Raw genomic sequence first — 52,971 nt, forward strand, 5'->3', positions numbered from 1 at the left:
CAACTTCAGTTTATATTATCAAACGATAAATAAAACATTAAGTACAATAACCCAATATTTCAAAAAAGATGCACATTTTAATAAAAAACTAAAGCTGTTCAACTGCAATTGTTGCACTTGAAATTTTTTATACTAAAATAAAATACAAATAATTATATTAACAAATATCGATTTTTATAAAAAATAAGTAAAAGTAGTCTAGTTTACCTGAGTATTTAAATACTTTTAATTGAGGATGTTTTATTTTAAAAAGGAGTGTAAAACTATGTCAAAAGCTGTTGACGAAGTATATTGCTATTCTTGTGGCAAGATTTAAAAAAGATGCTGAGATTTGTATTTCTTGCGGAGTCAGAAATAAACAAACCGAAAACTACAATAAACTTATAGTATTTTTACTATGCTTACTTTTTGGTTATTTAGGAGTTCACAGATTTTATGTAGGTAAAATAGGAACTGGTCTATTATACCTATTTACATTTGGATTTTTATATGTTGGAGTTTTAATCGATCTTATTAGAATAACAACAAACAAGTTTAAATGTAATTAAAAGGATTCTTTAGTAAATTTTTTATTAGTCTTGTTAAAATTATTTTTTAATTTTTTAAGCACATTTTGTGTGAACTGCTATTTCTATAATCTTTGATTTAGAAATAGCAGTTCACTAGATAATAATAAAGCTAAAATTAATATTTTAGTATTTAATAATTCTTGAGAAAAGGTAAAATTGGTATATGTTTACTTGTTATAGAAAAATCTATCTTGGTAGGACTTTTAATGTTTAATAAAATAGTGATTAGATAAACTTGTATATTTACAACAGATTATTTTTGTAGTAAGGTGGGTAAGGAGCATATATGAGGATTTTGGTTGGCGTTTTCATAATAGCAGCATTGGCTTTATTGGGTTGTTATTTGCCTGATAATCAGGAACAAGCTGTTCAAACTTTTTTTGAGAATTCGGAAAGTATTGATATGGGTTCCGATGAGATTGTTACTGAAGGCATATTTTCTAGTTTAAAATTATATGCGTCTGAACATCGTTTATTGGTTGAGATAAAAAAGACTTTAATTAGTTTAAAAGATCCTAATTATCGTGATGTACCCCCAGTGCGTGACTATAATGAGGAGTATTTTAATAAATTCTTTTTAGATTTAGGTTCTGAGCAATCTAAAGACTTGATTAAGTTGTTTGGTAGGGTAAAAAATGAGCAGAATAATAAATTTAAAAGTGAAGTTTATTGGCTGTATTCATGTATAAGCGAGTTATATTCTCCAGATATTAAGTATTCTGGCGAAGAGGGGAGCCCTGAGTATGATCGTTTTATGCCTAGACCCACTGCTTATCAACAATATTTAAAAGTGAAGAGAGAAATAGAAAGAAATACAATTAATGGAAAAATTTTATGAAAAAGAACATATGTATTTTGAATATATTTTTATATATACCATTATTTTATTCATGCTTTTTGACTACACCAAAATCTTCAAAAATCAACAGTATCAAAACCGAGGTTTTGGATTTTAAGATAATTGAAGAGGGAAATATTATAAAATATGATAAAAAGCCCATTGAAGAGAGTAATAGCAATATTTGTCTTACCTTTAAGGAACCCGAATTAAACGAAATAAAAGAAGGAGAGGCATTTGAAATACTTGCAAGTGGTTATGTTACATGGGCAAAATCTGGTGATTTAAAAGATATAAAAGATAAAAATAACAATTTAATTGAAAATCTTAGAGAGCTTAAGTATTCTTATATTTTTTCACCCATCCGATTCAAAACTTATTCATTGCTTACCTTTAGCTATACTTAATTATAGCATTAATGACAATAACTATAAAATATTCGGTCAAGAAGTACCTATAGCTAAGATAATAGCATTTGAATCAACTGAAGAGTTTGAAAACAAATATGAAATCAAAAGTTTAAAACTAAATTCTGAAGAGTCGAATATTGATTTTGAACAAAATAGAACTGGTTTTGCCAAAATCAATTTAAAAGAAACTTCAAGGGAACCTCAATACATTTATTCATATAATTTTGGGGTTTTTGACAATTCCTTAGTAGATTATTTTAAGCTCTTTTACAAGAAAAGTAAATGCAACTATATGCCTGCATATCTTACTATAAAAGATAAACAAACAAATAAAGATAAAACCTACGAAATCATATTAAATCTAAAGCTATTTAATAATACTATTAGATTAATATTTAATAAGTATTCAAATTTATCAAAAGAAAAATTAAAACTTTTTACTGATGAATGATAAAAATTGAATAAGAAAAGCAAAGACAAAAATTTATCAATTAATGTAAATAAATACAATTCAAAATTGATAAAGTTGTGTGACATATTCGGCATCTCAACTTGTCGATTTAAAAGTATTGATAATAAAAACCAATTTTAGCCCTTTTTCAAAGATGTTATTTAATTAATCGGTTTTACTTATTAAGGCTAATATTAAATATTTAGAATATTTAAATTTTCAAGACCGCAAGTATCAAATATTTATTTCTCAATGGACCGGATTATATTATTATTAAAATAATTAAACTTGTTAAAAATCAATCAAGGATATATAAAACAGATTTTTTAAAATATTATAAAACTTTTGATAATAAAAGTATCCTTGTATTATATATAATAATATTTTTAATTAAATAGATAAAATATATTATTGATATTGAATTTGATTAAATAATTAAGCATACTAAATACAGAGCCATTCAAGGAGAGTATTTATGAAATACTATATATGTGTGTGTGTTTTTTTGCTTTTGAATGCTTGCAATTCAGATTTTAGCACTAATCAAGAAGATATTAAATATCCATCTGATAAAGAGAAATCAAAATCCAACATGGAAGCAAGCTCTAAAGAAGAAGATCCAAATAAAAAAATAAAAAATACACTGCTTAATGATTTAATAAATTTGATAGAAATAGCTAATGAGCATAAAGAAAAATATGAAAAAAGAATGCAAGAAGAACCTTCAGATCAATACGGAATATTGGCTTTCCAGGAATTAGACTTGTCCGTTGGAAAAATATCTGAAGACACCCCGCAATCTAAAAAATTTAGAAAAAACACCTATTCTCCCTTAAGCGCTATTGATGTCAATAAATTAAAAGATCTTTCAGAGATTATAAGAAATTCGGGCCAAATACAAGGTTTATTTAATATTTTCAACAGATTCGGAGGCATTTTTGACGACTCACTTAATCACGTATATTCTAAAAAAGATATCCTAGGGGGACTAGAAATTTTGGATTTAGATAAACTAAAAAATTCGTTTGAAAAATTACTATCTATAAAAGAAACTTTCTCAAAAATGCTAAATCAACTTTTATTAGATTATAAAAATGATAAAGATCATATACGAACAGAGACAAATAAACTTAAATCTCATACAACTGCACTTTTCGAACAACTTGATAAAAAAGAAGACGAAGCATATGAACCTAAAAATCAGATATTTTCAATAAGTAACCTTTAAAAAAAGATTCAACTCCATATATAAAATTTAAAAATTGTGCTAACATTCATTTATAAAAACTTAATTATTAGGAGGTAATATTAATATGAAAAAATTTTCACATTAATATTAATTTTTAGTTTAACAATGCAAATCTTTGCACAAGAGAAACTTGAAAAAGGTGTTGGAGATATTGCAACCGTAATGAAATATGAAAGTAAAAAAGCAACCATATTAGCACCATTACTTTTGAACATCTTTTTATCTTTAGGAATAGGATCCTTTGTTCAAGGAGATTATATTGGTGGTGGTGCACTACTTGGCTCTCAAGTGCTTGGAGGAATACTTATAATGGCTGGATACATGACCGGGGATATTGGATTCGTTACAGAAAGCACAGCAACAGTAATAACCGGAGGAGTATTATCAGGAATAGGAGGGCTCACAATTGCAGCATCCTACATCACTGGAATTATCATTCCATTTAAATTTGCTAATAGATACAACGCAGACCTTAAAAAAAGACTCGGCATTGCACTTGCGGGGCTTGAACCCAATTTTGACATTGGAATAAACGGGGATTCCAACTATCGTTTAAAAAATCCTATTGAATATCAATTTACCTGGGGTTAAGAGAGATTATTAATGCAAATAATCTCTCTTCAAAGCCTACTAAAAAAATTCATTGATACTATTTCGAAATCAAGAATTACATAAATAACTTTTTGTCTCAATTCACAAAAGTTTTTTAAATTTCACAAGATTTACCTAAACTAAAGTAGTAATAAAAATGAAAAAAGTCCCCCCCAAAAGGGACGCTTTGATTGCGACGATAATTGTGGAAGGACAAACGACATCATCCAGCCTAAAATAACAATAGCACCATATATGATAAAAATCAAGTATTTGTTTTTATTCTTTTTTTTTCTTTTATATTTTTCATATTCATTAATTAGATCTGATAAGACTTCTTTTTTAGTAAAAAAAAGTCTTTCAAGAATATAACACGCTCTTTTAGTATCTTCTTTACAAAACGTATAAAACTCTTTATTCTTCATAAAAAACCTGATAGACATTTTTTTATTATTTACTTCGGACAAATTTTCTTTTTTTACGTTTAATAAATTCTCTTTCAATTGTCTTTGCAAGCCTCTAAATCCTGTTTCTTTAATATTATCTATAGAGATAGCTCCTTCTAAAACCTTTTCATAAACTTTTAAATACAAATACGCTTGTGTTTTTGCAATTACAAAATGTTTTATAAATTGCTCAAAACTAGAAAAATTATCATATTTGTAAAGTTCTTTTTTTTTAATTTCGTATAAAATTTTCATTCTTTCAATTTTATTATCAATATCATCTTTTAAATTATATTTTAATTTCTCCTTTAAATTATTGTAATTAATCAAATCCTTATCTTGCATGTTATCTATATTTGTCAACTCTTTATTCATATGACTGAAAGTCCTACTATTTAAGACTAGCTCTTTTTTGTTGTATTTTTTCCCCATCTTATCATCCTATCTTACTTATAAAAAAGTGCGCCGTGCGGCGCTGAACGACTCAATAGTTACTAATAATCCATTTCTAAACTTAGAAATGCAAATTAATAATATTTTCTAAAGTATTTTTTGTTTCCTCATAATATGTTTCTTTTACAGAAGGTTCTAAAAGTTCATTTATAAGAACTTTTACACTATTGTAGTAATGAATTTTTCCCTTTATGTAAAAAGAATATTCCTTATAAAGCAGTTCTTCTACATCTTTAAATGTATTTCTATTTTTTAGAAACTGATTTTCTATAATCGAAATATTAAAGCTTTTATTTCTAAAATCTTTAATATCATTAATGGTTTGCATTAAAATACTTAAACTTTCTACAGAGAATCTTTCTACTTGAACTGGAATTATTATATAATCTGTAACATTCAAAGAATTTTTTAAAATAAAACCCAAGTTGGGTGGGGTGTCAAGTAAGATATAATCAAAATTATAATTTGTAATATTTCTATTCAAAATATTTTCTAAAAGAAGATCTTTATAATTTAAAATTTCTGAATTAAAATTTTCTAAAATAGGATGAGATGGAATTATAGAAATAAAATCATTAATTTTATTAATACACTGTCCAAAATAAACATCTTTTTTTAATAAGCTGTAAGAATTGCATTTATCAATGTTGAAAATATATTTACTAAAATAAGAACTTAAAGAATTCTGTGGATCTAAGTCAATCAATAGAACTTTTTTGCTTAAATCTTTTAATATATAAGAAAAAAGTATTGTTAATGTGGTTTTACCTACACCTCCTTTAGGGCTTGCAATTGTTATAATGTTTGATTCTTTTCTATCCATTTGTTTATTATTCCTTCCTCTTTTATTTTTTTATTGTAAAATTCGTAAACTGTTTTTTCCATGTTTTTTATATTTTCTAATGTAAATTTATAGTATTTTGTTTGTTTTTTTTCTTTTCTTAGTAATGTCCATAGGGACTGAACGTAACACTTAATAGATCCTTTTTTAAATACATATTCTATGTAATATGCCTTTTTTACTACATATTTTATATTATTATTGCCTATGATAAAAAAAGGTTTCTCGAGATTATCCCAACCGTATTTTATGCCTAAAAATTTTTCATCTTCTTTTATTGGAAATAGATTGAAAAAATTCCATCCTCCAGTATCATTAAATTTTTGGAAGGTTATCCTAAGACCCTTTCTAGTAATTTCAAATTTGATTAAATGCTTAAATATTATTGAATAATATGTTTTTTTATTCTCCTTTTCTTCTATTTTATAAAAGAAGATTCTTTTTTTTGTTTTCTTTTTAAGATTTCTAAATCTTTCTGTAAAGTTGTTCAAATTTTTTTCCTTTTATAATTAGCTAGTAAATCAAATAGAAATGTTTTATTTTGATTTATTTTCCATTTATTGATGTAAGTGTCTTTAAATTCTCCTACAATTTTGAAGAAATCTGTTTCGTAGTGAGCATTTTGTCTCATGAAGTGAATTTTATTTTTATATTTTTTTAGCTTTTTTAAGTAAAACTCTTTTATATCTTTTGTTTGATAGTCGTATTTTAAATGCTTGTTGAAATCTTTGTAATTTATAAATAACAATGGGGTTATTATCAAGGCTGGTGGTGGGCCACCAACCGCAATTAATGCATATGCCCTCTCTGATTCATTTACAATCAATTTTGCACCCGAAGATGAACATCAAGATCAAGCTAAACATCCCAAACAAGAGTATTCTATTAATTTGATAAAAGTTGCAATTTTTGGCAATAGAGGCCTTGAGAAAACAGTAACACCTGAAGCTGGTGGTTAAGCCTTGGGCAATAAAAGGAGTTAAACAAATGGCAGACACAACGCAATTATTAAAAGATTATCAAGATAAACGAAGTAAACTTGAAAAGTTTATGAAAAATCCCCAGTATGACGCTGGTTTGCTTAGCAATTCTGTAGAGTTTAGAGATAAAAACATACAATTTTTTGCCTCTGGAGGCACTAGAACCAGCAAATTTGACAAATTAGAAAATCATCCATTTTCTGGGTATCCATACAAGCGTGGGATAAAAAGAGTTATTCAAGAGGAAAAAGCTGATCAAATTCACTATGAACCCCACGTTGAGGCTGGTGGTGAAGATGATTTATACGGAATATGCATTGATATAGATGAGTTTAGCAAAACAGCCACTATTGTTCCGATTACAAATAATTTTGAGGGTTATTTAGTAGCAAAAGATTCTACGCTTAAAGTAAAAGACAAACTTGTTTTTAATAAAGACGGTGCTCTTGAAAAGGTGACTGGAGCACCACCAAATAAGGCAACTATTAATGCAATAGCGTTGTCTGATGCAAAACAAATTAGTAACGATGTTTATTTAATAAAAGTAGCAGTATTTGGAAATAAAGCTGTAAGTAAAAATTAATGATATTTGGGAGGATTTAATATGGAATTATTTGATGAAAATTATTATGCAAAAGCTGTGGCAAATATTATAGGAGAAGTTAAAGATCCTATAATGTATAAATGGTTTTCGCCTGATCAAATTGAAGATGTTGATCTTCAGATGGGCTACCAAAGAACTGTAAAGTGGGATGCGTTTTTAAATGCTAATCCTACAACGATTGCTAATGAGGTTAATACTATTTCAACTATTGGATTTAGTTCTGAAGTGGTAAGACTTAATTACTTAAAATTACAGTACAAATTTAGGCACTTAAAGCAGGCGTCTGAAAAATTTTACACTTCAGACTCATATCTTGGTGACATTAATAACAATTTACTTCCTTTCTCTCAAGCCTATAAGCTTGCAAGTAGCGAGATTATTAAACTTATTAATCACTTTGTACTAACAGGCACTGTTTCAATTCAAAAAGATGGAAAAAATCAAAAACGTCTACTTCCCAATATGTATGGACTTCTTAATATGCCACATCAAGTAAAAGAAGAAGTTGCTAGTGGTGATAAAGATAAAATGGATAAAATATTTGAAAAAATTGAGGCGGGACTTTCAAAGTTAGAGCTAGGAGACGAATTTTCTACACCTATGATGGTAATAGTTGACCCTACAACTTCGCTCAAACTCGTAAAGCCATACGCAGCAGCACAGGGTGCAGCAAGTAGCTGCGAAAAATGGGAGGATGTTTTGATTCAAACTATCAAGGCTATTAATAATAGAGAAGATGTCTACATTGAAACTTCAAACTTGCTAAAACATCAAATACTTATTTACCCATTAAACCCAGAGCTTATTAAGTTTAAACCTAGCAAGTATATGTTACCTACACCAAATGAACAAGTGGATAAAGATTCAACTGATATTGCTCATTCATACATTGATTTTGTTTTAGGAGGGTTACTTGCTACTAGAAAAACTATTTTGCAAGTACATATCAAACAAAGTTAAAAGTATAAGGTAAGTGAAAATGAGTGAACAAGAAAACTTACAAACACAAGTTGAGGCTGAAGAAGAACTTTTGGTAACAAAACTTTATTCTGAAGTGTTATTGTTACTAGGAATAGACAAACTTGCATTAAGCAGACAAAATTTTCTACTTCATTTATCTTTACTTCAAGCTATTCTAGTAACACGTGGTATTGATGCTAGTTCACTTACATATGAACAAATATTTTTACTTACCTTTTACCATATGGGTTGTCAATTAAGAAAACAGGGAGTTGTTCGAGAATTTGAATTTGATAGGATCAAAAAAGAGAAATTCAATGAACTTGAACTTGATTATTATCCTAGTAGCAGTGGAGGCGAAGAAGGTGGCGAGGGGGGTTGTGGCTCAAACAAGAATTTTTGTTCACAACTTGATGCATTTTTAGAAAAACTAAAAAGAGAAACTTCAACGCCATCTTGTGTGGGGGTTGTCTAATGAATGGTGTTAGAAAAAGACTTTCTGATATGTCATTTCGCATGATCAACGTATTTAAGGATCCTAAACCCTTAAAGTTTTATAAAGGTACTGTTGTAAAGCTTGAAAATGATTCTTCTTATCAGAGAGTATTTGATAAAAATAAGTACACTGAATTCGCAGGAGTTATTATTGACATAAAGCCACAAGAACTTGCAATTCTTTATGATTCTGATATGTCTGATATTCAAGGATATTCCAAACTTTACACATATCAAGACCTTAACTATGAACTAAAAGACCGAATATCAATTGCAGATTTAGTTTACTTTGAAATATTTAGTATTGACTCTTCAATCGGATATTTTACTTTGGTTTTAAAGGAATTTATATGGACAAACTAGAATTTAAAATGGAATTGGAAATTGGGTGGTTTGGTGGTCGTGCAGGTATTGCTAAAATGCATGAAAAAGGGAATAGCAATTTACCAGCAAGAAAACATTTAACCAAAATTGCTAGTAGTTCTGAGTTTAGAGAATATATCAATAATAGCTATATAAATTCTAAGTTTAATCTTGACCCTAAATAGGGAATGGAGGCTATTGGACAAGCTTTTATAAGGTACTATGAAAATTATCTACTATCAGCACAAGTCACTCCAGCCTTAAAGGCTAATACAATCAAAAGTAAGTTTAAAAGGGGTAGTAACACTGCAGCAATTCCACTTGTTGATACAGCCAAAATGTTATCAGAGATTACTTATAAGGTAACACTTGAATGATTTTCACTTTAGATATGGTATTAAATCATTTAACTCAAATATTTAAAGGGTTTAAGGCGTATGCACCTGAAAATAATTTTGAGTGCGACATCATAAATACCTACAATCATCCATATCTTTCAAAAATCACAGCTGCTAGCTCAAATATAATAGCATTGAAATTTGATGGTACAGAAAATCTATTTGATCATAATTCTAGAGCAGGTGTATTTTATGAAAATGCTTTGGAATTTAGTATAAATTTTCAAATATATATTATTGCAATAGTGTTAAACGCCAAAGACTTTGACGCTAATTCACGCATGTTAATGCTTTATAGTATGCTTAGTGACTTTTTGCACAATAAAGCTCATAAGTATAATTTGCCCAGTCTACAACCCGACTATATTAATAAAATTAACTTTTACATTTACCCAACATCTAATATGCAAACAGTTGGACTGATTAATTTAGGCACAAAATATAGCAACCATGCATACAGTGCATCTATAGCATTTAATGCTAGTGTAAAAGCAACCGAAATTTTAAAGGAGGAATACAAAATTGCCGCAAGATACAATTAGTGTAAGTTTGCTTGACTCTAGAATTCAAGCTAGTAGGCCCAATTATTATAATCCACTTTTGGTTTACAAAACAGCCAAAATTAAAGTTAATAAAGATGCTGCCAACTTTATAACATTGAATTTAACCGTTAATAACTATGAAAAACAAATTGAAACTTTAGAAAAAGATAATGGGAATGGACAAGATCAGTTTGGAAAAGAAAAAACACTGCTTAAAACTGCAATGTCAAATTTTTTCAATTCAAGTGAAGAATCATTAAAATCCGCTGTTCTTTTTATTTATAAGGATAAACCCGAAGAGTTAAAAAAATATCTTAAAGTACATAGACACACTTTTGTTGTACTTATTAATACTGAGGGTGATAATTCCGATGATGGACTTAAGATTTATAAAGATGATTATGATAAGTTTAAAACACCTTCAATTTTTTTTGTATTCTCGACTAAAGAACAAGAAATAAAAGAACTATTTAAAGATAAAGGCAATACTGAAAAAGAAAGAAATATTGCTGTTTACAGTAATAATAAAGACAATTTACACCTCAAATTTATAAGTCAATATTTACATCAGGCTAGTATTTTTCATGCTGTAAATCCTTATGGCATGCCGCTGGCTGCTACACCACTTGTTGATGATACTGTAATTGGAAAGTTGCGAACTGCAAAAATCAACTTTTATTCACTTCTTAATGAAACTGGTCTTGATGGTATGCCTGCCTTTAAAGAGAGCGTTGATCTTGCTGGAAGTTCAATAGACGAGCTTTTCACTTATCATTATATAAAAAATGAAGCGATTATTGAGCTTATTAGAATTTGGAACAAAAACAATAGGCAAAATAGCAAATTATCTGCACTACAACTTAGTGGTGCTAGAGACAATGCATATACTTCAGCAATTGAATGTCTTCTTAAAAGGTTTGTCGACAGGGGATTGATTATAGAGTATAAAAACTTAAACCTTACCCTTTCTCCTACACCACAACTTAAATTAGAACTTAGTGTGAATATTACTTATAACTTTAGCATTAATGCTGTTGCTTTAGTAATCACTACTCAAGATATAGTTGATTATCAAAACAGCTTAAGTGCTTAAAAGGGGGGCTAAAATGCAATTTTATGATTTAAGAGAAGTTTATTTTTCAATTGGTGGTACACAGCTACATAGTGGCAAACTAGAGCTTACAAGCGAACCTACAACAAGAGCAGTAATTAGTAGTGAAGATAAAGGTATGCCTGTAATAAGCTTAAGAGATCCCAAAACGATAACTTATGTTTTTAACATTGAAGTGACATTAGGTAGTCATGACTACATTTTGTTAACTGAACTTTCTGATGAACAGTTTTACAACATGGACGTGAGAAAAGAGGATAAAATGCTTGATTTAGCATTCAATGATAGAATTGCTACCAAAATTATTTCTAACTATGCAATTTTTACTGAAGAGCCTTCAAGAAGTTATTCTGCTGAGGCCGAAAAAGTATCTTTTGAAATTAGGGCTATTAATTGCCAAAAAACTAAACCAAACAACACTTAAAAGGAGAGTCTTATTGTGATAATGAGATATAAAATGAAAATTTTAACTAAAAATAAAACTTATGAATATCCGCTGAGAGTACTTCCCGTCTATGAATGGGATAAAGTGCTAGGATTTAATCAAAGTGACGCTGTTTTAAAGCTTAATGAGGTTAAATTCTTAAGAGAAATCACAAGCTTAATGATAAGTCCAAAATTTTTAGACGAATTCTATGTGATTTTGGATCAAAATAGAGAATTTATTTCTTATTATAAGGACTATCTTGTTGCAATAATTTACACTGCACAATTTAATACTTTTCATTTAGACAATAATCTAAAAAAGCCCGCTTTAGTATATTTGAGTGAGTATGAAAATAATGTTGGTGATTTTGTTGCTTTTGACTATATTAATGAAAATTTTGATTATGAAAAAGTAGCCACTTCGCTTTCATCAATTACATCAAATTCCAATGAGCTGGTTGCTAAATGAGCAAAAGAAATAGAGATATTGATAAAGCTATTGCAAGTCTTGATGAGACTAGAAAAAAATATTTTAACTTGCTTGACGAGATTAAGAACGATAAATACTTTTTCCCAGTAATTATGAATATTTGCTCATACTACTCGGTTAAAAAATTGCCTTATGACGAGCTTTTAGAAGTCAATAGACTTGCTGAGATTAAATTAGAAAAAGAATTGTATGAATTAATTTTAAGCAAGTGAGGACTTAGTGAGCGACAAATTCACCATTAAATTTAAAGGTATTCTTGATCATGCTGCAACAAAAAAGGCCATTGAACAAGATATTTCTAAAATGGAAAAATATCTTAAACCTAAAAAATCTAGTTTGGGTAGCACTAAAGATATTGTAAAAAATAATTTGTCGGACAAGAAAAAAGAACTTGGTAGACAATCTAAATTTGAAAGCTTAAGAGAGCGTGTTGAGAAATATAGACTTACACAAACTAAAAAACTTATAAAACAGGGCATGGGGTTTGAGAAAGCTAGAAAAGAGGCTTTCAGAAGATCTTTAATGTCTGATAGAGACAAAAGGCGTCTTGAGTATAAAGAACTTGCAAAAGAATCAAAGGCAAAAAGTAAAATGTTAGCGGCCTCTCAAGGAAAAGGACTTGTTGCCAAAATTGCAATAGGTAGTGCCCTAGGGAATATCATTAGCAACGCTATGAGTAAAGTTGGAGGAGGCCTTTTAGGTTTTGCTAAAAAATCGGTTGAAGAAGACACCAAAACAAAAAGAACAAAACTTCTCAATAGTGCATTTTTTACAGATAACGAACGAAATATGATTATGGGAAATAAAGACAAGAATACTAAGGGAATTCTTGACGGAATGAAAGGTTTTGAGCGAGACTTAGAAAAAGAAGAGTTTCTACATCAAGCAAGTGCCTTTAAGGGTACTCTAAGGGACCTAGATATGTTAAATGAAACTAATTTGAAAAACGCAGTAGAATTTGCAGCTATGCTTAAATCCAGTGGTGCTATGAGCAGCGAAGATGCAGTAAAGGCTGTTAATAGTGTTCTTGGGGGTGATGGAAGTGAGCTTTTTAATCTATTAAAGAAGTCAGGTGTTGGAGACAAATATATAGAAGATGCCAAAAGGGCTTGGCAAGGCGGGGCTGAGGTAGATCTAGATTCCAGAATTACCAAGATGATGGAAATGTTCGAGGATTTTAAATCTTTCGGCCTTACAAAAAAAGTCAATAATGCTGAGAGTATTCAAAGTAATTTGGCCTCAGCTGAGCAAACTCTTTCAAATTTGACCACTACTGTTTTGGACCCATTACTTAATATCATTAACTGGATCACCGCTAAAATTAAAAATTTTGATTTTACCAAAGATATTATCAATCCCATAATTAATGGCATTAAAAGTATTTTTAATCTTAATTATTTCTTTGCCAAATTAAAATCGGTTCTACCTACAATGTTCGGCGGAGATGGCGGCGAAGCTTTAAAAAAACTGCAAGAACAGGCTGAGAATCAAGACAATGCTAACAACACTCCATAATTTTGGTAAAAGGTAATTACTTATGACAAGTAACAAAAAAATTGCTAACAATGCAGCTAACAAAATAGATATTAATAATAAAATTACTAACAATCATGATATTGAAAAGAAAAAAATCAAGGAAAAAATTAATGATATTGAAAAGAAAGAAATCAGGGAAATTACTCGAATAATAAGAGATGTAATAACCCAAATATTTGCTCTTTTTGGAGCAGATAATTTTTTAGTGTTATTTCCTAGAATGGATCTAAAAGGTTTTGGATATATTCCTCAATTGTTTTTTATAAAACCAAAAAATGAACTCATAACACGCACTTATAATACTAGTTGTTCTAAAAGACCAGTTATCAATTATTATGATAGAAAAGCGGAATATGTAAGCTACAATCCGGTAATGACTGGTGAACATATCTCATTAAACGGTGGAATACTAACATCCTTATATAAGGATATGCTTTCTTTACTTAAAATGACTGTTTTTGGCAATACTATGCTACGTTTTGACGCGCATCTTGTAAAAGAACAACTAGCCAATAGAATACAAGCACAAGTCCCTTTTAGTATCTATAGTCCAACTTTTGGACTTAAAGAATTAGCTGTAATTACAAGTCTTTCGTTTAAAGATACTCCTTTCATTGACGAAGTTGAGGTTAGTCTGTCAATAGAAATAGTAAAAACATTCGCATTAGAAAAATATAAAGGATAAAAAATGCTGTTACTACAATATGATTTTAAAATTGAGTTCTACAATGTAGATACATCAAAAAAATCAATTGATAGAATTCCTTTTGCCGAAGAAATTCCTAAAATTATAATCAATACACAAGATGGAATTCATATTGATATTTCAATATCCAACGTGTATTCAAATATTCATACTATAAGTTCCAAACAAGCAAAAGTCGTACTTTGGAATCTTCCCTTAGACTTCACCGACGACATTAAATTTGGAGATATAGTAAAAATATATTATAAGAAATTTGCTCATGAAAAAAATTTTGATTTCATAATGGCAGGAACTTTAGGACCTCCTATGAGCACTGATTATCCGGGTGGGGATTTTAGTGTAGATCTTGATGTTCGTTTATTAACTAAAAGCAACTTCTTCAATCGTAAGTTAGCAGGCAAAGAAGGCAAAAACTTTAAAGGCAAAACGGTGCAGGAGGCAATAGAATCTGTATTTCCCAATCGCAATATCCTTAATATGGATGAAAAAGATTGTCTTAAAATTATTGACAAAGATATTTATGCCACAACACCAAAAGAGTTTATTGACAAAATAAAAGGAACATATGTTCATAACGTAATAGCCGATATTGGTACTGGTTTACGGGGATATGAATGCTATCTGATATTTACTAATTATATAAAAAAGGGGGAAAATGTCCACTACGAGGCATTAGAAGACTATGGGCTTGAATTTATACCACAACAAGAAATTACTTTGGGCACAACACTCAAAAAAAATCTTATATTTTGGAACGCAAAAACATTTTTCACACATAAGTTAAATGTTGGAGATAAAGTCTCATTTATTGATGGACTAGGGAAAATGATAAAAACCACTATAAAAGAAACAAGTGCAAGGCTTAGCAATACAGGAGAGTGTTCATTAATATTAAAGTTAGAAGATGATTCTAATACAAAACGTAAAAAATAAAGGGGACTAGAATTAGAATGAATGAAGACTATGAAATTTACAGAATGAATCAACGCCTTTATGGCCAGGCATTGGCTCAAGAAGACCTTAAAAATTGGATTTATTCAAACATTTTTATAATTAAAATTGGCACTGTAAAGGAGTTTAAACATCAAACTCAAGAAGCTATTGTTACAATACCCGAATTTGAAGATTTAGAAATTCACACAAAAAATATCTCTAATATCAGTTTAGAACTATCAAAAGGTGATTGCGTTTTACTACTTCAATCAAGCATTAATATTTTTGATAAAAATAACGATATTCACTTTGACAAACATCATTTTTATATACTTAGTGCAATTAGCCCAAAGACTTTAAATCTAATCTCTGATACTGTTAAAATTAAAGCAAACAATAACATTGAAATAGCTAACCAAACAACTAGCTTAAAAACAATTCTCAAAAATATTGTAAGTGCTATTGAGGGTATAAAAGTCGTACCCGCACAAGGAGGCCCAGCAATTGAATCAGTCAGTCTAAAAATAGCAACCACTAAAATTAATTCTGATATTAATAGTTTGTTTAAGTAATTTTTGCTAAATATGGTATAATTACTAGTATGGATTTAAGATTAGGCAATAATTTCGAATTGGTATTTAATAACGATTTATCACTTGTTGATGGAATTGATGAACAAAAACAAAGATTTTTGATATTTTTAAACACCTTAAGGGGTAGTTTAAGCTATGCTCCTCATTGGGGACTGGACTATTTCTTGCTTTTAAAACTGTTAAAAATTAACAATCTTCACGCTGTAAAAAATTATTTTCACGAAATATCTAAAGAACTTAACTTAGATTTAATAAATATTTCAACTACTATACAAGACAACAAAGCACACATATCCTTTTTTTTCTCAGGCGATGTTTTGAATATGGAGTTTAATTTATGAGTATAGTTTTTGATTCTGATTTTGGCATTTTAAAACGTACAATTAAGGATATTGTAAGATCGAAAAGAGAATATTTGCGTGTAAATTATGGGATTAATATTGATGATAACCAAAGCTCAATTTATAACATTATTGCGTCTTCTTTAGCATTAATTGAAGAAGAAATAATTAATAAGCTTAATCTCTTTTTTTCTAAAATGAAACCGGGTGGCACTTATTGGGCTGCTATTGAAGAACACATTTCTTCTAAAAGCACAACTTACAGCGCGGTTCGCACTGCTTTACTTAATCTTGATGGGGTTGAGCATACTAATATTAAAAGTGCAGCTGGTAAAGCCAACATATATCTAATTTTAAAGGAAACTTTACTAGACGATAGTAAATCTAATATTAATAGTCCTAAATTTAAAGCAAAACTTTGGGAGACATTATATCTAACAACTCCTAGTGGGACTTTACTTGAGGGAGACATCGAAATTGATGGCCTCAATTCAACTGGACAACGGAAATCCTATAAAATATCGCTAGGGAAAAGAAAATATGTTTATATGAAAGTAAAGTATAAACTTGACCTTAAAAACTACCTCTACTTAAATATTGACTCTCAAATTAGGGATATATATTCTAGGATTATTTCAAATAACTATTCTGATATGGGAATCAGCTTTGAATATCAAGACTTTTTTGCTCCAGTTAATGAAGTTAAAGGAATTAAGTTTATGGAAATAAGTGCTTGTATTAAAGATACAGACACTGAGAGTATTACAAAAATTGGTGATAGCGATTTTAAAAAAAATCAAGATATTGCCATTAATGATGACACAATGCTACTTTTCAATATGACAGATAGATTGCTTATTGATATTGGATAGTTAACAAATATGAAAATACCCAATCTTTTCAAAAACACCGAAATTCATAAATTTATACGTACAGAAACAGAATATGCACAAGCATTGCTTAATGAACTTAAGTCCCTTAATTCCAACTTCATATCCATTAATGTAATAGAAAATATAAAATCAAGATATATTGCAATATGGATATCTCAAGTTTTATCTATCTTTTATGCAAAAACTCAAACTTTACAAAGTATTACAAGCAATATTAATAGTGTTATTTTTGCTTTACGTCATATTGGCACTGACGAGTCATTTAGACTGATTTTCAAGACCTTTTTAAATGTGGACATTGAAGTTACTACTCCTGAAGCTGGGGTTATTGATATCTCTTTAAAAGGGGTAATAAAAACAAACTTTACTACATTTATTTCGCCTAGCACTAAGAAAGGAAAACGACTAAAAAAGATAATTCTTAGAGAAAAGAAGCCGGGATACGCTGCATCTAAAAAAGCTTTGGTATTTAACTCACTTCCTAAAGGCTATGATCATTCAATTTATGCTTTTATAAAGGGAATTATTCCTATTGGTAGAGTTCTCAAAATTAATAATACAGATGGTAACAATATTATAACTTTTAACAACTAAGGAGGTTTTATGGCTGATGATCAAGAAAAATTACTAATTGATGAAGAAGAAACGGTTCAAATAAAAGATTTAAATAAGGTTACGACCGTTAACGATACTGATCTTTTACTGCTTGATAATGGAGCTGCAAGCAGTAATGCTATCACCTTTAAAAACTTTTTAGATGCTTCTAAAGACAAAATATTTAAAGGAGAAGGATTAGACTATTTTAAGCAGATAATTAAGTCTACAATTGCCGAAGAACTTGCAGCTGATAAAGATTTTGTAGAAAAAATTTATGCTAAAATAACGGACAAATTAATTAACAACGATTCTACTAATATTTCTAACCTTTTTAGTAAAATCAAATCGCGCCTTACAGATAGCATATCATCAGCCACTTTATCTAAAAGTGATGATCTTTTGATAATGCCTTCATCAGATACTATTCAAAAAACACCCGTTCCTAAACATATACTTGGAGTACCATCAAATTTTACTTATGGCAGCATAACTAGAAGTACTACACTTTATCCTTCTGACTATGAGAATAAAGCGATATCTATTAATATGGAAGACAATGATGATGTAACTCTTATTTTTTACAAAAATTACGATAATGATCCCATTTATCTTGATATTGAGATTCAAGTAAAAATCAATGATAATAGGATGCAGAAAAAATCATTAAAACTTATGTATTCTGATGAAATTACATACAATTGGGTTTATGAAATTACGGGCCCTCGCGGACTATTCACCAGAACTCCCATTTATAACGGATGGTATATCCAAAAAAGAGCCTACATGTATGGAGATTCAGTCCCAGATCTTTTAAAACTGTAAGCTTTTTTAGCAAAAATTACGATTTTGATATATAATGTATATACAAATAAAAAATTAAAATAAAGGATTAAAAAATGGATACTATTAAATTAACAGAACTTCTTATCAATTTAAACGAAATTAAACTTATAGCCGTAATGATTTTTGTAACAGTGTTGGTTTTAGGAGTATTAATTCTTCTCAAGCCTTTACTAAAAGACATATTGACTATTGTAATAGGCAAGATTTTTAAGAATGGTAATGGTAATGGCAAAAATCACATTAAAAAAAGAGATTAACTTATGAAATTATCCAAAGATAATGTTGAGCTTGGACTTACGTCTTTATCAACCCTTATTGATATATTTTCTAAATTTGAAGATGAATTTGATGAAATTGCACATAAAGGATTCTTTTTGGTTTATGAGCTGTATTCTCATTATAAATTAATCTATACAGCAAATATGGAAAGACTTGAGAGTGCATTAACCCCAGCAATAAATAAAGCACTAGCTCCATTAAATGAAAAAATCAATCAATGCATTGACTTAGTTAATTCTGATGAAAAAAATCTCAAAATATCTAATGATCTGAAATTCAATCAGGAAGGAAAACCTATCTATAAGGAAAGAACAAATAATGCAAAATAACACTATTGGTTTAGGACTTAATTTACTATCCAGCTTAACTAACATAGCTAAAACTGATACAAACATAGATCATAATTACATTAATACTTTTAGTAAAGTAATAGATTTTTTCTACAAAACATATATAAGCACACTAAAATCTATGGAAACAGCTGAGTCAACTAAAATATTTGAAGAAATACAAGACATTTTAAAATACAACATTGAGATAATAGAGGCTATCTCTACTGATAAAAGCAAAAGAATTATCACTTCACTTAAAGCAACACGTAACAAAATCATGAAAGAATATATCAAAATACTTAAAAGAGGTGAAAATGCTTAAAAGATTGCATTGTCTACTAATTGCTTTGCTACTATGTTGCACCACTATTGCCAACCTACCAGAAGAGCCAAAACCGCCAATTATTCCAACACTAAAATCTTTAGCTAAATATGAAACACAACTTTCAGAGTATGTTATGTACCTAGTAACATTTTTAGCTAAAACAAAAGTTAAAGTTAATGATCCAAATTATCCAGAATATCCTTATCCAGACTTATCAACACTAAAAGACGAACACTCCATAACTGCGGTAAGACATAATATTAACATATATTTAGAGTACATTAAAAAAACAAAACCAATAGCGGAAAAAGTCTATAATAAATATTCCCAGTTAAAAATGTAAATTACAAAAAGGTTTTTCTTGCAAGAAATTCTATTTTACATATAAAAATCTCTAAAGCCAATTAATCTAAAATAGTATATAATATGACCATAAGGGAAAATTTTATGGAAACAGTGTCAACAAATATTGCAAGTGTAACTCAAGAACAAATATATAAAGAATTTATTAGACTGGGTATGGAACAACTAATAGCACAAGATTTATCTAAAAGATATTATCACAATGAGCTAACATATAGAGATTTAGAAAATTTAGAAAAACAATTTGATATAAAATTTGATAATCTTATTTTTAAGATTGATAGCGTAGAAAAGAATTTACAAAAAGATATATCCAATTTAGACGTTAAGATTGATACTGTAGAGAAGAATTTAAATGCCAAAATAGATGGTGTAGAGAAGAATTTAAATGCCAAAATAGATGGTGTAGAGAAGAATTTAAATGCCAAAATAGATAGTGTGGAAAAGAATTTAAATCTAAAAATAGATAGTTTAGATACTAAGATAGATACTGTAGAAAAGAATTTACAAAAGGATATATCTAATTTAGATACTAAGATTGATACTGTAGAGAAGAATTTAAATGTTAAGATTGATACTGTTAAAAGCGAACTTAATACTAAAATAGACAATGTAGAAAAGAATTTACAAAAAGACATATCTAATTTAGATGCTAAAATAGATAATGTAGAAAAGAATTTAATGTCTCTTACAGAAATGCTTAAATGGGTATTAGGAATCATGGGAGCAATGTCTATCACAATGATAGCCGGGCTAATATTTGCTTTCATTTCTAAATAGCTACTACCTCACTTAAAACATATCAATTCAAATAATAATTGTTTATCCCATATTTAGTATTAATAATTGATTAAGTGAATATTAATAATAAAAAAAGGAGTAACAATGAAAATCATCAACATATTATTTTGTATATCTTTGCTACTACTAAATAGCTGTAATTCCAATGATAATGACACTTTAAAAAACAATGCCCAACAAACAAAAAGCAGGAAAAAACGTGATTTAAGCCAAGAAGAACTGCCACAACAAGAAAAAATCACTTTAACATCCGACGAAGAAAAAATGTTTACTTCATTAATCAATGTGTTTAAATACACAATTGAAAAATTAAACAATGAAATACAAGGGTGCATGAATGGAAACAAAAGTAAATGTAATGACTTCTTTGATTGGCTTTCTGAAGATATTCAAAAACAAAAAGAATTAGCTGGTGCTTTTACCAAGGTTTACAACTTCTTAAAATCAAAAGCACAAAATGAAACTTTTGATACTTATATTAAAGGAGCTATTGATTGTAAAAAAAACACTCCACAAGATTGTAATAAAAATAATAAATATGGGGATGGTGACAACTTAATAGAGCAATATTTTAGAGGCGTCGCTAATGATATGTCTAATAGAAATTCTAATGAAGAAATTTATCAGTACCTTAAAGATGAACTTTTAAAAGAAGATAATCATTATGCTGGTCTTACAGCTAATTGGCAAAACTAAAAACATTTCTCAATCAAAAATAAAAACCTTAATTATTATACCTATAGCAGCCCCCAAATAGGGGGCTTTAATATTGCTATGCTGCAAATATATAATTAAATTGTCTTTCTTTTTTCAACATACAAAAGAATTTTAATACTTTTGTTTTATAAACATCCCGATTATCAGACATAAATACTTTAAGCTTATTTAGATCATCAAATCTATTAGTTTTATTGAAATATTTTTTTAAAAAATTTACCCAATATTCTATACTCTTAAGCTCAGCATTCTTTTCAAAAAGATCTTCTAAAGCATCATCATTATCAGTACATAATGCCCGAATAAGAGCATTTATATTATTTTTTTCTTCACCTTCATTTACCCAATTTTTTATATTAAACAGTGCGTCTCTAAAAATTTCATAGCAATAAGCCTTGCCAGATTTTAAGTTTTTATTAAAGGTGTTCAGTTGATTTTTTTCTTGATTTATGTCCTTTTTTTGTTCTTGTTTTTGATTAACACTAACTTGCTTGTTAGACATAGAATTTTCGTTTTCGTGATTATTGTAAATAGGTGCTGCATCAGTATCAAATTCACTTTTTATGTCAAGATACGCAACTAAAGCATACCTTTTAAAATAAGTAATAGCTGCACCAACAAGTTGTGGCATTGTATTCAAATTTTTAGACCCATTTTCACCGTTCCATTGTAATTTATCTGTATGAATTAATGTATCAAGCGACTCTTTGTATCCAGTACTTTTACTGTAAAATGTAGTCCTAACAACAGGAACTTCACCATTTTTACCATACACAAAAGTTGGAAATTGCCAAAAACCAAGCTTTAAATTGTGATTTTTTATAACATTTTGAATTACTTCTACTATGACATTGAAATCTTGATACTTATATCCGTATCCTTTAAGACTTTTGTCAATAAGTGGCAAGTTCATTCTTAAAGTATCCATATCATTTAAAAAGTCTATTTCTGCTTGAATATTATTTTGTATTTCTTGATTATTATTGTTTGAAAGATTTTCCATCTTTTTCCTCCTGTTTTTTCAATAAATATAAGTATATAGCAAAAACTATTTTTGCCAACTTTTTTACAAAAATTTTTACAAAAAAATAGGGCTTAGCTAAATTCTCTATTATCTACTAAAGAAATTAGTTAAGCCCGTGCTAAAAATTTTTTTGTAAATTGAAAAAACAGGTAGTTAAAACTGAAAAATGTTCAAATAACTACGCTGTTTGTATTGTAGCCCAATTTAGAATTAAAATCAATTTATATTTTCACTGAATTAAAAATTTCTATATTAATTTAACAAAATTAATAATTAAAATTTAATATTTTTTTAGAAAAGTATTTACTTTTAAATCAAAATTGTGCATCATATTATTAATTATTTATTGAAAAAACAGGAGAGAAAATATGAAAGATTTTCCAAATATCACAAAAATTCCAACTTGTCACAACAAACACCAACACAAATTAATATCTCTTACTTCAACGCTAGATTACCTAAACAAAAAAGATAAGAAATACACGCAACAAAACATACTCTACTGCTTTAACGAAAATCTAAAAAGGAATGGTCTAGCTCCCACTACACTAAGAACAATGCAAAATTATCTTTACAAATTAGAAAAAGTATTAAAAGTTACAACTAATTACTACCAACACATGGGTGTAAATTGTGGAACTGAAATTTACTATAAGCTAAAGTATCCTAAAAAAGAGTGTTACCAGAAAATCAACAAGTACTTTAAAGAGCAAAAAAACTCTAGATTTAAATCTAGAGTTAATAAACATTTTAAAGACAATGTTTCCAAAAATAGTAGTGTAAATTCAGTGGGGTGTTTAAGTAATAAAAATAATATAAAAGAAGAAAGAAAGATTAAAGAAATAGAAAAATATCAACTAAGAAATTATTTCAATAATTGTAACTTTAAAACGGAAGAAGCTCTTTCTATTTTGTATTTAAATATTGATAAAGATACTAAGATTGAGGCAATAAATATCTTAAAACAAAATGAAATTGCCCTAATAAAAAAATTCAATATAAAAAAATCTTGCATGAAAGAAAAACAAAAAAAATTAAAAGAAATTCTATACAACACTAGGAAAAAATTAGAAGAAAACGGGTACAATCCCAAACAATTAGAAATAAATTTACAAAAAGTATACGAAAATTACAAATATAAGCCCCATTTTATTATTGAAAATCATAAATATAGCGATTTAAACAATATAAAGCGTAAATTAGAAAAGTCGATTGAAAGAAAAAAAGAAAATTCTCAACAAAATTATCAAAATTTAAAGGCAAACATTTTCAATATCCTTATTGAACAACTAAAAAAAGAAACAAATATTGAAATTCTAAAGACTATTGTAAAAGAATATTTGAATAACCAAAAGAAAATAGAATACAATAAAGTATTTGGTATATATTATCTTGAATTATTAGAAATAATAAAAAATGAAAAAAATTCTTTAACCACAGAAGAATTTAGCATAAAGGCCGTATAAGGATTTAACATGGAAAATGCACTAGAACCTATTGAAACTGTAGAAAAAGGTAAATGTAAAGTTGAATGCCAAAATAAAGAACGCTTTATTTTAATTGAAAAAGAAAATGGTAAAGCAATGTATCATACAAAAATAATGATGGATATTTATAAATTTGGAGTTTATGAGAAAAAACACGAATTTAGATTATCATTGAGGGCCTTATTTAATGGGGAAAGAATTGTTGAAGAAACTCATTTGTACCCAATTAAAGAAGGAGATAAGTTTATTGGTATTTTTTATGGCTACAGAAAACCAATAAAAAAGCCATTAATAAAGTATCAAATAAACGGGGCTAGAAAAGCATATGCATTAGCAAGGGCATATTATATGGAATTTAGATTTAAAGCCGGAAGTGTTTTTTGCTATTTTAAAGGGCTATATCGATTATTAGATAAAAAAAGAACAAATAATCATTACAACAAAGTTTTATTTAGTATGTTTACGGATTTAGAACAACAAGTATATAAATTTTATGGGAAAAAATACCCGGAACAAGGACCGTTAATAAAATGGATAATAAAAAACCTAAAATAATCACAATAGCGTCAATTAAGGGCGGTGTTGGGAAAAGTACAAGTGCTATTATAATGGCAACATTGCTTGCAAAAGAGCATAAAGTTCTTTTAATTGATATGGATACACAAGCATCCACTACAAGTTATTTTTATAAAGAAATTTTAAATCAAAATATTGATATTGTGAAAATTAATGTATATAGAGTGTTAAAAGAAAAAATAGATATTAATGATTCAATTGTAAAGATTAAAGAAAATTTAGACTTAATCCCCAGTTATTTAACTTTAAATAAATTTTTAAGCGAATCCATACCATTAAAAGAGTTAAGGTTGCAAAATAATTTAGAATTTTTAAAGCGGAGGTATCATTATGTAATAATAGATACTAATCCTAGTTTAGATTACACTCTGTCAAATGCTTTAATGACTAGTAATTGCATAATAGTTCCAATGACTGCGGAAAAATGGGCGGTTGAAAGTTTAGAATTATTGGAATTTCATATGAACAATTTAAAAATAAAAATTCCAATATTTTTGGTTATAACACGATTTAAGAAAAACAATACTCATAAGCAATTGTTACAACACGTTGAATCTAAGACAGGATTTTTGGGATTTATCCATGAACGAGAAGATTTAAATAAAAAAATTGCTAAAAATGAAGAGTTTGATATGACCAAAGATTATATTAATGAATATAAAGGGGTATTATCAAGATTTTTAATTGTATATGATGAATATGTTAAATAAATCCATACGGATCCGTATGGATTTCAAATAAAAGAGGTTTATTATGGAAATAGAATTAAATGAGAGAGTTATATCAAGGGCAACAGATCCTGACGGTGAAAAAAAATTAATTACCAAAGAGGAGATATTTGCTCATTACAATGATTTAAAAAATAGATTAAAGACTAATATAAAAAAGAAAATTTTTTATAAGGTCGAAAGTATTAGAATTTTAAAAGAAATCAAAGATAATGAATACTATAAACTTGATGGTTATAAAAGTTTTGATGCTTTTATAAAAGACTATCAATTGGCAAGAACGCAAGTTTATATATATCTAAAATTAGCAAAAGCATTACAAGCAGGAATTCTTAATGAAGATTATATAATTGAAAATGGTATTTACAATTCTCTTGATAAAATAGAGAGTCAAGAAACCCCAATAGTAAAAAAATCAAAACAAAATCCAATAAAACCCTTAAGATTTCAACTTAAAAAGCAAGAAAGTTATGATTTTTATAAAAGTAATGCTAAATTTACAGGGTTTATGTTAGATAAATTATTTAGTGATGGAAAAGAAATAATTAAAAAACTTATGAAAGAATATAAAGAATTAAAAGGATAATATGGAGATTTTATGAATAGTTTGACTTACAGAACATACAATATAGAAAGTATAAAAAATGAGTTTTTAAAGATAGGATTTAGTGAAGAGGCAATAGATTTTGTTTTTCTGCATAATGATAATTACAACTTTGAATTTTTAAAAGAAAAATTGATTAATGTAGAAAAGAATTTACAAAAGGATATATCTAATTTAGACATTAAGATTGATACTGTAGAAAAGAATTTAAACACTAAAATAGACAATGTAGAAAAGAATTTAAACACTAAAATAGACAATGTAGAAAAGAATTTAAATCTAAAAATAGATAATTTAGACTCTAAAATAGATACTGTAGAAAAGAATTTAAACACTAAAATAGACAATGTTGAAAAGAATTTAAACCTAAAAATGGATGGCTTGAATATCAAAATAGACAATGTAGAAAAGAGTTTAAATCAAAAACTTAGCATGGGTAACAGACTAGTACATTTTATGATAATAACAGCAGCAATTCTAGGGCCAATTTTGAATGCCCTATTTATGAAATATTTACAAGGTGGCAAATAATAATGTATTGTAAAATTTGATTTTTTAAAATGGTACATTATAATATTGATAAAGAGTATTATCAATTAACACTTAATTTTTGCTTTTTCATAAATTAGAACTTATTTGAATTTTTTAACAAGAGAATTTAAATAGGTTCTTTTATTTTAACAAATACAAATTGATTTTAATTCTAAATTAGAATATATTCAATTATTGAAAAGCTTATTTAAATTATTTTAATAAGCAAATTTGATTAAACCCTAACTTTATTAAAATAATTTATGTAAAAAGTTGTCAAAAATAGTTTTTGTTATACATATATATATGTATGTAAATAGCTAAAAAAGTTTATTGCTATCAAAACAATCCAATCAAGTTGGGTTTAGCTAAGTTCTTAGATAAGAGAATTTAAATAAACCCAACTATTTTTTTGTAAAATTTTTTGTAAAAAAGCCTGACAAAAATAGTTTTTGCTATATACTTATATTTTTTACTATAAAAGGAGTAAAAAGATGGAAAATCTTTCAAACAATAATAATCCACAAGAAAATATTCAAGGAGAGCTCAAAATGATAAGTATTAATCAACAAAGTTTTACTGGTTGTGAAATATTTGAGGAAAAATCTTCTCCCATTAAAGAAAAAAGTAAATTAAGTAAGATAGGTAAGAAATTACCAGGAATAAGTAGTCAAGAATGTTTTAGATTTAATCGCAATATTGATTTTAGTGTGCAAAGAAACAAGTTAGATAAATACGGCGCTAGTGAAGTAGGCAATATTCTTGTTGGAGGTGCTGGGCTGAAAGATTTAATGATAAACAGAGTGCTTAAATATTTTAATATGAGTCTACCTTTTGAAGAGAATTTATATATGCTCAAGGGCAAAGAGTTAGAGAATTTAGGATTTAGAGAGTTTGTTAAAGCATACGGTGATAATATTGATATTTTATATAAAAATAAATATGCCAACGGTGTTGATAAGTATAATTATTTCAAAAAAATGGGCAGTTCAGAAACTTTAGTGGGCTCAACAATTGATGGCTGGTTTATCAATAATAATGGCGATTTAGAACTATTAGAGATTAAAAGTAGCGACTCTAATTATATGAGTAGTGCTATTGCTGAGTACAATAAAAATGGCAATTTTTTAAGCAGTAAATATTTTTTCAAATATTATATACAAGCACAAATGCAGCTAGCATGCACTGGGCTTGAGTATTGTAATTTGTTCTTTTTAATAGATGCTGCACCAATTAACTGTAAGATTAAAAGAGATGAGGCCTTAATATCAAAAGTGTTTGAATTTGTTAATAAATGTGAATTAGAAATTATAAATTTGAAAAAAGATATTTATAGTAACTATAGAGAGGAATACTTAATGGCACATAATTTTAACGAGGATACGTTTATAAAACTTGTTGAAGATTTAGTAGAAAGGAGTGATTTTTATAGTTCTGAAGTTGAGTTTGATTGGGTAAGAGAATTTATAGAATATGTTGATTGTGCAGACCTTGAAATTAAGGATAATCAATCTGCTGAAAATCTTGCGTATGATTTAATGGAGATTGATAGTCTACAAAAAGAATTAAATAGAATCCAAAACGAAAATAAAAAAAAAGAAAAGCCCATTAAAGATAGGTTGAAGATGCTAATTTACAATATTACGAATACATATCCACTAATTGAGCAGTTAAATTATAAATTTGGAGAGTTTGTGTTTACTCTTGACCCTAAGAAAAGGGCAATATCAGATAGATTAAAGGGACTACTACCAACAAGTGGTACAGTATTTTTCCCTAGTAATATAGCATTTGCAAATAGTGTTAGTGTCCCCATGTGAATGGGTGCACTAAAAAATTAAAAAAATAAATTTAATATAGGAGGATTAATTAATGCTTATTAATAAAATAAAACAAGACAATAGAACTTTAAGACTGGAGATACAAAAATGGGGTTGTTACTTTTTGTGTCTACATTATTATACAAGTCTATTTAAGAAACGTGAATTTAGTGCGTATGAGATAAATGCAGCGTATTATAGATTTATAGGACTTGGATATATTAAGAGCAATTGTTTTATTATAAATCTATGTATGATACTTAATTATTACGGAATTAGAAGTAGCGTGAGATATGAATCTTTAAATTATTTAGGTGCAGCCAATGAATTTGAAATAAGTGAAGTTAAAATCGATAAGGTTAATGGATATCACTTTATAGCAACAAAAAATAAAGAAATATTATATGATTCACTTGACTTAAAGCCACGTGGAAAAATATTTAAAGTAACTTCAAAGCGTATATTTAAACTGAAATAGTTTTACTAAAGTTTAAGGCACTTTTTAGCACATTCATAAGCTTGAATTTTATTAGCAGAAGATAGGCCGTAGATATTATCAATTTCATTGGTTGAAGAATATTTCATAAGTTCTTTAATTTGAAAAGAATTGTAGCCGTTGGATTTCAAATTTGAAATAAATAAATTTCGACATAGATGGAGAGATTTATTTACACGAAACCCTGACTTTTTGAGAAGATTTTTGAATTTATTAGAAATATGGATAATGCTAATTTGGTTGTCTTTAAACTTATGTTTGGATTTTTGAAAAAAATAAGTACGTCTTGTATCAAGATTTTTCTCATTAAAATGATTTTTGTGTGCTGTTTGGATAGCCTCGAACTCTTCTGAGTTGATAACAATTTCTCTAATACAAGTTACATTTCTTTTTTTTGCCACATTTACTTTTATGTTGTATAAAGTTTTTCCATTTTTGCTTAAAAAAGTTGAAATATCTTGCATTTTTACTTTTTGCAGTTCGGTGCCCCTGCAGCCACTTATTGCGAGTAAATGTAAAAACCAACCAGATATTGGATCAGCTTGTTTAAGAGTTTTGATGCATTTTTCAATTAGTTTGCCAATTTTTGGGGTCAAATAAAATTTAGGAGTTGGCTTTGAAGCTTTTTTAGTAGGCTTAGAAGAAATTTTTAGTGAATTTTTAAGAATTTTGTTTTCATTTATTAGTTTTTGATGATCTTGTAATAATTTAAGCATAAAATCTATGTTGAAATTATTTAAATTAAGATAATTATTCATGTCCATAAAATCCCCTCCTTATAAGTGTTACTTTTAAATTAAGTAAAAGTAATAAAAATTGATTAAAAATGTAATTTATATTTTACCAAAAACAAAAAAATTTAGTCAAATTGTGTGGCTTCTCATTGCATGCAAAATTTGGATTGTAGGATAGCTGTGATAAACAGAAGAGGCAATTTTTAAGGGGTGCACTTAAGAAAGATACTATACTTTAAGTGATATATAGCAAAGACTTTGAAATTTAAGTTGTATGTGTTTTGTAGTCTTTTATAATGAGCAGGCCATTTGCAATGGAGAGATTTTAGGGAGTTGATTAAAATTATATTTGCGTTTTGTTAATATGTAATAGCTGAATGTAACAAAATTATATATTTAAATCTTTGAAAAATTGTAATTGTTTGGGGTTGTGGTAAACTTAAGGCTTATGGAGTGGATTATGAATAAAAAAATGAAAATATTTATTATTTGTGCTGTATTTGTGCTGATAAGTTCTTGCAAGATTGATGCAACTGGTAAAGATGCAACTGGTAAAGATGCAACTGGTAAAGATGCAACTGGTAAAGATGCAACTGGTAAAAATGCAGAACAAAATATAAAAGGGAAAGTTCAAGGATTTTTAGAAAAGATTTTAGATCCAGTAAAGGATAAAATTGCTTCAAATGGTCCAATAGCAGATGAATTGGCAAAAAAATTACAAGAAGAAGAAAAGGTAAATAACGGGGAAGAAGAAAATGATAAAGCTGTCTTTTTAGGAGAAGAATCAAAAGAGGATGAAGAAGAAAATGAGCAAGCTGTTAATTTAGAAGAAAAAAATGCGGAAGAGGATAAGAAAGTTGTTAATTTAGAAGAGAAAGAATTAGAAGTTAAAAAAGAGACTGAAGAAGATGAAGATAAAGAAGAAATAGAGAAACAAAAACAAGAAGTGGAAAAAGCACAAGAAAGAAAACAACGACAAGAAGAAAAGAAACGAAAAAAACAAGAACAGCAAGAAGAAAAGAAACGAAAACGACAAGAACAAAGAAAAGAAAGGAGAGCTAAAAACAAAATTAAAAAACTTGCGGATAAAATAGATGAGATAAGTTGGAATATTGATGGTATAGAAAGTCAAACAAGTGTAAAACCGAAAGCAGTTATAGATAAAATTACGGGGCCTGTATATGATTATTTTACCGATGACAACAAAAAAGCTATATATAAAACATGGGGAGATTTAGAAGATGAAGAAGGCGAAGGATTGGGAAAATTATTGAAAGAATTGAGTGATACTAGAGATGAGTTAAGAACCAAATTAAATAAAGATAATAAAAAATATTATGCCCATGAAAATGAGCCTCCTCTAAAAGAAAATGTAGATGTCAGCGAAATTAAAGAAGATTTAGAAAAAGTAAAATCAGGATTAGAAAAGGTTAAAGAATATCTTAAAGACAATTCTAAATTTGAAGAAATTAAAGGATACATCAGTTACAGTCAGTAATTATATTGGATGCTTTTAGATGTAACTAAATTTTACGTACACAAAATAACAGCTAGTAGAAAAGTTCACTGGCTGTTATTTTTTTGTAGATTTCATTGTTATGAATATAGAAATGTTTTCTATCAAAACTTTCATTTAAAAAGTGCAAAAACTATTGCTAAAAATGTTGTTTATTTATATACTCTCTAGAGCTATGACGTATACAAATGAGATTTCAGATTTTGATGATAATTTATATAAGAAAACAAAAAAAGAAATAGATAAACTTATAAACAAGCTCTATTTAACTAGCCAAATAACTCTAAAGCAAAAAAGACAAATATACAGTGCTGTTGAAAGAATGCAAAAATACGTAATAAAAACCGGAAAAAGTGTTCTTTTAGAATCGGAAAAAGAATTTGTTAAAGACACTTTGAAAAGAAAAAATCTAATAAAAAAATTTAAAAGTTTTAAAGTTGATTTTAGCTACAAGGAAAGAATGCTAGAAAAATGTTTAGAAAGATTAGGAGAAGATAAATCCATCGAATTTTTGATTTTTGTTTATCAAATTCTTAATGGGATAAGAGAAAAAGTATTAGAATTAGACTTTCAAATAGATGCGATTGAAGAATTTAGAGATATTTTATTTTTGAGTATACACTATTATGATAAAAGACTTTTCACAAGTAAAAATCTTATGAATGAAATGAAAGATTTTTCCGAAAAAGTAGAATTATTTTATAGTAATATGCAATAAATTAATGAACTACTATTTCTAAATCAAAAATTATAGAAATAGCAGCGAACTAAATCAATAAAGGCCAACAAATATTCCCCGCTAAATATCAAGAAGTTATCAGTTAATGTTAACAATTAATAAATTGCTTTACTACTTAGAGTAACAATTTGTTAATTTTGTTATTTTAGGAGAAATTGTTTTGAAAAAAGTTAAAAGGCCTTTTGATGATTATGTTGTGTATTTTAGAGAAGGATCGTTAAATGATAGAGAAATAGCGAAAAAATTAGGAGTTTCTAAAGTAAATGTGTGGAGAATGAGACAAAAGTGGGAAAGTGGAGAAAGTATTGTTAACCAGGACGCTAGAGTAACAATTAGTGAAGATACTTTAGAACACCTTTTATCGCAAACCTTTAGATCAGAAGTTAACGCTAGGAAAGTTATAAGTGAATTAGATATAGAGTGTGCTAATTTAAAATTAGGATTTATACGTGCATTTAAGCAATATTCTAGTGTTGAACTTACTGGTATGCGAACTAAAATAGAAAATTTAAGAGCTGAAATTGACGCTTTAAATAAAGCAAGTAGTAAAAAAAACAAGCAATTTGTTAATGGAGAAATTAATTCTTTAAAAAGCGAGCTTGATGAATATATAAAGGAGTGTTCAACAAGAGAAATGGAGCTTTACTATGAATGTATGAAAAAACTTACAACTGCTAATGAGGCTGAAAGCAAAAGCAACTACAAAAATAGCAAAGGGCACAAGTGAACTTATATCAAACAAAACTTTTTACAATACTACAAAAGGAATACAAAAATAAATATGGAGTTGATATATCACAATTTGTAAAGCTAACAAATTCTTCAATTAATTTTGATAAGTTTGAAGAAGAGCAGCTAACTTTAAAACAAAAAAATGTGATAAAAAGCATTAAAAAGAATAATGAAAAAAAGATTATACTCAGCGGCGGCATAGCTAGCGGCAAAACGTATCTTGCATGTTATCTTTTTATAAAAAGTTTAATTGAAAATAAAAAGCTATATTCTAGCGATACGAATAATTTCATTATAGGGAATTCACAACGCTCAGTTGAAGTTAATGTTTTGGGGCAATTTGAAAAGCTATGCAAACTGCTTAAAATTCCTTATATTCCAAGACATACAAATAATTCATATATTCTGATTGATTCACTGCGAATTAATCTACATGGTGGAGATAAGGCAAGTGATTTTGAAAGATTTAGGGGAAGTAATTCAGCACTTATTTTTGTTAATGAGGCTACAACTTTACACAAGCAAACTTTAGAGGAAGTCTTAAAAAGATTAAGATGCGGGCAAGAAACTATTATTTTTGATACTAATCCTGATCATCCAGAACACTATTTTAAAACCGATTATATTGATAATATAGCGACCTTTAAGACATATAATTTTACAACTTATGATAATGTTCTACTTAGTAAAGGATTTATCGAAACACAAGAAAAGCTCTATAAAGATATACCATCATATAAAGCAAGAGTTTTGCTAGGGGAGTGGATAGCAAGCACCGATTCAATTTTTACACAAATAAATATTACTAATGATTATGTATTTACTAGCCCGATAGCATATTTAGACCCAGCATTTAGTGTTGGCGGGGATAACACTGCATTATGTGTTATGGAGCGGGTTGATGATAAGTATTATGCTTTTGTATTTCAAGACCAACGACCAGCCAATGACCCGTATATTATGAATATGGTTAAGACCGTTTTAGAAAATTTTAATGTACATACATTTTATTTAGAAGATAGAGACAATACAAAAGGTGCTGGTGGATTGACCCGCGAATACATCTTGCTAAGAAATAATATGGGTCAATATTTTAGAATTGTTCCAGTTAAGCCAAAGTCTAATAAATTTAGCAGAATAACAGCGTTAATTACGCCGTTTATTTATAAGAAACTGTACATTACGAAGTACAGCAGTTCTTCTGTATTTAATGATATTTATTCGTATAAAGGAGATAACAAAACCCATGATGATGCTCTTGATGCAATATCTGCAGCATATTTGATGTTGTCTTTAGGGTATAGAGAGAGAAGTGTTCACTTTGGCAATCAAAGATTTTTGTAAATTTTATTGACAAAAATAATAGTTTTTGCTATCATACATCTAATTTAATAAAGAGAAGTAAAACGGTGTGTGATTTAAGAAAAACAAAACTAATAGATAAAATAAGTTCACTAGAACTATATAAATACTCAATATTTTTTAGAAATTATATAGAAAATGTAGCAGAAGATTGTCTCAAGAACGGACTTGTTCTTGAGAGTTCTGACCGCAATGTTAGTGAATTTGAACTTGCTAGGTTAAAGGTACAACTTAAAGATGCTCTGCTTAATTGTATTATAAGCTACCGTTTTCATGGGATTGGCTATGTTTTAGTGAAAACCAAAGATACCCTAATAGATCTCGAACAGCCCGTTAATATAGAATTACCTATTGGTTTTGAATACCTTGATTATGAATATGTAAGAGATTTGGGAGTTGATTTTGATCATATAACCTATAAAGTAAAATCCAATAATAAAAACAATTCTTTAGATGCAGTTAAAATACATAAAAGTCGACTTATCATATATGAAAACTTTGATTATATCTTAAAAAGATATGTTCCGTGCTAAACCGAAAGCTTTTTGCTAGATATTTATTTATTTGAAAAGATATACGTAGAAATAGAAAGACGTATTGAAAACCACAATTTTTTGTTTTACAAAGATGAATCTTTAGTACAACTACAAGACGCACTGTCTAGCGCAACAACTTCTTTAAGTGCACTTACTCAGAGCAATAATGATAGGGGAAGTGGCCTTTTATCTTCTTTTTTGAGAAAACAAAATTCAAACAATCATAGTAAAGATATTTCTAATTTAAGAACCCTTAATGACTCATTATCACAGGAGCTTGCTAGGCTAAAAAGCAATCTAAATAATGAGGGAATGTTTTATACGGCCACCCCTAGTGCTAGTTTAGAGGTTATTAAATACGACCTTAGTTACTTAAAAAGGAGGCTTTAGCATTAATTAAGGCAAAAATTGGTGCAGATACTAAAGAACCCTTAACCAGAAGTATTAATGAGCAGGCTAAAGGGCTAGGAAATGATGGTAAAGGGGATAGGAGTAATTATTACGATTTTCTCAAAGGTGTACAAGAACAAGTTGAGAACTCTTGTAATTTAAAACTTACAAAGTATTTTGGGCTTGATATGAAATTTAATTCGCTGATTATGTTAAGTGAAGAACAAAAAGTGGAAAGAGATATAAAGCTAATTGAGCTTTACAGTAAATATAACCAGCTTATACAAAGTAGCTCCTTTGATAATGAGGAGTTAGCGATTTTAAAAGAGAAATTATTCTCATTTTGAGAAAAGGAGTTAAAAGATGCCTGAGAAAGAAGAAAAAGAAGACCTGCAAGCACAAGATAAAGAAGAGCAGCAAAATAAGGCTGATACTAAAGTTATAAGTGCGCAGGAATTTGAAGAGTACATGCGTTTTAAAGAGCAGGCAAATAGTAAATCTAAAGAGACAAGTCGAGATTTAAGTATAAATGAACGAATAACAAAAGAACTTACAGAAGTTGAAGAGCGGGAGCGTATTGAAAAGCAATTGTTACTAGAGGCTGAGCGAATTAATGAAATTGATACACTTGCAAAAACACATCTTAGCAATCATTTTAACAAAGAGGTGCTACTTGCAAAAGGACATACATTAAAAGACATTATGCAAGCACAACGTAGAGAACTTGTACGCAAGTTCGTTCCAATTGAGCAAATTAAAGCTATTGCCAAAGTATCAGACATAAGTCATATCGATGGAGAGATATTAGAGCAACTTGTTTCTTTAGCAAAAGTGAATATTAAATTAAGAAAAAATGCGAGTAGCAATTCTTCTTCTGTTGACTCTATTAAGGGGAATATTGCTATTAAGTCAGAAGAAAGAGCAAGTTTGCTTAATTCTAATTTTGTGCCTATTAATTTCACAGAATTTGTACAAGCGATAAGTAATACTTACAAGCAAAGACGAATTCAATTTTATGAAAATCTAAAAAGACATAAAAGAACAAGTATTGCTTAAAGGAGTTTTTAATGAGCGATGGTATTACAAAAATAAAAGAAGAGTTTGATAAAAAAGTTGCAGAAATTAAAGCATTAATGAAAAATCCTCAGCAAGATGCTGGTTTGCTTAGTAATTCTATAGATTTTAGAGATAAAAATCTAATTTACTCCAATTCGGATGGAGTTTTTACTAGTAGTAAAGACAAAATAGAAAATTATCCTGCTAAAGGGTATCCATACAAGCGTGGCGTCAAGCTTAGTTTTAGTGCAGATGGTACAACAGAACTAGAAGTTGAGGCTGGTGGTGGGGATGACTTGTACGGAATATGCACTGATATAGATGAGTTTACTGGCATGGCAACTGTAGTTCCAATTACAAATAACTTCACAGGGTATTTAACATTTAAGAAAAATGGACAAAATGGTGTGAATCCGGGTGATAAGCTGCATTTTAATGCACAAGGAGAGCTTGAAAAGAATGGGGGAAATGATAAATCTGTTAATGCTATAGCACTTTCAAAAGTACATAAATTAACTGAAGAGTTATCTATAGTGCTTGCTAGTGTTTTTGGGAATAGAGCTTTAAAAGGTAATTAAATTATGGCTTTAAAAGGCAAAGGGCAAGCTAAATCTCCTAATGTTGATGATAATCCACAATTAGGGTTAGAATCAGAAATTCCAGCTGCTCCTAGATCTAAACGTCAAACAAGACAGGCTGAAGAAGTACAAGCAAAAGATCCTTATTTAGATTCAGTTAAAGAACTTGACGATGTTCTTTTAAAATTTAAAAAATATTCAAAATCAATGAGTTCGATTGAAAATAGGGTTTTTAGTAGTTCGGGTGGTTGTTTTAAATTAAAGAATGAGCGAGTTAATGCTTATTCTTTTACATGTTCAAGCTTTGCAGACAAAATAGAAGAATACCTTTATGATCCAGCAAATAGTTTTCCATATAAGCGTGGGGTTAAACTTGTTCCAAAAGAGAACTCTATATATGTTGAAGTTGGTGCTGATACTGATATGTATGGGATATGTGTAGATGTATGTGAGTTTAGTAGTACTGCGTATGTATTACCAATTACGAATAACTTTGAAGGGTATCTTGTTACAAGAAATCCGAGTATAAAAATGGGAGAAATATTGGATAAAAGTGCATTTTTTAGAGTTTTTTCTGGAGATTGTGTACATGCTACGATTTTTTTTATCTTTTCAAAAAGAGAATTTCTTGAATTCTTATTATTATTTTTTATTAATTTTTTATTATATACAGTGACATTTTTAGACTTTAATTTTTCTTTATTTGATTTTATTTTTTTGGATAACTCAAGCTTGATACTAGAAAAATAAGTATCAATTATTGAGTATGAAATTCTAGAAGTTTGGTATATACAAAGCTTGCCTTTAAATTGTCCTATGTTATTTGAAAATGTTAGAATTTTTTTATTAATTGCTTTAATTTTAATTAAAAATCTTAAATCTTCTCGTAATGTACGAATTGTAGTTGGCTTATACCCTTCTTTGATTATAAATGAATTTAGTATATTTAATATGTCTTGTTGGTGGTGTATAAGAATACAAAGTGCAGTATTTGTAATATCTTCTTTATGAAGATTAATATTACAATTTTCTTCGAACTTTTTATTTAGAAAATTTATTATGCTGATTATTTTTTTAAGCCTAAGGTTTTTTGATAATAACCTTTTAGTTTTATAACAATAATTATTGTTATAGAGATATAACTGATATCATATTGAATCTCCAATTTATCGTTTATTCAAACTTTTTTATTAATCCTTATTAATAAAACTATTATAGTTTAAATGGTGCATAATTTTCAACATTTTGGCTCGAAGATTTTTTAAAAAAGTGTTGTGATTTTCCTAGTAGAGTAAAAGACCATTAGCTTTTGCTAATGGTCTTTTACAAGGTATTGATAGTTCATAATTTATTATGTAACTATCAATACAAATGTTATATGCTAAAAAATATAAAATATCAAGAAATATGAAAAAAATTTTCATATTTCTCTATTCTGCCATTCTAAATGTCATTAAATGTTCTTTTGATTTTAGCATTCTAACTAATTTTTCAGCATCAAGCACATCTCCATAAAAGTTGTAGTAAAAATTATTTACAACTGTACTGCTTTGGGTCTTTTGTAATTTAGTAATTTCTTCTGAAATAATTTTAGCTTCAAGTTTGCATAAATTTGCATCTATTGGTGCAGGAGTTATTCTTACCAATTCGGGTTGCCCAAACTCACTAGACATTACACCTAAGTTTGGTATATATGTCGGTTTATTTGAAACAAATCGTTCACAACCATGAGCAAGTGTTATCTCTTCAATAGATCCAGCTGATTTTACTGTTGCAATTCTTTTTAGTATTTCGTCTAAAATTTTTTGCATCTTTCTTAACCTATCGGCCTTGCCCAAATTCCACCAATTTTCATCATTTACCTTATCAACTTCGGCCTGTGCTTTTATTCGTTCGGGCTCTGGTTTAGAAAGTTTGTTTTTGCGTTCTACTTCTAGGTTTTTAGTCTCTTCGGTCTTAGTAAGTTGGGTGGTTTCTATATCTTTTTTTGTTTTATATTGTGTTTGTACATCGTGTAATCTTTTTTGAAATTATTCACCAGATATTTGTCCTTTACTTTGAGCCTGTTTGAGAAATTTTATTTCTTTAGTGTATACATCATCTAATTCGCTCAATTTTTCTTTTTTCATTTTGATTTCTGCATCAAAACGATCTTCAAGCTTTTGAAGTTAAACTTCACTTAGTTTTTTAAGTTCCTCCAAATCTTAGTCCCGTTTTTTTCAACTGCTTTAATTCTCGCTTTTTCATGCCCTTTGAAAATTCCCCAAATAAAATCGGTCAATGCTGTTATAAGTTCTGCAACAGCTTCTCCCCAAGGTCCAAGAATTTTTTCAGCGGCTTTTAACCCACTTTTCCAAGTTTCGTACATTTGTTTTGACATTTTTTCCAAAACTTCACCCCAATGCCCATCATGAATTGCTTCTCCAATACTTTCTCCCATATCCTGATTCAAAAAATTACAGCTGACCGATAGATCTTTCATAAAGGCCTTTAGGCCGTCTAACATGCGGTCATATAAGCTTTTTGACGTATCTTTAGCTTTCTCAGCCATTTGTTTTAGAGAGTTTCTGATGGTTTCATTTAGCTTTTCGAATTGCGATTTGTGCTCATTCACGAATTTTTTGTACATTAATTGAATGTCGGATGCCATCTTTTCTTCAGCACTTGCTCTTTCTTTTGCTGGAAGTAACATTGTTTTCTACTCTAAGTCGGTTATTTCTTTTTTGCAGAGCTTTTTGAGCCTCGACAAAAGATCGATCTAAAGAGGTTTTTTCAAATTCCTTAACCTGATTTTCAAGTGCGATTACAACTTGCCTGTTAGACTCGTTCAGAGTTTCGAAACTTTTTCCATATTTTTCTACGAACGCTTTGTTCTTTTCATTGATTTCATCATTCAGTTTCTGTAAAGCACTTTCTTCATCTATATGGGGTAGGGTTAATCGTATTTTTCTTTCACGACTTTCTTTTTCTTTTAGATAGATACTAGTCTATTTTTATCTAGATTTACCCCCCCAAAAAAAGCAAATTTACTTTTGTATTTTTGTGCTTTTGTATTGTTAATAATTTGACCTGTACATCGATTTCTTTTATTTACCATTTGCTTGTACGCTGTAAGTTCTTGTACTAGAAAACTGATATTGTCTATTTGCGAATCAAGGTCTCCTTCCTAGTCAATTTTGAACTTAATGTTGTACTTTTTTTCATTGCATCCAAAAATGCAAGCTTAGCGTCTTTTACACTCAGAATATTTGCAAAAGGTGGAGCAATTTCATACTGCTCACAAGCTTTCTCAAAATTTGACAAAATTTTGGAATCTTTGAAAGCATTAACCTCGGTTTGCCTTTCGGCTTGTTTTCAAGCTTTCGTAAAGTTACTCTCAGCCTCAGCAAGTCGTTTTTCAAAATCTTCTCGTGATATCATGTCTGGCAATTTTTTTCATCAGCCACTAACCGTTCATATTCTTCTGAAGATATTGTTACAAGTTCTTTGTCATTTTTTGGCAAAGATTCAGGAATTGTAACAGTTTCTTCATTTATTTGTTCTTGCATATTGCCCTCCTTAAAATTAAATTTTCTAAATTTGCAAGTACTGATTCATTTCATCTTGTATTTTTAAATACAAACTATCATTTCCCATTTCTTTTGCTTTACTTAAAAGCTCCACATAAGTTGCTAAGGTTTTTGCATGTTTTTCATCAATTTTGGCTTGTTCTTTTTGACTAATTGGTTTTACTGGTTTGTAACACCAATTAGAGCTCAATCCAAATTTTGAAAGTACCGCATTAATGAATGGCGGTACCATTAGTTTGCATATCTGTTAAATGTTTAGATATGATAAATAAATCAAGTGATAAATATATGTTTTTCTTTGCCAATAAAGTATTAGACGCGCTTAAAATAGAACGAATGAAAGTATCTATAAAGACAATAGAATGTATTTTCTAGAACCTTCACAAAGTATTAATCTTATAGAAAAGAAAGAAAGTACAAAAAAAGAAAATAGAATTATAATATCACTTGGCGTGTAGTGATATTATAATTCTATTTATATTTATTCATTAAATTCTTTAAGATTTTGTATTATTTCGTCAATTTCTTTTTGTACATTAATTGTATAGCTAAGCACTTTTATAACTTTCTCAAGATGTTCAATTTCGTCTTCATTTTCATTAATAATAAGTTCTTTCCCTTTTCTGTACTTTAAGTAACTTTTAAGCACTTGATAACTTCCAATTTTGTATTCATATACTTCTTTAGCTACATTAGTAAAACAACATGTTGAATTATAGTAAAGTTCTTTTGTGTCTTCTTTATAAGTAATTTTCTCTACAATACGATTATAGTCTCCAGTGTGATTACCAATACTATTGTTGAGCTTTAAATTATCTTTTAATAAATGAGAATTAATGAGTTTAGTTCCAAGCTTACTAAGCTCTAAAAATGCATCTACATTATTTACAAAAATAATCTTAGGATAGTCTATTTTTAAAAATTCGTAGAATTTTTCTCTATAAGTATTTGAGTATAGCACTGCATAGATATAACCAAATATTTCTTCTGGAGTAAATATTTTACTGTATTTAGTATTAATAAATTCTCTAAAAATATCTTTATTGTCCTTTTCATCCTTCTTAAAGTTTTCTTTTTTTATATTTTTAAATACACCTTGATTTTCTTTTATATAAAGTGGAAAAAGATAGCATGATTCACTACCTTTATTTGAAACAAAACATTTATCCGAAATTTCAGAAGTAACCAAAGCATGTTTAAAACTATTTGTTGATAAAAGCCTTGTTGTAACAAGTCCTATATTGCCTTCAATTTCTAAAATATGTTTCATTGTTTTATATCTTGGCTCTACTACAACCCCTTTATTTTTAGAATAATAAGTAAATCTATTATCAAATGGTCTATATGATATTTCTTTAACATAACTTTTATTAAAATTGGTATTTTTTAAAAATTTTTGAATTTCTGATAACTTCCAAAACATAGAATCTTTTTCTATATCATATTTGTTCCTTGCATCTTGTTCTGGTAAATATGCAAAATCCCTAAGTTTATCCATAAGGTTATCTTTTGTATAATCAATCGCTATTTTGTCTTTTCTAGTTACTATTCCAACATTAAATTCATTAAAAATATCTATTAAAGATTTTCCTTTATTATAAATATCTTCATTTGATAAATCTTTTTTAAGAAAAAAATAATTAGGCTCTTTATAGTCAAGTTTTTCAAAATTAAGATCATAAATATGATTTTTATTTAAAAAATCATATTTATGATCTCTTTTTCCTTTTATACTGCTGTAGTATACATTAGCCAGTTCATTCTTTTTTTCTTTTTCTTTATATTTAGCAAAAATAGCAATTGCAACCCCAGTTTGAATGTCAAATACATTTTCATCTATACTACCATCGTCAGTTTTTTCTTTTTTACGCGAACTACCATGTAGATTAAGGATGTAGATTTCATCAAAAGTGCTTAGCAAATGATGTCTCATGCCTCTGAATGTGATGTTATCAAGGTATCCATTGTTTGTTATAATTCCAAGAAGTCCTTCTTCACTGCCTTTAATAGTTAACAATCCTTCTTTTTTATTGCTCTCTAATTTATTCTCTGCAAATCTAATAAACTTAACATAATCATCATTAAGTGTTTTAGTATTTCTTTCATTTATAGGACTATTTTTTATTTTTTTATAATCATTAACTAAATTCAATATATATTGATTATTATTTTTTGACTCTGCACTATAAGGAGGATTTCCAAGTATTACTAGTATTGGATTACGTTTAATTTCATTTGCTTCTTTCGTCTCTTTTGCAATATCTTTAAAAAAAGAAAAAGAAAAGAATTTCTGATCTGTAATTTCTTTTAAGTCAAGAGTGTTAGTTAAGTACACTTTGAGCTTTGAATCCTTATTAAAGTCAACTTTGCAAACTTCTTTTAAATACTGACTTAATTTAAGGTGTGTTACAGCATAAGGTGCCATTAAATATTCAAAACCATATAAGTTTTTAAGTATATGTAGATTAATATAGTCTTTTTGTCTACCAGATTCCTCTGGGATTTCCTTTAGTATTATAGTACGAATAACTTCAAGTAAAAATGTACCTGTTCCTGTTGCAAAGTCCAGTACTGTAACTTTTTCTTTATTTGCAAGGCCATGATTTAACTTAAATTCTTTTTTAAGCATTTCATTTAAACTACTAACAATAAAACTAACAATAGGGCTAGGGGTGTAGTAAACTCCTTTTGCCTTCCTTAAGGATACATCGTATTTAGCAAGAAAATCTTCATAAAAATAAAGATAGGGATCCTTTAAATTTAAGCTAGAATTAGTAAATGAAAATTCATTAAAAATAAGTTTTGTATCAATATTATTTACTATGCTTATAATACTTTCTAAAATCCATCTTAAGTAATTAAATTCACTATCTTTATGGATATCTTTAATTAGTTTTATAATGTTTTGTATAAGTGAAAAATTAGTAGGTATAAAGTTTTCAATATTTTTAAAATTAATTTCTATATTTTCTTTACTATTAAGACGAGCAATAAAAAGTCCATATGTAATAGTTTGAGCGATTGAATCTGAAAATTCTGAAATATTAAAATCATCGCTATAAATACTTTTTTTAAGTATTCTACAAGTTGAAACTAAAACATTTAGCTCACCTAGTTCTGATTCATCAATATCTAAATTTAGTTTTTCTTTATTTTCCTTTAAGTTTACTTCAATCTCTTCTTTTAAAGATTTAGTTTTACTTGCAAGTAGGCTAGCTAAAGCTTCAATACTTTTTATTTTTTCAAAATGAGAGTTAAAGAACTCAAATAAAATATTTATAATTTTGGTTAATTTATTTTTATCGAGTTTGGTATCTTCACTATATAGCTCTTCTTTAGTTAGTAAAGACCCTCTTAGTTTAATCTCTTTGTCTTTAATCCATATAAACTCAATATAATTTGTAAGAAGTATACTGCGTGTTATATTTTTGTATTTTTCAATTTGGGAACTTTTTAGTATTTCGTCTAAGTTTTGCTCAACTTTTTTAACTTCAATACACCCTATAGTACCCTGGGTTATATTATGTCTAACAATATAGTCGGGTGATCCAAATCCTTCTTTGCTTCGTCTTGGCTCATGCTGAATAGCAATGCTTGAATTTTGATTAATTTTATTAAAATCATTAAGTAAATTTTCTAAATGAGTTCTGTTAGAATACTCTGTTTTTTCTTCTAATTTTGTACTTTTTAGATTAGCTATATATTCTTTTGCCTTTTTAAATAGAGATTCATTATTATTCATTTTTATAAATATAAAAGATATATAGTTTAATATCAACTAAACTATATATTTGAAAAAACTATTTTTGTTCTTAGCATATAACAAAAATAAAACTTTCTAAGTTTCGATATATTGCTTTCATGTCAGAATTTAATTTTTCAAATGTTTTTAAATTTTCAGTTTTAATATTATTGCTATTGCTACTATTTATAGTAAATTCTTTATTATTTTTTTATTGTCTAATAACACGATTTTTTCATTAAACATACTAAAAGAGTTTTTAATAATATTCTTAAATATTTCATCTGAATTTTTCGTATCAAAGTTAATTTTAGTTTTAAAAAATTTAAGAAACTCATCGCTTGTATTCTTAATCTCTTTTTTAAATAAACTAAAAATTTGTCTGTATATTTTTTCTCTAATGTAAAAGATCTAGCTTCTTCAATATTTAAAGAATTTCTAGAAAATTTTTTAAGATATTCAAAATCTTCAGATGTTAATTTCTCTAAATTAATAATCATAAAAGGCTCATTGTCTAGTGAATTATCTTTATCCAAATGGCATAGAATATAGATTCTATGCCATTTGGTAATATGCCCAATTTAATTGCATATTTAGAAAGAAGATTATAAAAATAATCTGATAATTGACTAAAATGATTTTCAAGATTTTCTTTATGATGCTTAACTTCTAAAAAATAGTAGGATTTTTATCCTTAGAATAAAGAACATAGATCGCTTTTATTTCATTTTTTCTAGTAACAATAATTGAAACTTCAACTTAAACACATGAAGGATTAGTATGACAATAACTCATTGCATCTAAAAATGGGTCAATAAAAAACGGTCTTTTTTTTAGCTTCTATTTTAAGACCATCCTTATGAGTTTGTATTTTTTTACTTACAATACATTGATATAAAAATTTACCTAATTTCATTATTAATATATTTAGTAGCGTTTTTAATTACAATTTTTTATATACCTAATGATAAAAATACAGATCATAATCATAGTAAAGAAGATTTAAGTTTATATATTATGAAGTTTAAAAAAATTGTAACAACATTATTACAATCTAAAGAACTTTTAGAATTATTTATTTTAATTGGCTTTATTCAATTTTTTTATCAACCTTTTTATTTAAATTGGCAAGCAATTTTTATTGACAAAACCATATCTATTAGTATATTTGGAATTATCTATGTGCTATTTAGTTTATCAGATATTGTGGGGGCATGGGTATTTAGAAGAATTAAACATACAAAATATGATATTTATATCATATTAACCATAATATTGTTGTTATAAGCTTTAATAAAAATAGTTTCACATATTTATATATTTATTGCTGTAATCACATTTTTAGTAATTTTAATTGCTATTTATTCTAACAATTTAGAATATTTTTTAAGGAAAAATATAGATTCAAAGGTTTTAGGAACCATAACTTCTATTAATAGTGTAATATCCCGCATATTTTCATTTTTAGCATTGGCTATATGTTTGAATTTAACTAATTTTATAAGCGCTATAAATACATTTGTTTTATTAATACTTATTTTTTGTACATTATCTATTATTGTGGTGATTGCGCAAACTATAATTTAATTTTTAAAAATATTTAACCTATAGCTTAATATGACGTTAGATGGATTTAATTTAATTAAATTCGAGTTAAATGTGCTTTTTATTATCCCCGTGAAAACCCTTTCAGCAGAAATAATACAAGAATTTTTAAGCCAAAAAGAATATTAATACTGATGCTTACTCAAATAGATAAAATATTTTTCTACATAAACTTAAATATCATATTTTTAATTTTTTTAATTAACTTAAAAAGTTAAACCCAAGGGCTATATGTTGACACTATAAATGCAGATTTCTTGCTTCTGCAGATAGTTGTTTAAATCATCGGCAAGTTTACTTACATAGGATTTAAGCTCATTGATATCTGTTTATATAAGATCTTTATTGTTTTCACAATCTAATTGTTTTTTTGTTTTTGTAATTAAAATTCAATATTTTTGATTAAAGGAATGTTAACAGGGGCTAATAAAAAAGTTTATTAGCCCCTTATATCTAAAGGTTTAATTTACTTTAAGCCCCTGCATTAATAAATTTTAATTTATAATGCTGAAACAGTTATTGATAATATAATTTTTTTCAAATTTCCAACCTCTTTAATTTTTTCATTAAACTGATTAAGTATTGTATTAAGATAAGAATCTAATTTAGAATAATCCTTTTTTATAGAACCGGTATTATTTTGATGATCTAATAAAGTTTTTCTTATGCTTATTGAAAAAAATTCCTTATAGAGAGTAATTATTCAAGAGAGTTTTTGATCTTTTCCAAATCTAAGGTGTTTACCTTATCTAAGACATCTTTTTTTGAGTCTAAGTAATTAATTGTCTCTTCCAGATTAAGCTCTAAAATTGCTATGTTATTTAACATCTTGCTTGGTGATTGTTTTGGTTTATTTAATATTGTTGCAAATATATTGAACTCAGCATTTGTTAAAAAACTATTTATAAAGTCATAAGTTTTTTTATTTATATCAAAAACTTCCTCCCAGTTTTTATTATCTACAGGTTCTTGATCTGTTGGCTCAGTTTGTTGCAGTGTTCGTTTCTCGATGATTTCTTTACTTGCTGCTATTAAATTTTTATCTCATTAATATATTAGGTTTTTGTTTTATCAACAATTTTTGTTTCAGTGTCATGGTTGCAGCACAGCAGCTTAAAAGTAAAAAAACACAGATACAGAAAATCATTTTGTTTTTCATAAAAATATTCTCCCCAATTGGTATAATTAATTGTGCTCTTATAATAGAGAATACATAAGCTTGATAGAACAATAAGATGCTTTTATGAGATTAAATAAGCAATTTTTGATAATAAAAGTGCGGTATTATAGGCTTTTTATATTTTATAAATTTTAATATATTTTTTAAAGTTTTAAAAAACTTTATCTAAAAAATAAGATCCTATCTATATTGTTGGGATTAAATTTGTATTATTTTGGGGTTTTATACTAATAAACATTAATAATGGTGCTTGTCTTTTTTTATATATATGATAAACTTTTCAAGAAAATCTTAAAATTTTTTATAATTATCAACTTTATAAAGTTTTTGTTATTTTTTGTATAAAATTCTAGCAGTTCAATTTTATTATTTATGTCACTACAGCAATTTTTTGTAACTAATTTTTACATCTTTAATATTTTATTAGATAATATTCTCAATATTATAAATAAGTTTATTGTTATTTATGATTGAAAATCAAAAAAACATGAAAAACAAAAATGCTTTTAAAAACACAGAGAATTAAATTAGATAAGTGGGGGAAATATATTGAAGGGAAATTTTATTTTTATAATAAAGTAAATGGTATGTACAAATAATTTACAAGAATTTAAACCAATATCAAATAACTTTGTTATCAAGAATGCTTGGGGGAACCTAAAATAATATATTATTAGGTTTTTGATTTTTTGTTTAATATATAATAAAAATACAGTAGTAGAGAAAGTTGCTTATAATAAATATTGCATTTTAGTAGCAGGGCAGCACTTGGACATTGACAATAGAGAGCTTATCAATTAAGGGTATTTAAAAATGAATGTTTGGGGAAAAGTATTAATGATTCGATATGTTGTTAATTTGGAAGGCAATTATCATATAAATCAGGGTGGCACTAATCTTCTTTGCATAAAATAGATAGATTTTTTTCATAAAGTAAACTATATAGCAATTGTAATATTAAAAATATAATTCTAAAATCGATCAATACTATTGTAGATCTATGAGTAATTATAATCGATTTGTATGATAGAAATATAAAATGCAACTCTAAATTCTAAGTTTTCTTCTTATAAAAAAAATAAAAACTAAGGTAAAAATTGTCTGAAGTAAAGCTTTATGGAACTATGTCCACTGTTAGATTGCTGTTTTTATGTTAGAGCTTAAAAAGCTATCATGTGATTGAGGTAATAAGCTATTTCGATAATTATTGATTGTTGAAATAGCAGTTTTTATAACGCTAGGCCTATCTTTTATTAAAGATAGGCCTTTGCATTATGACAATTTCAATATATAGCATATAAATTAAAGGTTTTCTATTGAATATATGTCATTTTTTAGCTTTTCTGATTCTTCGATTTTTTTTGTCAGTTGATTAAAAAGTGTGTTTGCATGAGATTTAAGTGCATTTGCATCTGTTTGTATACTATTTGCATTATTTTTATAGTCTAATAAGAACTTGTATAACATTTCCGAAGTGATTTTTTTTATCTCTAAAAAATTTTCCAAAGAATCTTTAAGCTTTTTTAAGGCCGGGATCTCTAATTTTTCTAGATTATCTTTTTTAGGATACAGAAAATCAACTATATCTTCAAAGGCACCTCCAAGTGAGTCGAGATTGTTAAGTATTCCTTGTGTTTGGCCTGATGCCATTACAATTTCTGAAAAATTCTTTAAGGCATCATTATCGATAGCATTTAAGATACTATAAGTTCGTTTTCTATAGGCTTTAGATCTTTCGGTGTTTGCAGATAACTGTTCAGTTCCGTCTGGCTAGAACAACTCTTTGAAAGCCAGTATTCCATATTGATTTGAAGATTCTTCTTTTAATTTTTGTACATATTTATCATTATCCGATTTAGCTTGTTCTATTAAATTTTTTAAATCATCAAGCAGTGTGTTTTCTGTTTGGTTATTAATGTCTTTTTCTTTTTTGGAGATTGCTTCTTGATTTTAGCTTTCTTTTTGATTTGAGCTTGCTTCTGCTATAGGGGTTAATCCCTTTTTATTGGATTTTAGTCTTTTTTTATTAGATTTTAGTCCTTTTTTACTAGATTGGTACTTCATATCTTTTTGATTAGTGTTAAAATCTGGATTACAAGCTAAAAATAAAAAAACAAATAAGCTTACAATAATGTTATATTTCATAAATATTCTCCTTAATTAAAATCTAAAATTTATAAACCAATATTAAATATAAACCAATATTAAATATAATATATATATTTAATCAAATGTAGAATAGTAAAATATTGGAAGATTTATATCAATATTTTTATTGTGAGAAGGTTTATATTATTTTTATATCTGTTAATAATTTTTTTTATTAAGCGTAATTATTATACTTTTACATAAATATTTAATTTCTATAGAATTAATAGAATGCTTTGATATTTACAAATATTGAGAAAAGATAAAATTGGTGTAAACTTGTACATTATGCTTATTAATTCTAGTGTAATCTATCTTATTAATAGAACTTTTTAAGTTTAGCAAGAATAGTGCTTTGATAAACTTTTATAGTTTATTTTAGCTTTATATTGGCAAAGAGTATATATGAAAACTTTGTAAAGATCCTATTTCCAAAGTTACAATTGCATTCAAAATGAATGGTAGAGAATTACGGTTGCTTTTTAGTTTTCATGTTTCAATGTGTTTGTAATATGTCCGACATCTTTTTCAAGTTTATCTTGTGCAAAGATTTTCATTATTAAACTAAAAATTCATATTAATATGAAAGTTTTTTTTATATTAATATAACCTCCTAATAATTAATTTTTGATAATAAAATATTAGCACAATTTTTAAATTTTATTTTTAGAGTTGAATCTTTTCTTAAGATATTGTATGAATTACTTTGCTGTGCTAAGTAGATTTTAATGTAGAGTTTGTAGAGTTTTCATTAAACTTTAGCCTTAAAACTTTCACCATGTTGAATTCATTTTTAAGTAGGGAAATATTATCTTTTTGAATTTCCAAAAGCTTTTTAGTTTTTTTACCATTTTCATTAATTATCTCATTAATAGTAATTTTTCTATCAACTTGTTTTTCTATTTTCAAGATAATTTGAATATAATATAATTAGGGGAGTTAAAGGGCGGATTAGATGAATTAGCACTAGCAATGGTTCGTGTATCTTTTAATGCTTGAATTTCGCTTGACAATTGAATGTCTTTTTGAGAGCTAAATTTTAGGTATTTTACTATTTTAATAGTTTATTGTTGTTATTTATATTTGTAGTGATGTTAATTTCGAATATTATTAGATTAATATTTAGATTTTTTTGTTTTGATTTATATTGATTTTAACCAATATGTTTATAACAAATTTCTTTTTTAAAAAAATTTTAAATCTTATATATAATATTATTAATTTAATTGTAATAAACACACCAGTGTTTTGTTGATTATTTATTAGGTCTACGATACGCTAGTAGGCCTAAAATTTATATAAATTTTCTTTTGTTTGAGATATATATATTGATTTATATAAATGATTTATTTTAATAATTTATGTTTTATTTTGTTTAGGGCGCTATAGTATTATATGCCATAATACATTTAAAATATATCTGAATTTTTCTTTTAATTTAGTTTATTTAATTTCAATTAAATGATTTTGATATAATATTTTCTAATATTCAATAATTTTTAAAGGCATTTATAGAAATTATTTTAACCAATTGCTTTAAGTGCCCATTATTTTAGTATTGATTTTCATAATATAGCGAGGGTTTAGTTTTGTAATATAGTAAGCTTATTATTATCTTTATTGGGCCTATTATAGGCCATAATACACTAGGATAGATATTGGTTTACTATTTATATAATCGATTTATAGTAAATTTTCTGGATTATATTAGCTTACTAAAGGCCTCTAAAGCTTTCATTTTCTTTATTTGTGGAACATTTGAAGATTACTTTTGGATTTTTTCTAATATTTCAAGATATTCTAACAGGGTTTTAGAATCAACTTCATGTTGATTAGTTTTAGCTAGAGCCTTATTAAACTTGCTTCTTATTAAGGAATAAGCATAATTTTTATTTGCACTATGGAATAATTTTTTATTCATATGATCTAGTGTTTTGACAAGAATGATTAACTTATTCTTAGCAAATTAAATTTGCTTTGTTATTCTTGCCAATGTATTGTTAATTACTCCATCCATAATGAATTAGCCCCCTATTATATTAAATTTATATTATAAATATAGCACAGTATTTTTTTAAATTTTTTTAGCGTAAAACAATATATTTCTAAAGTTTTGCATAAGCTTATTTTATAATGTATTTATAATTAAGTAGTAGTGATTTTTTGTAAAAATTGTTTTAATTCTTCATAGAATAATACGTAGTAGTCTTTTATTTTTAATAAAACTCTTTCTAAGGAGCAATTAACTTTATAATAAATTATAGATTTAGGATTTTTCTTAAAATAAAGTTTGACTATGACGGTTATTTCTTTTTCTAATTTGCGTTTTATTTATATATTTTTTAGTTTTAATTGTTCTTTATTAGGCCTATGAGACACTATAATGCATTTGCAATACCTGATTTTTTATATTAATTTGGGATATATAATTTAAAATATGGTATCACCCCCATTATACACCTTAAAACAACTTTAGATTAAGGGGAGAAACACCTTTAGTAATATACTAAAGATGTTTCTCTTTTTAATATCATTATATAGTCTATTTATAGTAGTTCATAATTTTTGTGTAACATATTTTTAAAGGATAATTGATTATGTAGTAAAGTTTGAATATATTTTTTTCTACTTTATATTTATTAGTTATAATTTTTAGGTTGTTTTCTAAAAAATCGAGATACTTTATTAATAAGTCTATGTCTATTTCAATATCTTTACTAGTATTGCAATATCTATCTATGTTAAAAGTAAACGCACGGCGTATAAAGCCCCTACTATAGTATCCAATATTTTTTGAATTTAGGTCAATGTTGTTTAGTGTGTAAATAAGAATTATTAAGTGTGAAGATAGCCTATTTTTGCTATTCATACTTAATATTTCTTTTAAAAATTTTTCCAAATAGTGCCCCAGTAATTTTTATTATTTATCAAATAAAAATATATGTCTTTACATTTATATTTCTAAATTGCTTAATTTGCAAAGAAATATTTTTTACGATTAAATAGTAGTAGGATAGTTTAGTTCTAACCGTAGTTTTAGTTTATCTGCTATTGTTTGATAGTAGTCTTGTATTGTTGAACGAAACACTTTAAGGGGGATTAATTTTATAATAAATCATATATTTGGACTGGTTTTTAAAAGATAGTTTTACTATGGTTTTTGTTTTTTCTAATATATCAAGATATTTATTCATTGTTGGTAGATCGCAAGAATTTTTATTATCTTTTTTAAGAATTTCGTTGTAAAATTTTAATAGTTTTTTTGAGAATAATTATTCAATTCTAGATTTAATAATGTATTGTCACATAAAGCAGGCATACCCCAGTAAACTCAATTTCTAATTGATGGAGTTGTTTTTCTATTTCTGATTGGTTATTTATTATTTCTAATTGTGTTTTTTCTATTTCTGAGCACTTGTTTTTTTGATTTTTTTTCATAATATTATAGTATATAAAAAAAATAGTATTAAAATTGTCAAGAATATTGGTAATTTATAAAGATTTTTTATAAGTTGCTAATAATTCTTAACAAATTGTCTCCATTTATTATGTAGTTGGTATAGTAATAACTACTACTACTATCAGCATTATTGTTAATGCTAGGCATGATTAAATGTATGTATTCTTTAAAATCGTCGACATGAATATGCGAGTCTTTGTTGTTTTCTTTTTGGGTTTGATTTTCTCTAACATCTTTAGCCCTAAAACTTCCTCCATATTGAATTGCATCTTTAAGTCGAGAAATATTCCCATTTGGAATTTCTAAAAGCTTTTTAGTTTCTGTGCCACTTTCTTTAGTCATCCCATTAATAATAATATTTCCGTCAACTTGTTTTTCTATTTTTAAGATAGTTTGAATATAAGGTGGGTAGTTAATAGTAGAATTAATATTATCATTTTGGTTAGTAATAATGGTTGAACGTGTATCTTTTAACGCTTGAATTTCGTTTGAAAATTGAATATTTGTTTGACGACTCATTTATTTGATATTCGCTTATTTTTTCTTTATTTGACATGTTTAGTGGATTATTTTGATCAGAATTACTTAAATTACATGAAAAGACTAATAAAATAATGAATATCAATAATTTGTTCATGGATATTATAGCTCCTATTAAACTTGCAAAAACCGCTTATAATATTATAGATCAGGTTTATTGATAATCAATAAACCTGATCAACGATTATTCTAATCGTTTTAAAAAAAACAAGAGAATAAAATTGCAAAAATTAAAGTTTTATCATTTTGAAAAATTCTAGTTAAAGTTTTATTATTTCGGGTTAAAGTTTAGTATTTTCAAGTTAAAGTTAGCAATTTAAAGGGTAAAGTTTTGAGTCAAAG

At 27.3% G+C, this 52,971-nt stretch carries 60 protein-coding genes and 8 pseudogenes; 47 read left to right on the forward strand and 21 right to left on the reverse strand.

Going from position 1 to position 52,971, the window contains the following annotated elements; genetic code table 11:
* Positions 1-265: 265 nt before the first annotated feature.
* The 5 genes and pseudogenes from BB_RS07410 (at position 266) to BB_RS07430 (ending at position 4,086) form a co-directional block, all read left to right on the forward strand.
* Positions 266-548, forward strand: a pseudogene (locus BB_RS07410) (TM2 domain-containing protein).
* 307 nt (positions 549-855) lie between these two features.
* Positions 856-1,407 (forward strand): P52 family lipoprotein, encoded by a 552-nt coding sequence (locus BB_RS07415; RefSeq protein ID WP_010883904.1) that lies wholly within the window; start codon positions 856-858, stop codon positions 1,405-1,407.
* A pseudogene (locus tag BB_RS07420) lies at positions 1,404-2,268 on the forward strand (S2/P23 family protein). The gene BB_RS07415 and the pseudogene BB_RS07420 overlap by 4 nt, the downstream one beginning before the upstream one ends.
* A 475-nt stretch (positions 2,269-2,743) precedes the next feature.
* Positions 2,744-3,496 carry a lipoprotein P35 gene (locus BB_RS07425; RefSeq protein WP_010883905.1) on the forward strand — a complete coding sequence of 251 codons (753 nt, stop codon included), beginning with the start codon at positions 2,744-2,746 and terminating at the stop codon, positions 3,494-3,496.
* A gap of 126 nt (positions 3,497-3,622) precedes the next feature.
* Positions 3,623-4,086, forward strand: a pseudogene (locus tag BB_RS07430) (P13 family porin).
* Positions 4,087-4,248: 162 nt separating this feature from the next.
* Here the strand turns inward: BB_RS07430 and BB_RS07435 are convergent.
* The 4 genes from BB_RS07435 to BB_RS07450 form a co-directional block, all read right to left on the reverse strand.
* Positions 4,249-4,929, reverse strand: a complete 681-nt coding sequence (locus tag BB_RS07435) for a chromosome replication/partitioning protein (protein WP_330999579.1) — start codon at positions 4,927-4,929, stop codon at positions 4,249-4,251.
* 139 nt (positions 4,930-5,068) lie between these two features.
* On the reverse strand, positions 5,069-5,830 hold the full coding sequence (locus tag BB_RS07440) for a ParA family protein (RefSeq protein WP_010883908.1): 762 nt from the start codon (positions 5,828-5,830) through the stop codon (positions 5,069-5,071).
* Positions 5,803-6,339 carry a DUF226 domain-containing protein gene (locus BB_RS07445; RefSeq protein WP_010883909.1) on the reverse strand — a complete coding sequence of 179 codons (537 nt, stop codon included), beginning with the start codon at positions 6,337-6,339 and terminating at the stop codon, positions 5,803-5,805. Before BB_RS07445 ends, BB_RS07440 begins: the two co-directional genes overlap by 28 nt.
* Positions 6,336-6,674, reverse strand: a complete 339-nt coding sequence (locus BB_RS07450) for a plasmid maintenance protein (RefSeq protein WP_086440126.1) — start codon at positions 6,672-6,674, stop codon at positions 6,336-6,338. Before BB_RS07450 ends, BB_RS07445 begins: the two co-directional genes overlap by 4 nt.
* On the opposite strand from BB_RS07450, the pseudogene BB_RS07455 reads away from it, so the two are divergent.
* The 25 genes and pseudogenes from BB_RS07455 to BB_RS07575 all read left to right on the forward strand — a co-directional run.
* A pseudogene (locus BB_RS07455) lies at positions 6,586-6,807 on the forward strand (DUF228 domain-containing protein); the annotation flags it as partial. The gene BB_RS07450 and the pseudogene BB_RS07455 sit on opposite strands and share 89 nt — an antisense overlap.
* A gap of 28 nt (positions 6,808-6,835) precedes the next feature.
* Positions 6,836-7,411 carry a DUF228 domain-containing protein gene (locus BB_RS07460; RefSeq protein ID WP_010883929.1) on the forward strand — a complete coding sequence of 192 codons (576 nt, stop codon included), beginning with the start codon at positions 6,836-6,838 and terminating at the stop codon, positions 7,409-7,411.
* 21 nt (positions 7,412-7,432) lie between these two features.
* Positions 7,433-8,392, forward strand: coding sequence for a hypothetical protein (locus BB_RS07465; protein ID WP_010883814.1), 960 nt, complete (start codon positions 7,433-7,435; stop codon positions 8,390-8,392).
* 19 nt (positions 8,393-8,411) lie between these two features.
* Positions 8,412-8,867, forward strand: a complete 456-nt coding sequence (locus BB_RS07470; RefSeq protein ID WP_010883910.1) for a DUF3890 domain-containing protein — start codon at positions 8,412-8,414, stop codon at positions 8,865-8,867.
* The gene (locus tag BB_RS07475; protein ID WP_010256287.1) at positions 8,867-9,250 is read left to right on the forward strand and encodes a DUF1506 family protein; all 384 of its coding nucleotides are present in this window, start codon (positions 8,867-8,869) and stop codon (positions 9,248-9,250) included. The genes BB_RS07470 and BB_RS07475 overlap by 1 nt, the downstream gene beginning before the upstream one ends.
* Positions 9,238-9,627, forward strand: a pseudogene (locus BB_RS07480) (hypothetical protein). Before BB_RS07475 ends, BB_RS07480 begins: the two are co-directional and overlap by 13 nt.
* Complete coding sequence (locus tag BB_RS07485; protein ID WP_010883911.1) at positions 9,624-10,190, forward strand: DUF764 family protein; 567 nt, start codon at positions 9,624-9,626, stop codon at positions 10,188-10,190. Before BB_RS07480 ends, BB_RS07485 begins: the two are co-directional and overlap by 4 nt.
* Positions 10,171-11,283, forward strand: a complete 1,113-nt coding sequence (locus BB_RS07490) for a DUF787 family protein (RefSeq protein ID WP_010883930.1) — start codon at positions 10,171-10,173, stop codon at positions 11,281-11,283. Before BB_RS07485 ends, BB_RS07490 begins: the two co-directional genes overlap by 20 nt.
* Before the next feature lie 13 nt (positions 11,284-11,296).
* The gene (locus BB_RS07495; protein ID WP_010256310.1) at positions 11,297-11,725 is read left to right on the forward strand and encodes a DUF1463 domain-containing protein; all 429 of its coding nucleotides are present in this window, start codon (positions 11,297-11,299) and stop codon (positions 11,723-11,725) included.
* Positions 11,726-11,740: 15 nt separating this feature from the next.
* Positions 11,741-12,196, forward strand: a complete 456-nt coding sequence (locus BB_RS07500; RefSeq protein WP_010883931.1) for a DUF1473 family protein — start codon at positions 11,741-11,743, stop codon at positions 12,194-12,196.
* Entirely contained in the window at positions 12,193-12,429 is a 237-nt protein-coding gene (locus BB_RS07505; RefSeq protein WP_010257901.1) for a DUF1322 family protein, read from the forward strand. Before BB_RS07500 ends, BB_RS07505 begins: the two co-directional genes overlap by 4 nt.
* Before the next feature lie 7 nt (positions 12,430-12,436).
* On the forward strand, positions 12,437-13,732 hold the full coding sequence (locus BB_RS07510) for a DUF759 family protein (protein ID WP_010883932.1): 1,296 nt from the start codon (positions 12,437-12,439) through the stop codon (positions 13,730-13,732).
* A 22-nt stretch (positions 13,733-13,754) separates the two neighbouring features.
* Positions 13,755-14,438, forward strand: a complete 684-nt coding sequence (locus tag BB_RS07515; RefSeq protein WP_010883933.1) for a DUF792 family protein — start codon at positions 13,755-13,757, stop codon at positions 14,436-14,438.
* Between the two features lie 3 nt (positions 14,439-14,441).
* Complete coding sequence (locus BB_RS07520; protein ID WP_010883934.1) at positions 14,442-15,392, forward strand: DUF693 family protein; 951 nt, start codon at positions 14,442-14,444, stop codon at positions 15,390-15,392.
* A gap of 17 nt (positions 15,393-15,409) precedes the next feature.
* A complete protein-coding gene (locus BB_RS07525; RefSeq protein WP_010883935.1) occupies positions 15,410-15,964 on the forward strand; it encodes a DUF777 family protein in 555 nt (184 codons plus the stop codon).
* Between the two features lie 29 nt (positions 15,965-15,993).
* On the forward strand, positions 15,994-16,326 hold the full coding sequence (locus BB_RS07530) for a DUF2634 domain-containing protein (protein WP_010883912.1): 333 nt from the start codon (positions 15,994-15,996) through the stop codon (positions 16,324-16,326).
* A complete protein-coding gene (locus tag BB_RS07535) occupies positions 16,323-17,198 on the forward strand; it encodes a DUF276 domain-containing protein (protein WP_010883913.1) in 876 nt (291 codons plus the stop codon). Before BB_RS07530 ends, BB_RS07535 begins: the two co-directional genes overlap by 4 nt.
* Positions 17,199-17,207: 9 nt before the next feature.
* Positions 17,208-17,813, forward strand: a complete 606-nt coding sequence (locus tag BB_RS07540; RefSeq protein WP_010883914.1) for a DUF735 family protein — start codon at positions 17,208-17,210, stop codon at positions 17,811-17,813.
* A 9-nt stretch (positions 17,814-17,822) separates the two neighbouring features.
* Positions 17,823-18,638: a DUF685 domain-containing protein gene (locus BB_RS07545; protein WP_010883915.1), complete on the forward strand. Its 816-nt coding sequence runs from the start codon at positions 17,823-17,825 to the stop codon at positions 18,636-18,638.
* A 74-nt stretch (positions 18,639-18,712) separates the two neighbouring features.
* On the forward strand, positions 18,713-18,916 hold the full coding sequence (blyA, locus tag BB_RS07550) for a holin BlyA (protein WP_002658481.1): 204 nt from the start codon (positions 18,713-18,715) through the stop codon (positions 18,914-18,916).
* Between the two features lie 3 nt (positions 18,917-18,919).
* Entirely contained in the window at positions 18,920-19,267 is a 348-nt protein-coding gene (locus BB_RS07555) for a BlyB family putative holin accessory protein (RefSeq protein ID WP_010883728.1), read from the forward strand.
* A complete protein-coding gene (locus BB_RS07560) occupies positions 19,257-19,592 on the forward strand; it encodes a BlyB family putative holin accessory protein (RefSeq protein WP_002658486.1) in 336 nt (111 codons plus the stop codon). Before BB_RS07555 ends, BB_RS07560 begins: the two co-directional genes overlap by 11 nt.
* Positions 19,585-19,938, forward strand: a complete 354-nt coding sequence (locus BB_RS07565) for a BBA14 family lipoprotein (RefSeq protein WP_002658490.1) — start codon at positions 19,585-19,587, stop codon at positions 19,936-19,938. Before BB_RS07560 ends, BB_RS07565 begins: the two co-directional genes overlap by 8 nt.
* A 104-nt stretch (positions 19,939-20,042) precedes the next feature.
* On the forward strand, positions 20,043-20,738 hold the full coding sequence (bdr, locus tag BB_RS07570) for a Bdr family repetitive protein (protein ID WP_010883916.1): 696 nt from the start codon (positions 20,043-20,045) through the stop codon (positions 20,736-20,738).
* Positions 20,739-20,843: 105 nt separating this feature from the next.
* Positions 20,844-21,455: an Mlp family lipoprotein gene (locus BB_RS07575; protein WP_010883917.1), complete on the forward strand. Its 612-nt coding sequence runs from the start codon at positions 20,844-20,846 to the stop codon at positions 21,453-21,455.
* A gap of 76 nt (positions 21,456-21,531) precedes the next feature.
* Here the strand turns inward: BB_RS07575 and BB_RS07580 are convergent, their stop codons facing one another.
* Positions 21,532-22,479, reverse strand: coding sequence for an ERF family protein (locus BB_RS07580; protein ID WP_010883918.1), 948 nt, complete (start codon positions 22,477-22,479; stop codon positions 21,532-21,534).
* A gap of 389 nt (positions 22,480-22,868) precedes the next feature.
* Here BB_RS07580 and BB_RS07585 point away from each other — a divergent pair, with 389 nt between their 5' ends.
* The 7 genes from BB_RS07585 to BB_RS07615 all read left to right on the forward strand — a co-directional run bounded on the left by BB_RS07585 (position 22,869) and on the right by BB_RS07615 (position 28,724).
* Positions 22,869-23,966, forward strand: coding sequence for a plasmid maintenance protein (locus BB_RS07585; protein WP_010883919.1), 1,098 nt, complete (start codon positions 22,869-22,871; stop codon positions 23,964-23,966).
* Positions 23,967-23,975: 9 nt separating this feature from the next.
* Positions 23,976-24,542 carry a DUF226 domain-containing protein gene (locus BB_RS07590; RefSeq protein ID WP_010256381.1) on the forward strand — a complete coding sequence of 189 codons (567 nt, stop codon included), beginning with the start codon at positions 23,976-23,978 and terminating at the stop codon, positions 24,540-24,542.
* Positions 24,518-25,273 (forward strand): ParA family protein, encoded by a 756-nt coding sequence (locus BB_RS07595; protein ID WP_010883920.1) that lies wholly within the window; start codon positions 24,518-24,520, stop codon positions 25,271-25,273. Before BB_RS07590 ends, BB_RS07595 begins: the two co-directional genes overlap by 25 nt.
* Positions 25,274-25,316: 43 nt before the next feature.
* Positions 25,317-25,877: a chromosome replication/partitioning protein gene (locus tag BB_RS07600; protein WP_012644094.1), complete on the forward strand. Its 561-nt coding sequence runs from the start codon at positions 25,317-25,319 to the stop codon at positions 25,875-25,877.
* A gap of 12 nt (positions 25,878-25,889) precedes the next feature.
* Positions 25,890-26,426 (forward strand): Bdr family repetitive protein, encoded by a 537-nt coding sequence (gene bdr, locus BB_RS07605; RefSeq protein WP_010883921.1) that lies wholly within the window; start codon positions 25,890-25,892, stop codon positions 26,424-26,426.
* A 494-nt stretch (positions 26,427-26,920) separates the two neighbouring features.
* Entirely contained in the window at positions 26,921-28,246 is a 1,326-nt protein-coding gene (locus BB_RS07610) for a DUF244 domain-containing protein (RefSeq protein WP_010883922.1), read from the forward strand.
* 52 nt (positions 28,247-28,298) lie between these two features.
* The gene (locus BB_RS07615) at positions 28,299-28,724 is read left to right on the forward strand and encodes a DUF261 domain-containing protein (protein WP_010883923.1); all 426 of its coding nucleotides are present in this window, start codon (positions 28,299-28,301) and stop codon (positions 28,722-28,724) included.
* Between the two features lie 5 nt (positions 28,725-28,729).
* On the opposite strand, the gene BB_RS07620 is transcribed toward BB_RS07615, so the two are convergent.
* Positions 28,730-29,506 (reverse strand): tyrosine-type recombinase/integrase, encoded by a 777-nt coding sequence (locus tag BB_RS07620; RefSeq protein ID WP_010883924.1) that lies wholly within the window; start codon positions 29,504-29,506, stop codon positions 28,730-28,732.
* Between the two features lie 430 nt (positions 29,507-29,936).
* On the opposite strand from BB_RS07620, the gene erpX reads away from it, so the two are divergent.
* The 8 genes and pseudogenes from erpX to BB_RS07660 all read left to right on the forward strand — a co-directional run bounded on the left by erpX (position 29,937) and on the right by BB_RS07660 (position 37,135).
* Positions 29,937-30,974: a laminin-binding protein ErpX gene (gene erpX, locus BB_RS07625; protein WP_010883925.1), complete on the forward strand. Its 1,038-nt coding sequence runs from the start codon at positions 29,937-29,939 to the stop codon at positions 30,972-30,974.
* Positions 30,975-31,167: 193 nt separating this feature from the next.
* Positions 31,168-31,710: a DUF643 domain-containing protein gene (locus tag BB_RS07630; RefSeq protein WP_010883936.1), complete on the forward strand. Its 543-nt coding sequence runs from the start codon at positions 31,168-31,170 to the stop codon at positions 31,708-31,710.
* 181 nt (positions 31,711-31,891) lie between these two features.
* Positions 31,892-32,458 (forward strand): DUF603 domain-containing protein, encoded by a 567-nt coding sequence (locus BB_RS07635; RefSeq protein WP_010883937.1) that lies wholly within the window; start codon positions 31,892-31,894, stop codon positions 32,456-32,458.
* On the forward strand, positions 32,455-33,807 hold the full coding sequence (locus BB_RS07640; RefSeq protein ID WP_010883926.1) for a PBSX family phage terminase large subunit: 1,353 nt from the start codon (positions 32,455-32,457) through the stop codon (positions 33,805-33,807). The genes BB_RS07635 and BB_RS07640 overlap by 4 nt, the downstream gene beginning before the upstream one ends.
* Before the next feature lie 65 nt (positions 33,808-33,872).
* Positions 33,873-35,098: pseudogene (locus tag BB_RS07645) on the forward strand (phage portal protein).
* A 16-nt stretch (positions 35,099-35,114) separates the two neighbouring features.
* Positions 35,115-35,807: a DUF1357 domain-containing protein gene (locus BB_RS07650; protein WP_010883938.1), complete on the forward strand. Its 693-nt coding sequence runs from the start codon at positions 35,115-35,117 to the stop codon at positions 35,805-35,807.
* 11 nt (positions 35,808-35,818) lie between these two features.
* Positions 35,819-36,385: a DUF228 domain-containing protein gene (locus tag BB_RS07655; RefSeq protein WP_010883939.1), complete on the forward strand. Its 567-nt coding sequence runs from the start codon at positions 35,819-35,821 to the stop codon at positions 36,383-36,385.
* Positions 36,386-36,388: 3 nt separating this feature from the next.
* Positions 36,389-37,135 carry a DUF228 domain-containing protein gene (locus BB_RS07660; protein ID WP_010883940.1) on the forward strand — a complete coding sequence of 249 codons (747 nt, stop codon included), beginning with the start codon at positions 36,389-36,391 and terminating at the stop codon, positions 37,133-37,135.
* Here the strand turns inward: BB_RS07660 and BB_RS07665 are convergent.
* From BB_RS07665 to BB_RS07685, 5 genes and pseudogenes are all read right to left on the reverse strand, one after another.
* Positions 37,042-37,455, reverse strand: a pseudogene (locus tag BB_RS07665) (plasmid maintenance protein); the annotation flags it as partial. The gene BB_RS07660 and the pseudogene BB_RS07665 overlap by 94 nt on opposite strands.
* A gap of 360 nt (positions 37,456-37,815) precedes the next feature.
* A complete protein-coding gene (locus BB_RS07895) occupies positions 37,816-38,196 on the reverse strand; it encodes a hypothetical protein (RefSeq protein WP_231013320.1) in 381 nt (126 codons plus the stop codon).
* A 368-nt stretch (positions 38,197-38,564) separates the two neighbouring features.
* Positions 38,565-38,936 (reverse strand): hypothetical protein, encoded by a 372-nt coding sequence (locus BB_RS07675; RefSeq protein WP_244264100.1) that lies wholly within the window; start codon positions 38,934-38,936, stop codon positions 38,565-38,567.
* Between the two features lie 865 nt (positions 38,937-39,801).
* Positions 39,802-39,933: a hypothetical protein gene (locus BB_RS07960; RefSeq protein WP_257730686.1), complete on the reverse strand. Its 132-nt coding sequence runs from the start codon at positions 39,931-39,933 to the stop codon at positions 39,802-39,804.
* Positions 39,934-39,958: 25 nt separating this feature from the next.
* Positions 39,959-40,186: a hypothetical protein gene (locus tag BB_RS07685; protein WP_024705874.1), complete on the reverse strand. Its 228-nt coding sequence runs from the start codon at positions 40,184-40,186 to the stop codon at positions 39,959-39,961.
* On the opposite strand from BB_RS07685, the gene BB_RS07765 reads away from it, so the two are divergent.
* Positions 40,174-40,329, forward strand: coding sequence for a hypothetical protein (locus tag BB_RS07765; protein ID WP_012672640.1), 156 nt, complete (start codon positions 40,174-40,176; stop codon positions 40,327-40,329). The genes BB_RS07685 and BB_RS07765 overlap by 13 nt on opposite strands.
* A gap of 106 nt (positions 40,330-40,435) precedes the next feature.
* On the opposite strand, the gene BB_RS07690 is transcribed toward BB_RS07765, so the two are convergent.
* Together BB_RS07690 and BB_RS07695 are read right to left on the reverse strand one after the other, a co-directional pair.
* Entirely contained in the window at positions 40,436-43,696 is a 3,261-nt protein-coding gene (locus BB_RS07690) for a type ISP restriction/modification enzyme (protein ID WP_010883927.1), read from the reverse strand.
* Positions 43,697-43,914: 218 nt separating this feature from the next.
* The gene (locus tag BB_RS07695) at positions 43,915-44,232 is read right to left on the reverse strand and encodes a hypothetical protein (RefSeq protein ID WP_024705875.1); all 318 of its coding nucleotides are present in this window, start codon (positions 44,230-44,232) and stop codon (positions 43,915-43,917) included.
* Between the two features lie 481 nt (positions 44,233-44,713).
* Between BB_RS07695 and BB_RS07900 the strand changes: the two genes are divergently transcribed.
* On the forward strand, positions 44,714-44,983 hold the full coding sequence (locus BB_RS07900; protein ID WP_012672645.1) for a hypothetical protein: 270 nt from the start codon (positions 44,714-44,716) through the stop codon (positions 44,981-44,983).
* A gap of 817 nt (positions 44,984-45,800) precedes the next feature.
* Here BB_RS07900 and BB_RS08085 read toward each other — a convergent pair.
* From BB_RS08085 to BB_RS07730, 8 genes and pseudogenes are all read right to left on the reverse strand, one after another.
* Complete coding sequence (locus BB_RS08085; protein ID WP_080673097.1) at positions 45,801-46,004, reverse strand: CRASP family complement regulator-acquiring lipoprotein; 204 nt, start codon at positions 46,002-46,004, stop codon at positions 45,801-45,803.
* Positions 46,001-46,129, reverse strand: a complete 129-nt coding sequence (locus BB_RS07965; protein ID WP_012672633.1) for a hypothetical protein — start codon at positions 46,127-46,129, stop codon at positions 46,001-46,003. Before BB_RS07965 ends, BB_RS08085 begins: the two co-directional genes overlap by 4 nt.
* 1,654 nt (positions 46,130-47,783) lie before the next feature.
* Positions 47,784-48,626 (reverse strand): annotated as a pseudogene (locus tag BB_RS08090) (virulence associated lipoprotein).
* A 717-nt stretch (positions 48,627-49,343) separates the two neighbouring features.
* Positions 49,344-49,538, reverse strand: a complete 195-nt coding sequence (locus BB_RS07710) for a hypothetical protein (RefSeq protein ID WP_083013076.1) — start codon at positions 49,536-49,538, stop codon at positions 49,344-49,346.
* Between the two features lie 856 nt (positions 49,539-50,394).
* Positions 50,395-50,550, reverse strand: a complete 156-nt coding sequence (locus BB_RS07910) for a hypothetical protein (protein WP_011117331.1) — start codon at positions 50,548-50,550, stop codon at positions 50,395-50,397.
* 621 nt (positions 50,551-51,171) lie between these two features.
* A complete protein-coding gene (locus BB_RS07720; RefSeq protein WP_010883928.1) occupies positions 51,172-51,528 on the reverse strand; it encodes a hypothetical protein in 357 nt (118 codons plus the stop codon).
* Positions 51,529-51,917: 389 nt separating this feature from the next.
* Positions 51,918-52,067, reverse strand: a complete 150-nt coding sequence (locus tag BB_RS07725; protein ID WP_012614969.1) for a hypothetical protein — start codon at positions 52,065-52,067, stop codon at positions 51,918-51,920.
* A gap of 67 nt (positions 52,068-52,134) precedes the next feature.
* A complete protein-coding gene (locus BB_RS07730) occupies positions 52,135-52,608 on the reverse strand; it encodes a hypothetical protein (RefSeq protein WP_010883942.1) in 474 nt (157 codons plus the stop codon).
* Between the last annotated feature and the right edge of the window lie 363 nt (positions 52,609-52,971).

Source organism: Borreliella burgdorferi B31 (assembly GCF_000008685.2).
Taxonomy (GTDB): Bacteria; Spirochaetota; Spirochaetia; order Borreliales; family Borreliaceae; genus Borreliella; species Borreliella burgdorferi.

Coding starts and splice junctions, on each gene's coding strand:
- BB_RS07415 (WP_010883904.1), top strand. CDS start 856: ATGAGGATTTTGGTTGGCGTTTTCATAATAGCAGCATTGGCTTTATTG.
- BB_RS07425 (WP_010883905.1), top strand. CDS start 2,744: ATGAAATACTATATATGTGTGTGTGTTTTTTTGCTTTTGAATGCTTGC.
- BB_RS07435 (WP_330999579.1), bottom strand. CDS start 4,929: ATGAATAAAGAGTTGACAAATATAGATAACATGCAAGATAAGGATTTG.
- BB_RS07440 (WP_010883908.1), bottom strand. CDS start 5,830: ATGGATAGAAAAGAATCAAACATTATAACAATTGCAAGCCCTAAAGGA.
- BB_RS07460 (WP_010883929.1), top strand. CDS start 6,836: ATGGCAGACACAACGCAATTATTAAAAGATTATCAAGATAAACGAAGT.
- BB_RS07465 (WP_010883814.1), top strand. CDS start 7,433: ATGGAATTATTTGATGAAAATTATTATGCAAAAGCTGTGGCAAATATT.
- BB_RS07470 (WP_010883910.1), top strand. CDS start 8,412: ATGAGTGAACAAGAAAACTTACAAACACAAGTTGAGGCTGAAGAAGAA.
- BB_RS07475 (WP_010256287.1), top strand. CDS start 8,867: ATGAATGGTGTTAGAAAAAGACTTTCTGATATGTCATTTCGCATGATC.
- BB_RS07485 (WP_010883911.1), top strand. CDS start 9,624: ATGATTTTCACTTTAGATATGGTATTAAATCATTTAACTCAAATATTT.
- BB_RS07495 (WP_010256310.1), top strand. CDS start 11,297: ATGCAATTTTATGATTTAAGAGAAGTTTATTTTTCAATTGGTGGTACA.
- BB_RS07505 (WP_010257901.1), top strand. CDS start 12,193: ATGAGCAAAAGAAATAGAGATATTGATAAAGCTATTGCAAGTCTTGAT.
- BB_RS07515 (WP_010883933.1), top strand. CDS start 13,755: ATGACAAGTAACAAAAAAATTGCTAACAATGCAGCTAACAAAATAGAT.
- BB_RS07520 (WP_010883934.1), top strand. CDS start 14,442: ATGCTGTTACTACAATATGATTTTAAAATTGAGTTCTACAATGTAGAT.
- BB_RS07525 (WP_010883935.1), top strand. CDS start 15,410: ATGAATGAAGACTATGAAATTTACAGAATGAATCAACGCCTTTATGGC.
- BB_RS07530 (WP_010883912.1), top strand. CDS start 15,994: ATGGATTTAAGATTAGGCAATAATTTCGAATTGGTATTTAATAACGAT.
- BB_RS07535 (WP_010883913.1), top strand. CDS start 16,323: ATGAGTATAGTTTTTGATTCTGATTTTGGCATTTTAAAACGTACAATT.
- BB_RS07540 (WP_010883914.1), top strand. CDS start 17,208: ATGAAAATACCCAATCTTTTCAAAAACACCGAAATTCATAAATTTATA.
- BB_RS07545 (WP_010883915.1), top strand. CDS start 17,823: ATGGCTGATGATCAAGAAAAATTACTAATTGATGAAGAAGAAACGGTT.
- blyA (WP_002658481.1), top strand. CDS start 18,713: ATGGATACTATTAAATTAACAGAACTTCTTATCAATTTAAACGAAATT.
- BB_RS07555 (WP_010883728.1), top strand. CDS start 18,920: ATGAAATTATCCAAAGATAATGTTGAGCTTGGACTTACGTCTTTATCA.
- BB_RS07560 (WP_002658486.1), top strand. CDS start 19,257: ATGCAAAATAACACTATTGGTTTAGGACTTAATTTACTATCCAGCTTA.
- BB_RS07565 (WP_002658490.1), top strand. CDS start 19,585: ATGCTTAAAAGATTGCATTGTCTACTAATTGCTTTGCTACTATGTTGC.
- bdr (WP_010883916.1), top strand. CDS start 20,043: ATGGAAACAGTGTCAACAAATATTGCAAGTGTAACTCAAGAACAAATA.
- BB_RS07575 (WP_010883917.1), top strand. CDS start 20,844: ATGAAAATCATCAACATATTATTTTGTATATCTTTGCTACTACTAAAT.
- BB_RS07580 (WP_010883918.1), bottom strand. CDS start 22,479: ATGGAAAATCTTTCAAACAATAATAATCAAGAAATACAAAATAATATT.
- BB_RS07585 (WP_010883919.1), top strand. CDS start 22,869: ATGAAAGATTTTCCAAATATCACAAAAATTCCAACTTGTCACAACAAA.
- BB_RS07590 (WP_010256381.1), top strand. CDS start 23,976: ATGGAAAATGCACTAGAACCTATTGAAACTGTAGAAAAAGGTAAATGT.
- BB_RS07595 (WP_010883920.1), top strand. CDS start 24,518: ATGGATAATAAAAAACCTAAAATAATCACAATAGCGTCAATTAAGGGC.
- BB_RS07600 (WP_012644094.1), top strand. CDS start 25,317: ATGGAAATAGAATTAAATGAGAGAGTTATATCAAGGGCAACAGATCCT.
- bdr (WP_010883921.1), top strand. CDS start 25,890: ATGAATAGTTTGACTTACAGAACATACAATATAGAAAGTATAAAAAAT.
- BB_RS07610 (WP_010883922.1), top strand. CDS start 26,921: ATGGAAAATCTTTCAAACAATAATAATCCACAAGAAAATATTCAAGGA.
- BB_RS07615 (WP_010883923.1), top strand. CDS start 28,299: ATGCTTATTAATAAAATAAAACAAGACAATAGAACTTTAAGACTGGAG.
- BB_RS07620 (WP_010883924.1), bottom strand. CDS start 29,506: ATGGACATGAATAATTATCTTAATTTAAATAATTTCAACATAGATTTT.
- erpX (WP_010883925.1), top strand. CDS start 29,937: ATGAATAAAAAAATGAAAATATTTATTATTTGTGCTGTATTTGTGCTG.
- BB_RS07630 (WP_010883936.1), top strand. CDS start 31,168: ATGACGTATACAAATGAGATTTCAGATTTTGATGATAATTTATATAAG.
- BB_RS07650 (WP_010883938.1), top strand. CDS start 35,115: ATGCCTGAGAAAGAAGAAAAAGAAGACCTGCAAGCACAAGATAAAGAA.
- BB_RS07655 (WP_010883939.1), top strand. CDS start 35,819: ATGAGCGATGGTATTACAAAAATAAAAGAAGAGTTTGATAAAAAAGTT.
- BB_RS07660 (WP_010883940.1), top strand. CDS start 36,389: ATGGCTTTAAAAGGCAAAGGGCAAGCTAAATCTCCTAATGTTGATGAT.
- BB_RS07895 (WP_231013320.1), bottom strand. CDS start 38,196: ATGCAAAAAATTTTAGACGAAATACTAAAAAGAATTGCAACAGTAAAA.
- BB_RS07675 (WP_244264100.1), bottom strand. CDS start 38,936: ATGGCTGAGAAAGCTAAAGATACGTCAAAAAGCTTATATGACCGCATG.
- BB_RS07960 (WP_257730686.1), bottom strand. CDS start 39,933: ATGCAAGAACAAATAAATGAAGAAACTGTTACAATTCCTGAATCTTTG.
- BB_RS07765 (WP_012672640.1), top strand. CDS start 40,174: ATGGCGGTACCATTAGTTTGCATATCTGTTAAATGTTTAGATATGATA.
- BB_RS07685 (WP_024705874.1), bottom strand. CDS start 40,186: ATGGTACCGCCATTCATTAATGCGGTACTTTCAAAATTTGGATTGAGC.
- BB_RS07690 (WP_010883927.1), bottom strand. CDS start 43,696: ATGAATAATAATGAATCTCTATTTAAAAAGGCAAAAGAATATATAGCT.
- BB_RS07900 (WP_012672645.1), top strand. CDS start 44,714: ATGAAGTTTAAAAAAATTGTAACAACATTATTACAATCTAAAGAACTT.
- BB_RS07965 (WP_012672633.1), bottom strand. CDS start 46,129: ATGTTAAATAACATAGCAATTTTAGAGCTTAATCTGGAAGAGACAATT.
- BB_RS07910 (WP_011117331.1), bottom strand. CDS start 50,550: ATGAATAAAAAATTATTCCATAGTGCAAATAAAAATTATGCTTATTCC.
- BB_RS07725 (WP_012614969.1), bottom strand. CDS start 52,067: ATGAAAAAAAATCAAAAAAACAAGTGCTCAGAAATAGAAAAAACACAA.
- BB_RS07730 (WP_010883942.1), bottom strand. CDS start 52,608: ATGAGTCGTCAAACAAATATTCAATTTTCAAACGAAATTCAAGCGTTA.